Annotated in this window: 49 protein-coding genes (2 of these 49 only partly in view); 22 read left to right on the plus strand and 27 right to left on the minus strand. The window is 64.0% G+C overall.

Annotation, left to right across the window (positions count from 1 at the left end):
- Positions 1 to 140 carry the final stretch of an efflux transporter outer membrane subunit gene (locus HGK27_RS05860; RefSeq protein WP_206239503.1) on the plus strand. It extends 1,264 nt beyond the left edge of the window, so 140 of the gene's 1,404 nt are visible here — the last part of the coding sequence; the start codon falls outside the window, past its left edge; its stop codon occupies positions 138 to 140.
- 92 nt (positions 141 to 232) lie between these two features.
- Here HGK27_RS05860 and HGK27_RS05865 read toward each other — a convergent pair whose 3' ends face one another.
- Genes HGK27_RS05865 through HGK27_RS05875 form a run of 3 tightly spaced genes read right to left on the minus strand, consistent with a single transcriptional unit; the run spans position 233 to position 5,917 of the window.
- Positions 233 to 1,642, minus strand: coding sequence for an efflux transporter outer membrane subunit (locus HGK27_RS05865; protein ID WP_241126863.1), 1,410 nt, complete (start codon positions 1,640 to 1,642; stop codon positions 233 to 235).
- The gene (locus tag HGK27_RS05870) at positions 1,639 to 4,773 is read right to left on the minus strand and encodes an efflux RND transporter permease subunit (protein ID WP_274617154.1); all 3,135 of its coding nucleotides are present in this window, start codon (positions 4,771 to 4,773) and stop codon (positions 1,639 to 1,641) included. The genes HGK27_RS05865 and HGK27_RS05870 overlap by 4 nt, the downstream gene beginning before the upstream one ends.
- 4 nt (positions 4,774 to 4,777) lie before the next feature.
- A complete protein-coding gene (locus tag HGK27_RS05875; protein ID WP_206239505.1) occupies positions 4,778 to 5,917 on the minus strand; it encodes an efflux RND transporter periplasmic adaptor subunit in 1,140 nt (379 codons plus the stop codon).
- A gap of 165 nt (positions 5,918 to 6,082) precedes the next feature.
- On the opposite strand from HGK27_RS05875, the gene HGK27_RS05880 reads away from it, so the two are divergent.
- From HGK27_RS05880 to HGK27_RS05890, 3 genes are all read left to right on the plus strand, one after another.
- Positions 6,083 to 6,847 carry a response regulator transcription factor gene (locus tag HGK27_RS05880; protein WP_241126864.1) on the plus strand — a complete coding sequence of 255 codons (765 nt, stop codon included), beginning with the start codon at positions 6,083 to 6,085 and terminating at the stop codon, positions 6,845 to 6,847.
- 35 nt (positions 6,848 to 6,882) lie between these two features.
- Positions 6,883 to 8,265: an ATP-binding protein gene (locus tag HGK27_RS05885; RefSeq protein WP_206239507.1), complete on the plus strand. Its 1,383-nt coding sequence runs from the start codon at positions 6,883 to 6,885 to the stop codon at positions 8,263 to 8,265.
- A 221-nt stretch (positions 8,266 to 8,486) separates the two neighbouring features.
- The gene (locus HGK27_RS05890; RefSeq protein ID WP_206239509.1) at positions 8,487 to 9,647 is read left to right on the plus strand and encodes a pyridoxal phosphate-dependent aminotransferase; all 1,161 of its coding nucleotides are present in this window, start codon (positions 8,487 to 8,489) and stop codon (positions 9,645 to 9,647) included.
- A 372-nt stretch (positions 9,648 to 10,019) separates the two neighbouring features.
- On the opposite strand, the gene HGK27_RS05895 is transcribed toward HGK27_RS05890, so the two are convergent.
- A complete protein-coding gene (locus HGK27_RS05895) occupies positions 10,020 to 10,475 on the minus strand; it encodes a MarR family winged helix-turn-helix transcriptional regulator (RefSeq protein ID WP_206239511.1) in 456 nt (151 codons plus the stop codon).
- 175 nt (positions 10,476 to 10,650) lie between these two features.
- On the opposite strand from HGK27_RS05895, the gene HGK27_RS05900 reads away from it, so the two are divergent.
- The 3 genes from HGK27_RS05900 (at position 10,651) to HGK27_RS05910 (ending at position 13,024) form a co-directional block, all read left to right on the plus strand.
- Positions 10,651 to 11,310, plus strand: a complete 660-nt coding sequence (locus HGK27_RS05900) for a 2-dehydro-3-deoxy-6-phosphogalactonate aldolase (protein WP_206239513.1) — start codon at positions 10,651 to 10,653, stop codon at positions 11,308 to 11,310.
- Positions 11,311 to 11,395: 85 nt separating this feature from the next.
- Positions 11,396 to 12,181, plus strand: coding sequence for an SDR family NAD(P)-dependent oxidoreductase (locus HGK27_RS05905; RefSeq protein WP_206239515.1), 786 nt, complete (start codon positions 11,396 to 11,398; stop codon positions 12,179 to 12,181).
- 78 nt (positions 12,182 to 12,259) lie between these two features.
- Positions 12,260 to 13,024, plus strand: a complete 765-nt coding sequence (locus tag HGK27_RS05910) for a GntR family transcriptional regulator (RefSeq protein ID WP_206239517.1) — start codon at positions 12,260 to 12,262, stop codon at positions 13,022 to 13,024.
- Between the two features lie 99 nt (positions 13,025 to 13,123).
- Here HGK27_RS05910 and HGK27_RS05915 read toward each other — a convergent pair whose 3' ends face one another.
- The 5 genes from HGK27_RS05915 to HGK27_RS05935 all read right to left on the minus strand — a co-directional run bounded on the left by HGK27_RS05915 (position 13,124) and on the right by HGK27_RS05935 (position 20,597).
- A complete protein-coding gene (locus tag HGK27_RS05915) occupies positions 13,124 to 13,441 on the minus strand; it encodes a hypothetical protein (protein ID WP_206239519.1) in 318 nt (105 codons plus the stop codon).
- 5 nt (positions 13,442 to 13,446) lie between these two features.
- Complete coding sequence (locus HGK27_RS05920) at positions 13,447 to 15,705, minus strand: CHASE2 domain-containing protein (RefSeq protein WP_206239520.1); 2,259 nt, start codon at positions 15,703 to 15,705, stop codon at positions 13,447 to 13,449.
- Positions 15,669 to 17,024, minus strand: coding sequence for a FecR family protein (locus HGK27_RS05925; RefSeq protein ID WP_206239522.1), 1,356 nt, complete (start codon positions 17,022 to 17,024; stop codon positions 15,669 to 15,671). Before HGK27_RS05925 ends, HGK27_RS05920 begins: the two co-directional genes overlap by 37 nt.
- Positions 17,021 to 17,716: a response regulator transcription factor gene (locus HGK27_RS05930; protein ID WP_206239524.1), complete on the minus strand. Its 696-nt coding sequence runs from the start codon at positions 17,714 to 17,716 to the stop codon at positions 17,021 to 17,023. Before HGK27_RS05930 ends, HGK27_RS05925 begins: the two co-directional genes overlap by 4 nt.
- 481 nt (positions 17,717 to 18,197) lie before the next feature.
- On the minus strand, positions 18,198 to 20,597 hold the full coding sequence (locus HGK27_RS05935) for a TonB-dependent receptor (protein WP_206239526.1): 2,400 nt from the start codon (positions 20,595 to 20,597) through the stop codon (positions 18,198 to 18,200).
- 288 nt (positions 20,598 to 20,885) lie between these two features.
- Here HGK27_RS05935 and dctA point away from each other — a divergent pair, with 288 nt between their 5' ends.
- Together dctA and HGK27_RS05945 are read left to right on the plus strand one after the other, a co-directional pair.
- Positions 20,886 to 22,214: a C4-dicarboxylate transporter DctA gene (gene dctA, locus HGK27_RS05940; protein WP_206239527.1), complete on the plus strand. Its 1,329-nt coding sequence runs from the start codon at positions 20,886 to 20,888 to the stop codon at positions 22,212 to 22,214.
- 113 nt (positions 22,215 to 22,327) lie between these two features.
- Positions 22,328 to 23,005, plus strand: coding sequence for a hypothetical protein (locus tag HGK27_RS05945; RefSeq protein ID WP_206239529.1), 678 nt, complete (start codon positions 22,328 to 22,330; stop codon positions 23,003 to 23,005).
- A 110-nt stretch (positions 23,006 to 23,115) separates the two neighbouring features.
- Here HGK27_RS05945 and HGK27_RS05950 read toward each other — a convergent pair whose 3' ends face one another.
- The 7 genes from HGK27_RS05950 to HGK27_RS05980 form a co-directional block, all read right to left on the minus strand.
- A complete protein-coding gene (locus tag HGK27_RS05950) occupies positions 23,116 to 25,323 on the minus strand; it encodes a putative bifunctional diguanylate cyclase/phosphodiesterase (RefSeq protein WP_206239530.1) in 2,208 nt (735 codons plus the stop codon).
- Between the two features lie 316 nt (positions 25,324 to 25,639).
- Positions 25,640 to 27,154, minus strand: coding sequence for an oligosaccharide flippase family protein (locus tag HGK27_RS05955; protein WP_206239532.1), 1,515 nt, complete (start codon positions 27,152 to 27,154; stop codon positions 25,640 to 25,642).
- Complete coding sequence (locus tag HGK27_RS05960) at positions 27,151 to 28,284, minus strand: glycosyltransferase family 4 protein (RefSeq protein ID WP_206239534.1); 1,134 nt, start codon at positions 28,282 to 28,284, stop codon at positions 27,151 to 27,153. Before HGK27_RS05960 ends, HGK27_RS05955 begins: the two co-directional genes overlap by 4 nt.
- 61 nt (positions 28,285 to 28,345) lie before the next feature.
- Positions 28,346 to 29,239: a glycosyltransferase family 2 protein gene (locus HGK27_RS05965; RefSeq protein ID WP_206239535.1), complete on the minus strand. Its 894-nt coding sequence runs from the start codon at positions 29,237 to 29,239 to the stop codon at positions 28,346 to 28,348.
- A gap of 99 nt (positions 29,240 to 29,338) precedes the next feature.
- Positions 29,339 to 30,499 carry a glycosyltransferase gene (locus HGK27_RS05970; RefSeq protein WP_206239537.1) on the minus strand — a complete coding sequence of 387 codons (1,161 nt, stop codon included), beginning with the start codon at positions 30,497 to 30,499 and terminating at the stop codon, positions 29,339 to 29,341.
- Positions 30,500 to 30,605: 106 nt separating this feature from the next.
- Positions 30,606 to 31,379 carry a transglutaminase-like cysteine peptidase gene (locus HGK27_RS05975; protein WP_206239539.1) on the minus strand — a complete coding sequence of 258 codons (774 nt, stop codon included), beginning with the start codon at positions 31,377 to 31,379 and terminating at the stop codon, positions 30,606 to 30,608.
- A 111-nt stretch (positions 31,380 to 31,490) separates the two neighbouring features.
- Positions 31,491 to 31,727 carry a hypothetical protein gene (locus HGK27_RS05980; RefSeq protein ID WP_206239541.1) on the minus strand — a complete coding sequence of 79 codons (237 nt, stop codon included), beginning with the start codon at positions 31,725 to 31,727 and terminating at the stop codon, positions 31,491 to 31,493.
- Between the two features lie 170 nt (positions 31,728 to 31,897).
- On the opposite strand from HGK27_RS05980, the gene HGK27_RS05985 reads away from it, so the two are divergent.
- From HGK27_RS05985 to HGK27_RS06005, 5 genes are all read left to right on the plus strand, one after another.
- Positions 31,898 to 32,512 (plus strand): polysaccharide biosynthesis/export family protein, encoded by a 615-nt coding sequence (locus HGK27_RS05985; protein ID WP_241126865.1) that lies wholly within the window; start codon positions 31,898 to 31,900, stop codon positions 32,510 to 32,512.
- 112 nt (positions 32,513 to 32,624) lie between these two features.
- On the plus strand, positions 32,625 to 33,128 hold the full coding sequence (locus HGK27_RS05990) for a hypothetical protein (RefSeq protein ID WP_206239545.1): 504 nt from the start codon (positions 32,625 to 32,627) through the stop codon (positions 33,126 to 33,128).
- A 62-nt stretch (positions 33,129 to 33,190) separates the two neighbouring features.
- Positions 33,191 to 34,462: an outer membrane beta-barrel protein gene (locus tag HGK27_RS05995; protein ID WP_206239547.1), complete on the plus strand. Its 1,272-nt coding sequence runs from the start codon at positions 33,191 to 33,193 to the stop codon at positions 34,460 to 34,462.
- 13 nt (positions 34,463 to 34,475) lie between these two features.
- On the plus strand, positions 34,476 to 36,647 hold the full coding sequence (locus HGK27_RS06000; RefSeq protein ID WP_206239549.1) for a GumC family protein: 2,172 nt from the start codon (positions 34,476 to 34,478) through the stop codon (positions 36,645 to 36,647).
- A gap of 6 nt (positions 36,648 to 36,653) precedes the next feature.
- The gene (locus HGK27_RS06005; protein WP_206239551.1) at positions 36,654 to 37,286 is read left to right on the plus strand and encodes a hypothetical protein; all 633 of its coding nucleotides are present in this window, start codon (positions 36,654 to 36,656) and stop codon (positions 37,284 to 37,286) included.
- Here HGK27_RS06005 and HGK27_RS06010 read toward each other — a convergent pair.
- The 3 genes from HGK27_RS06010 to HGK27_RS06020 all read right to left on the minus strand — a co-directional run bounded on the left by HGK27_RS06010 (position 37,275) and on the right by HGK27_RS06020 (position 40,494).
- The gene (locus HGK27_RS06010) at positions 37,275 to 38,612 is read right to left on the minus strand and encodes an O-antigen ligase family protein (RefSeq protein WP_206239553.1); all 1,338 of its coding nucleotides are present in this window, start codon (positions 38,610 to 38,612) and stop codon (positions 37,275 to 37,277) included. The two genes, HGK27_RS06005 and HGK27_RS06010, sit on opposite strands and share 12 nt — an antisense overlap.
- A 26-nt stretch (positions 38,613 to 38,638) precedes the next feature.
- The gene (locus HGK27_RS06015) at positions 38,639 to 39,304 is read right to left on the minus strand and encodes a sugar transferase (protein ID WP_206239555.1); all 666 of its coding nucleotides are present in this window, start codon (positions 39,302 to 39,304) and stop codon (positions 38,639 to 38,641) included.
- A 161-nt stretch (positions 39,305 to 39,465) separates the two neighbouring features.
- Positions 39,466 to 40,494, minus strand: a complete 1,029-nt coding sequence (locus HGK27_RS06020) for a cell wall hydrolase (RefSeq protein ID WP_241126866.1) — start codon at positions 40,492 to 40,494, stop codon at positions 39,466 to 39,468.
- A 182-nt stretch (positions 40,495 to 40,676) separates the two neighbouring features.
- Between HGK27_RS06020 and HGK27_RS06025 the strand changes: the two genes are divergently transcribed.
- Positions 40,677 to 42,167 (plus strand): phosphomannomutase, encoded by a 1,491-nt coding sequence (locus HGK27_RS06025; RefSeq protein WP_241126867.1) that lies wholly within the window; start codon positions 40,677 to 40,679, stop codon positions 42,165 to 42,167.
- 189 nt (positions 42,168 to 42,356) lie between these two features.
- Here HGK27_RS06025 and HGK27_RS06030 read toward each other — a convergent pair whose 3' ends face one another.
- Genes HGK27_RS06030 through cyoA form a run of 7 tightly spaced genes read right to left on the minus strand, consistent with a single transcriptional unit; the run spans position 42,357 to position 49,304 of the window.
- A complete protein-coding gene (locus HGK27_RS06030) occupies positions 42,357 to 42,920 on the minus strand; it encodes a response regulator transcription factor (protein ID WP_206239557.1) in 564 nt (187 codons plus the stop codon).
- On the minus strand, positions 42,917 to 44,209 hold the full coding sequence (locus HGK27_RS06035; RefSeq protein WP_206239560.1) for an ATP-binding protein: 1,293 nt from the start codon (positions 44,207 to 44,209) through the stop codon (positions 42,917 to 42,919). The genes HGK27_RS06030 and HGK27_RS06035 overlap by 4 nt, the downstream gene beginning before the upstream one ends.
- 21 nt (positions 44,210 to 44,230) lie before the next feature.
- Complete coding sequence (locus HGK27_RS06040) at positions 44,231 to 44,995, minus strand: SURF1 family protein (protein WP_206239562.1); 765 nt, start codon at positions 44,993 to 44,995, stop codon at positions 44,231 to 44,233.
- Positions 44,996 to 45,002: 7 nt separating this feature from the next.
- The gene (gene cyoD / locus HGK27_RS06045) at positions 45,003 to 45,389 is read right to left on the minus strand and encodes a cytochrome o ubiquinol oxidase subunit IV (RefSeq protein WP_206239564.1); all 387 of its coding nucleotides are present in this window, start codon (positions 45,387 to 45,389) and stop codon (positions 45,003 to 45,005) included.
- The gene (gene cyoC / locus HGK27_RS06050) at positions 45,389 to 46,030 is read right to left on the minus strand and encodes a cytochrome o ubiquinol oxidase subunit III (RefSeq protein WP_241126869.1); all 642 of its coding nucleotides are present in this window, start codon (positions 46,028 to 46,030) and stop codon (positions 45,389 to 45,391) included. The genes cyoD and cyoC overlap by 1 nt, the downstream gene beginning before the upstream one ends.
- Complete coding sequence (gene cyoB, locus HGK27_RS06055) at positions 46,027 to 48,063, minus strand: cytochrome o ubiquinol oxidase subunit I (RefSeq protein WP_206239566.1); 2,037 nt, start codon at positions 48,061 to 48,063, stop codon at positions 46,027 to 46,029. The genes cyoC and cyoB overlap by 4 nt, the downstream gene beginning before the upstream one ends.
- An 11-nt stretch (positions 48,064 to 48,074) precedes the next feature.
- Positions 48,075 to 49,304, minus strand: a complete 1,230-nt coding sequence (gene cyoA / locus HGK27_RS06060) for a ubiquinol oxidase subunit II (protein ID WP_407674604.1) — start codon at positions 49,302 to 49,304, stop codon at positions 48,075 to 48,077.
- A gap of 148 nt (positions 49,305 to 49,452) precedes the next feature.
- On the opposite strand from cyoA, the gene HGK27_RS06065 reads away from it, so the two are divergent.
- From HGK27_RS06065 to HGK27_RS06075, 3 genes are all read left to right on the plus strand, one after another.
- Positions 49,453 to 50,811, plus strand: a complete 1,359-nt coding sequence (locus HGK27_RS06065; RefSeq protein ID WP_206239570.1) for an MFS transporter — start codon at positions 49,453 to 49,455, stop codon at positions 50,809 to 50,811.
- A gap of 76 nt (positions 50,812 to 50,887) precedes the next feature.
- The gene (locus HGK27_RS06070) at positions 50,888 to 52,387 is read left to right on the plus strand and encodes an ATP-binding protein (RefSeq protein ID WP_206239572.1); all 1,500 of its coding nucleotides are present in this window, start codon (positions 50,888 to 50,890) and stop codon (positions 52,385 to 52,387) included.
- Positions 52,384 to 53,106 carry a response regulator transcription factor gene (locus HGK27_RS06075; RefSeq protein WP_206239574.1) on the plus strand — a complete coding sequence of 241 codons (723 nt, stop codon included), beginning with the start codon at positions 52,384 to 52,386 and terminating at the stop codon, positions 53,104 to 53,106. Before HGK27_RS06070 ends, HGK27_RS06075 begins: the two co-directional genes overlap by 4 nt.
- 261 nt (positions 53,107 to 53,367) lie before the next feature.
- On the opposite strand, the gene HGK27_RS06080 is transcribed toward HGK27_RS06075, so the two are convergent.
- On the minus strand, positions 53,368 to 53,748 hold the full coding sequence (locus HGK27_RS06080) for a PilZ domain-containing protein (protein WP_206239575.1): 381 nt from the start codon (positions 53,746 to 53,748) through the stop codon (positions 53,368 to 53,370).
- A 223-nt stretch (positions 53,749 to 53,971) separates the two neighbouring features.
- Between HGK27_RS06080 and HGK27_RS06085 the strand changes: the two genes are divergently transcribed.
- The 4 genes from HGK27_RS06085 to HGK27_RS06100 all read left to right on the plus strand — a co-directional run.
- A complete protein-coding gene (locus HGK27_RS06085; protein ID WP_206239577.1) occupies positions 53,972 to 54,283 on the plus strand; it encodes an FtsB family cell division protein in 312 nt (103 codons plus the stop codon).
- A 139-nt stretch (positions 54,284 to 54,422) separates the two neighbouring features.
- Positions 54,423 to 55,496: a pyruvate dehydrogenase (acetyl-transferring) E1 component subunit alpha gene (gene pdhA / locus HGK27_RS06090; RefSeq protein WP_206239579.1), complete on the plus strand. Its 1,074-nt coding sequence runs from the start codon at positions 54,423 to 54,425 to the stop codon at positions 55,494 to 55,496.
- 1 nt (position 55,497) lies between these two features.
- Complete coding sequence (locus HGK27_RS06095) at positions 55,498 to 56,841, plus strand: pyruvate dehydrogenase complex E1 component subunit beta (RefSeq protein ID WP_206239581.1); 1,344 nt, start codon at positions 55,498 to 55,500, stop codon at positions 56,839 to 56,841.
- Between the two features lie 101 nt (positions 56,842 to 56,942).
- On the plus strand, position 56,943 holds a 1-nt sliver of the coding sequence (locus HGK27_RS06100; protein WP_241126872.1) for a squalene/phytoene synthase family protein. Its footprint extends 656 nt past the window's final position; a 1-nt sliver of its 657-nt coding sequence is all that appears in the window; its start codon straddles the right edge of the window (only 1 of its three bases is visible, at position 56,943); its stop codon lies beyond the right edge, outside the window.

The raw sequence follows: 56,943 nt of genomic DNA on the forward strand, positions 1-56,943 counted from the left end.
AAGGGCGGATCGACTTCCTGACCGTGCTGGACGCGCAGCGCACGCTGGCGCAGGCCCAGTCCGATCTGGTGGCGGCGCGGCGCGATGCGGCCTTTGCTCAGGTCGATGTGTTCCGCGCGCTGGCAGGCGGCTGGAGTTAAGTTTCCCGACCCCAAAAACACAAGGGCGGGAAACGAAAAGGGGCGGAAGGTGCAAACCTTCCGCCCCTTTTTTGTGCGCCGTTGCTTTGGGCTTACAGCGTGTCGTCAGCGCCAATCGCGGTGTAGAGCGAGAGGCGGTTCGACAGATCCGCCAGTGTGGCCGAAACCTGCGTCTGGCGCGCCGAATAGAGCGTGCGTTGCGCCGTCAGCACATTGATATAGGCCGCGGTCCCGGCCTGGTACTGGGCATCCGAAAGCGTCAGGCTGCGCTGCGAGGCGGTGACCAGACGGCCCTGTGCCGCGCGCTGATCCTCGATGGTGCCGCGCCGGGCCAGCGCATCCGCCACATCACGGAAGGCCGTCTGCAGCGCCTTTTCATAGCTGGCAACATCGGCGTCACGCGTGGCCTTGGCCTTGTCCAGATCGGCAAAGCGCGTGCCGCCGATCAGCGGCAGGCTGGCTGTGGGCGAGACGCTCCAGCCCTTCGATCCCGAGTTGAAAAGGCTGGACAGAGCCGTGCTGGCAAAGCCGCCCGCCGCCGTCAGGCTGATCGTGGGGAAGAAGGCCGCGCGGGCCGCGCCGATGCTGTAATTGGCGCCTTTGAGCGTATGCTCGGCTTCCACCACATCGGGGCGCTGCAGCAGCACCGTGGAGGAAAGCCCGGCAGGCACCAGCGCGATCGAGCCATCGATGTCCGCCAGTGATGTGGGCAGCAGCGCCTCATCGACATGCGCGCCCACCAGCAGGTCGAGGGCATTGCGATCCTGCGCCACCTGCGTGGTGTTGCTGGCGACATCCGATTCCGCCGTGGCCAGCACCGTCTTGGCGCTTTCCACATCGGGTGCATTGCCAAGGCCGGCATCCAGCAGCGATTGCGTCAGATCCAGGCTGCGTTTGGCGCTGGCGGCCGTGTCCTTGGCGATCTTGAGCAGATCCTCATCCGAGGCCAGCGTGACATAGGCCAGCGCCGTTTCCTGCACCAGACTCAGCTTGGTCGAGCGCATGCCCGACTGGGTCGAGAGATAGGTCTCGAACCCCGCGCTGGCCTGATTGCGCAAGCGGCCCCACAGGTCGATCTCGAAAGAGGAGACGCCCAGATTGACCTGATTGTAGCTGCCGCCGGTGGTGCTGCCCGCGCTGCTGCCGCCGGTACGGCTGCCTGTGGCGGTGGCACCGATCACCGGGAAGATGGCCGCGCGGTCGGCGCGATAGGTGGCGCGGGCCGCCACCACATTGGCCACCGCCACGCGCAGGTCGCGGTTGTTGGCCAGCATCTGGGTGATCACCTGCTGCAGCTTGGGATTGGTGATCAGCTGCTGCCAGGTGAGGCCTGCCTTGGACCCGCTCTGATCAGGGGCGGGATAGGCCGCGCCGCCGGGCCATTGTTCGGCCACGGGCGCGGTGGGGCGGACATATTTGGGCGCCATGTTGCAGCCCGAAAGCAGCAAGGCGGCCAGCGACAGGGAGAAGCCTGCGCCTCTCATGGTATAAGCGCGCATCATGCGGTCTCGCTCGGGGTTTCGTCATCGGCGCGGTGGAACAGCTTGCCGATCACCATAAAGAACAGGGGGACGTAGAAGATGGCCAGCACCGTGGCGGTGAGCATGCCGCCCGCCACCGCCGTACCGATCTCGATCCGGCTTTCGGCGCCCACGCCGCTGGCGATCACCAGCGGGAAGACGCCGGCGATGAAGGCGATCGAGGTCATCAGGATCGGGCGCAGGCGCAGCTTGGCCGCTTCCAGCACGGCATGCAGCATGTCCTGCCCTTCACGGCGCGCCGCTTCGGCGAATTCCACGATCAGGATCGCGTTCTTGGCCGCAAGGCCGATGGTGGTGAGCAGGCCGACCTGGAAATAGATGTCGTTCTGCAGACCGCGCACCGTCACCGACAGCACCGCGCCGATGATGCCCAGAGGCAGCACCATCAGAATGGCGAAGGGCACCGACCAGCTCTCATAGAGCGCGGCAAGGCACAGGAACACCACCAGCACCGAAAGCGCATAGAGGTAGGGCGCCTGACCCGAGGACTGGTTCTGCTGATAGGATAGCGAGGACCAGGCATAGGACAGCTCCGGCGCGATCTTCTGCTGAAGCGCGACGATTTCCTGCATTGCCTCGCCCGAGCTGACGCCCGCGCCGGCGCTGCCGTCGATCTCATAGGCCTGCTGGCCGTTGAAGCGCGAGACGATGTTCGGGCCGTTTTCCCACCGCGTGGTGGCAAAGGCCGAGAAGGGCACCATGTTGCCGTTGGTGCTGCTGCGGACATACCACTGGTTGATGTCCTCGGGCAGCATGCGCGAGGCGGCGTCGCCCTGCACATAGACGCGCTTCACACGGCCGCGATCCACAAAGTCATTGACGTAATCGCTGCCCCAGGCGGTGGTCAGCACATCATTGACGTCGGACTGGGCCAGACCGAGCACGGCCAGCTTTGCCTCATCGATGTCGATGCGCAGCTGGGGAGCGTCGGCCAGCGTGGCGGCACGCACCTGCAGCAGCTTGGGATCGGCATTGGCTGCCGCGACCAGCTTGTCACGCAGGCCCTCGAAGGTGGCACGGTCGAGGTTGTTGGGGTTGAGCAGTTCGAAGGTGAAGCCGCTCGACTGGCCAAGGCCGCGAATGGCAGGCGGGGCCAGCGGGAAGACCGTGGCATCGCGGATCTTGCTGAACTGCATCATCGCGCGCTTGTTGATCGCGGTGACGGAGTCCTGACTGCTCTTGCGGTCGTCAAACGGTGCCAGGGCAACGAAGCCCATGCCCGCATTCTGACCCTGGCCGTTGAAGCTGAAGCCGTTGACGACCATCGCCTGAGCGACATTCTTCTTCTCGGGGCCGGTGTAGAAGTCCTGGATCTGGTCGCCGACCTTCTGCGCGCGCTCATCCGTGGCGCCCGGAGGCAGCTGGAACATGACCATGGCCATGCCCTGATCCTCATCGGGCAGGAAGCCGGTGGGCAGGCGGGTGAAGAGCAGCGCCATCACCACCACAATGGCGGCAAAGATACCCAGATGCAGCGCGCGGCGGGCGATCACGCCCTCCACCTTGCCCAGATAGGCGGTGGTCTTGGCGTCCAGCCAGCGGTTGAACTTGCCGAAGAAGCCGGTGCGGTGCAGCGGATCGTGGTCGCCCGGCTTGAGCATGGTGGCGCAGAGCGCGGGCGAAAGCACCAGCGCCACGACCACCGAGAGCATCATCGCCGAAACGATGGTCACCGAGAACTGGCGATAGATCACGCCGGTCGACCCGCCGAAGAAGGCCATCGGCAGCAGCACGGCGGACAGCACCAGCGCGATGCCCACCAGCGCCGAGCTGATTTCATCCATCGACTCGATGGTGGCCTCGCGCGGGTCGAGGCCGCGTTCGGTCATCAGGCGCTCGACGTTTTCGACCACCACGATGGCATCGTCCACCAGCAGACCGATGGCCAGCACCATGCCGAACATCGTCAGCGTGTTGACCGAGTAGCCGAAGGCCGCCAGCACGCCGAAGGTGCCCAGCAGCACCACCGGCACGGCGATGGCCGGCACCAGCGTGGCGCGCCAGCTCTGCAGGAAGAGATACATCACCAGCACCACCAGCAGGATGGCGATGATCAGCGTCTCGATCACCTCATGGATCGAGGTTTTCACGAAAGTCGTGCTGTCAACCGGATAGGCCACCGTATAGCCGGCAGGCATGTCCTTGGAGAGCTGCTCGACCTTGGCGCGCACGGCGGCGGCGGTCTTGATGGCATCGGCGCCGGCAGCCAGCTGCACGGCAAGGCCCGAGGCGGGATGGCCGTTGAGGCGCACGGTGAAGCCGTAATCCTCAGGCCCGAGCTCGGCGCGGGCGACATCCGACAGGCGCACCACCGAACCGTCGGTCAGCGTCTTGACGACGATGTTACGGAACTGTTCGGGCGTCTGCAGGCGCGACTTGGCCTTGACCACCGCGTTGATGGCCTGACCCGCCACCGCCGGCTTCTGACCGAGCTGGCCTGCCGACATCTCGATGTTCTGGGCGCTGATCGCGCTGGTGACATCGGATGGCATCAGCTTGCGCGCGGCCAGCTTGGTCGGGTCCAGCCAGACGCGCATGGCATATTGCGCACCGAAGACCTGGGTCTGGCCCACGCCGTTCACACGGCCGACCTCGTCGTTGATATGGCTGAGCAGATAGTCGCCGATATCATAGGAGGTGGCGCGGTCGCTCTGGTCGTAGAGCGCGACGACCATCAGGAAGTCGGCTGCGGCCTTGGTGACGGTGACGCCGCGGCTCTGCACTTCGGTGGGCAGGCGCGATGTGGCCTGCTGCACCTTGTTCTGCACCTGCACCTGCGCCGTATCCGGGTTGGTGCCCTTGGCGAAGGTGACGGTGATCGTCGCCGTGCCCGAGGCCGAGGAGGTGGAGGAGAAGTAGAGCAGATTGTCGACGCCGGTCAGCTGCTGCTCGATGATCTGGGTGACGCTGGATTCCAGCGTCTCGGCCGAGGCGCCCGGATAGGTCGCGGTGATGGCGATCTCGGGCGGGGAAACGTCAGGGTACTGCTCGATGGGCAGCGAAAGGATCGCGCCGGTGCCCGCCAGCATGATGGCGATCGCCACCACCCAGGCGAAGATCGGCCTGTCGATGAAGAAACGACTGATACTCATGAGATCAACCCCCGATCTTCACGAGGGTCTGTTTCACCGTGGCGCCGGGCAGGGCCTTGTCGGTGCCCTGCACGATCAGATGGTCGCCGGGCTTGAGCCCTTCGGAGACGATCCACATGTTGCCCACGGCCTTGACCGGCTTGATCTTGCGCTGCTCGACCTTGTTCTGCGCATCGACCACCAGCGCATAGGGATCGCCCTTGGTGTCGCGCAGCACGCCCTGCTGGGGGGCCAGAACGGCGTTGGGCACCACGCCCTGCGGAGTTTCGATCCGCACGAACATGCCCGGCAGCAGAATGCGCTGCGGGTTGGGAATGCGGGCGCGCAGCACCACCGTACCGGCGTTTTCATCCACCGTCACTTCGCTGAATTCGATGGTGCCGGTCTGCGGATAGTCGCTGCCGTCTTCCAGCTTCAGATGGACCGTGGTGCTGGCAGGCAGCACGCTGCCATTGGCCAGCTGCTTGCGCAGGGCCAGCAGCTGGGCGCTCGACTGGGTGATGTCGACATAGATCGGATCGAGCTGCTGGATGCTGGCCAGCGCCGTGGTCTGCGCGGCGGAAACCAGCGCGCCCACCGTATAGGCCGAACGCCCGATGCGGCCCGAAATCGGCGCCAGCACCTTGGTGTATTCCAGATTGAGATTGGCGGCGCGCAGATTGGCCTCATACTGATGCAGCGAGGCGCGCGCGGTGCCCGCCGCGGCGACGGCATCGTCGATGTCCTGCTTGCTGACGGCCTGTGTGTCGCTCAGCTTGCGATAGCGGTCGACCTTGTTCTGATTGGTGATCAGCGTGGCCTTCGCGCTTTCGATCTGCGCGGCGATCTGATCGCGTGAGGCCTTGTAGCTGCGCGGATCGATCAGATAGAGCGCCTGGCCCGCCTTCACATCGCTGCCTTCGGTGAACAGGCGCTGGCGGATGATGCCGTCAACCTGCGGGCGCACGTCGGAGGAGGTGGTGGCGGTGATGCGCCCGGTCAGCTCGGTGCTGAGCGCGGCCTGCGTGCCCTGAAGCACGACATAGCCGACATCGGTGGGGGGGCGCATGGGCGGCGCTTTCTGGCCGGAACAGGCGGCCAGAGCGGCCACAAGAGCCAGAGGAGCGGGCATCAGGGCGAGGGGGCGGGGGGCGAATTGAGGCATGAAGGCCAAATGCTCTTTTGCGCTGCAACACGCCACAAGTTTTTCGGTAAAATTTTGTCCTCGCTCTTGTCTGCGCGTAGACAAACGTAGGCCTTTGTATCAGTCTGTAGGCGGCCAGCGCCCCGGTTGGACAAGACGGGGAGCAGGCGATAAGGCTCGGAGGCGATGACAATGCCTTCCGCTTCTTTCAGCCCTTCAGGCGGCTCTGCTTCCGGCAGCGTGCTGGTGGTGGATGACGACCCCGATATCCGCGAACTGATCATCGCCCAGCTTGAGCGGGAAAGCTTTGCCGTGCGCGCCGCCGGAAGCGTGGGGGAAACCCTGACCGCGCTGGAGGAAGCCCCCGCCGATGTGGTGGTGCTCGATCTCAACCTGCCCGATGGCGACGGGTTGAACCTGTGCCGCGATCTGCGCTCGCGCGGCTATGCCGATGCCATCATCATGGTGACGGCGCGTGACAGCGCCATCGACCGCGTGCTGGGTCTGGAACTGGGCGCCGACGATTACCTCACCAAGCCTTTCGAACCGCGCGAACTTTTGGCCCGGGTGCGCAACCTGCTGCGCCGCATCGGCAGCAATGAGAGCGGCGCCGAGGCGCTGGCCCGCCCGCGCAACGCCCGTTTCGCGCAATTCGGCCCGTGGAAGCTGGATCTGCTGCTGCGCCGTCTGGTGACGGGCGACGGGCGGCTGGTGATGCTTTCCTCCGCCGAATACCGCCTGCTCTCACGCATGGTCGAGGCGCCCAATCAGGTGCTGGGGCGCGAGGCGCTTTCGCCCGAGCGCAAGGCCACCGTGGCCTTCGACCGCTCGATCGATCTGCAGATCAGCCGCTTGCGCCAGAAACTGGCCGCCGAAAAGGGCGGGGCGGATCTGATCATCACCGTGCGCAGCGAAGGCTATGTGCTGGCCGCCAATGTCACCTATGAGTAAATCGCGCGGGCACTGTCGGTGAAAAGGATCTGGCCGTGAAAAGGATCTGGCGGCTTGTCTGCGATTTCCTTGCCTCGCTGGCCGGGCGGATTGCGCTGCTGCTGATGCTGGGCATCGCCAGCGCCTCGATCGCCTCGCTGGTGGTGGCCGAGCATCTGCGCATTCTGGCGCTCCAGCATCTGCAGCTGGAGCGGGTGGTGGCCAGCACGGCCGACATCGCCAATCGCTTCGCCCACAATCCGGAGGCCACGCAGAGCCAGCTTGACGCGCGCGATCTGTTCGGCGTGCGCAATGCCATGCCCGACGCCGTGCTGGGAGAAGCCGATCCCCGGCTGGCCGATATGCTGGAGCAGAACATGGGCGTGCGGGCCGGCATCACCGTTCAGCGGATCACCAGCAAATGCTTCGGCGAGGCCTATGTCAATCGCAACAGCATCGCCGGTGTGAAGGGCAAGATCGATATCGACTGCTGGCAGGTGGGCTTTACCGATGCGCGCGGCGTGCGGCGGCTGGTGACCATCGATCTCTTCGCGCTGGAGATCCCGCATAATGGCTCGCTGGACCCGATCTATCTGTTCCTGATCGTGCTGGCCAGCGCGCTGGTCTCGCTCTGGGCCGCGCGGCTCACCACCGTGCCGCTGCGCCGTCTGACCGGGGCTGCGCAGCGTTTCTCGCTTTCGATCGATCCTGAGGCGATCCCCGTCAGCGGCCCGGGCGAGGTGCGCGTGGCGCTGGAAACCTTCAATCTGATGCAGCAGCGCGTGCGCGACGGTTTCCGCGAGCGCACCCATATCCTCGCCGCCATCGCCCATGATCTGCAGACGCCGATCACCCGCCTGCGCCTGCGGCTGGAACAGGTGCAGGATGCCACCTTGCGCGAAAGGCTGGTGGGGGATCTGGCCGCCATGCAGTCACTGGTGCGCGACGGGCTCGATCTGGCCCGCGCCAGCGAAAACCGCGAGGAATGGTCGATGGTCGACATCGACTCGCTTGTGACCAGTCTGGTGGAAGACCACGCCGAAATGGGCGCGCCGGTGACCTTGTCGAGCCAATGCGGCGTCTCGGCCTGGATCAAGCCCGATGCGCTGACCCGCTGTCTGGAAAATCTGATCAGCAATGGCGTAAAATATGGCGGCGAGGCGCGGCTGACCTGCGCCATCTTCGAAGGATCGGTGGAGATTGCCGTTGCCGATTCCGGCCCCGGCATCCCTGAAGAGCGCCTCGCCGAAATGTTCGAGCCCTTCGTGCGCGGCGAGGCGAGCCGCTCGCGCTCCACCGGCGGCACCGGCATCGGCCTGACCATCGCCCGCGCGCAGGCCAACAGTTTCGGCGGCGTGCTGTCGCTGGCCAACCGCCCCGAAGGCGGGGTGATCGCCCGGCTGAGCTTTCCCATCCAGGGCCCGGACGGAACAGCCTAAAACCCCGTAAGTGACTAGGGTTTTGAACCCCCGAAGGGGGGTGATCTGACGTATGCCCAAAGGCGCGTTCAGCTTGTAGCCATGATTGCGGAAGGGGGACCCCCGGCCATCCGATACCCAAAAAAACGGGCGGGCGGGAGCGTTCAGCACATTCAGCAAGCCGGCACAGCCGGCAGGCGCAGTTTCAGCCAGCCGGCAAGGTCCGGCAGAAGGGGACAAACATGGTCGTGTCACTCCAGGAAAACGCCGAACAGGATCTGATCGAGCGCGGCTTCTCGCGCCGCAACTTCGGCAAGATCGCCGCTCTGCTTGGCGCTGCCGCCGCTTCGCCCACCGCTTTCATCGGCACTGCCTCGGCCCAGCAGCAGGCCGCCCGCTCGCTCAAGGGCGGCACGATCATCGGCGCCAATGAATGCTGGACCGGCCCCTTCGCCTCGGGCGTGGAAGCCATTGCCAAATACGCCGCTTCGGGCAACCGTTATGATCCCGATGATCTGAAGGACAAGCTCATCTCGACCGTCGCCGCCACCGAGGGCGTGGACCAGTCGGTGGTCCGCATCTGGCCGGGTTCGGGCGGCCCGCTGGTCAGCATCGTGGCGGCCTTCTGCTCGCCCACCAAGGGTCTGGTCACCGTCGATCCCACCTTCGAGTCGGCCTGGCGCACGGCTGCCTATCTGGGCGCGCCGCTGGCCAAGGCCCCGCAGACGATCGGCAAGGGCGCCGATGTGAAGGCCATGCTGGCCTCCAACCCCAACGCCGGTCTCTATTACATCTGCACGCCCAACAACCCCACTGGCACGGTCACCTCGCTGGCCGACATCCAGTGGCTGCTTGACAACAAGCCCGCCGGTTCGATGGTGCTGGTTGACGAAGCCTACATCCACTTCTCGGAAGCGCCTTCCGCTCTGAAGCTCCTTGGCAACCGCAAGGACCTCATCGTGATGCGCACCTTCTCGAAGCTGTTCGGCATGGCGGGCATCCGCCTGGGCCTGACCTTCGCGGCGCCGGAAGTGCAGCAGAAGATTGCCCTCTACAACGCCGTTTCGGGCGGCATCTCGATCACCGCCATGGCCTGCGGTGCGGCGGTCTACACCGAGGCCGGCCTGATCAAGGCCCGCCGCAACGAGATGATCGCCAACCGCGAGGAAACCCTCGCCTGGCTTGGCAAGAAGGGCATCGAATACCACCCGGGCGCCGAAGCGAACATGTTCATGGTGAACTGGAAGAAGCCCGCCAAGGAAATGCAGACCGCGCTGCTGACCGAAAAGGTGCAGATCGGCCGCAACTGGCCGATCTGGCCGACGACCTCGCGCATCACCGTGGGTTCGGCGCAGGACATGGCCAACTTCCGCGCCGCCGTGGAGAAGACTTACAAGGCTTGAGAGGGCTCCGGCGCTTGGGGGTAACCCCGGCGCTGGATGAGAGCGGGAAAGGCGTCCGGTCCTTCGGGGGCGGGCGCCTTTTTTGTTGTTTCAAAGGTTTGGTGCAGGAAGTTCAAAGAGATTAAGAAGAGGAAATGCGAGGGGGTTACCCCCTCGCGCTCCCATTCCGTCTCCCGACGATAGGGTGAGGGTGCCGCATCGTGGCGTTCGATCTCTCCACCTGTGCGACTATGGCGCCGCAGGCCTTAAAATCGCCAGCACCGCCCTATCAGCTATTGCCTGCGGCGCAGCGACGTTGCTCCATGGTTGAACCCGACGCGCAACGCAGACATTCAAGGGAGCGCGAGGGTGTAACACCCTCGCATTTTTCCTTCACTTTGCTTTTTCAAACAGCTTCTTACGCAAGATTTTTAAGGCGCCATCCAAAGTCTTCAATTCCTCCAGCGGCATGCCGAACCCTTCAAAAACCTCGCCCGGAATGCACGCTGCCTGCGCGGCCAAGTCTCGGCCCTGATCCGTCAGCGATACTCGTACCACGCGCTCATCCTTGCTGTCGCGGCGGCGGGTGAGGTGCCCGGCGGCCTCCATACGCTTGATCAGCGGGGTGAGGGTGGAGGATTCCAGAAACAGCTGCTCGCCGATTTCGCTGACGGTCTGGCCGTCCTTCTCGCGCAGCAGCACGATCAGCAGATATTGCAGATAGGTCAGCCCCAGCCGGTCGAGCAGCGGCTTGTAGAAACGGTTCACCGCCAGCCCGGTGGAATAGACCGAGAAGCAGAGGAAATCATCCAGCGCGCCGGGTGTGGAGGAGGGGGCTTCGTCACTCATTCCCGCAATATAATCGAGTACGATTGAATTGCAAGAAAGGGGCCTTCTCACGTCGAGGTGGTATTTCCTTTCTAGTCCGACTAGAAACCCTGCAAACGAGCCTGCGTGGAACCTTGAACGGAACGGGGCGCCCTGTCGGCTGTTGCCGTTTTATGCCTGCGATGGAGTTTCCCCGATGAGTGCGATTGCCAATCTGTCCGCCGCCATGACCCATTGTCCGCTGGTCGCCATTCTGCGCGGGGTGCGCCCCGAAGAGGTGGAGGCCGTGGGCGAGCAGCTTGTCGAGGCCGGTTTCAGCATGATCGAGGTGCCGCTCAACTCGCCCGATCCCTTTGAATCCATTGGCCGTCTGGCCCGCCGTTTCGGGCCGCAGGTGCTGATCGGGGCGGGCACGGTGTTGACGCGCCGTCAGGTGGCGCAGGTGCATGATGCGGGCGGGCGGCTGATCGTGTCGCCCAATGTCGATACCGATGTGATTGCGGCCAGTGTCGAGGCGGGCATGGTCAGCCTGCCGGGCTTCTTCACCGCCAGCGAGGCTTTTGCCGCTCTGGATGCGGGGGCCACGGGCCTGAAGCTGTTTCCGGCGGAGGGCGTCGGCCCATCCTACATCAAGGCCCTGCGCGCGGTGTTGCCTGCCGATATGGCCTTGCTGGCGGTCGGCGGCGTGGCGGTGGACAATCTGTCCGACTGGTTCGATGCTGGCGCGGACGGCGCAGGGCTGGGTTCGGCGCTCTACCGCCCGGGGCGCAGTGCTGCCGATGTCGGGGCCATTGCGCGCGCTTTCGTGGCGGCTGCGCGTGAGGCGCAGGGGCTGATTGTCGATACTTCGGCTTAAGTATGAGGTCTGCGTGATGGACGCCTGAGACAAGGCGCGCTAAAGCTCTCTTGCGATTATCCGACAGGTTTCCAAGGAGTTTTCCATGCCGAGCAACCCTTCCGATCTCTGGGCCGAGGGGCGCATCGCTCTGGTCACCGGCGCGACCTCGGGCTTTGGTCAGGCCATGGCGCGGCGCGTGCTGGCGGCGGGCGGCAAGGTGATTGCCACCGGGCGGCGCGTGGAACGGCTGGAAGCGCTTAAAGCCGAGGGCGGCGATCGCCTGCTGGCCGTGCCGCTGGATATCCGTGAGGCCGATGCCGGTCACAAGCTGGTCGCCGATCTGCCCGAGGCGTTTCAGGCCATCGATATCGTCTTCAACAATGCCGGGCTCGCGCTGGGTCTGGAACCGGCGCAGCGCGCGCAGCTCTCCGACTGGGAGACGATGATCGAGACCAATGTGACCGGTCTGGTGCGCATCGCCCATGCCGTTCTGCCCGGCATGGTGGAGCGCGGGCGCGGCCATATCATCAATCTCAGCTCGGTGGCGGCGACCTATCCATATCCGGGCGGCAATGTTTACGGCGCCACCAAGGCTTTCGTGCGCCAGTTCTCGCTCAATCTGCGCGCCGATCTGCTGGGGACGCCGATCCGCGTCACCTCGCTGGAGCCGGGCGCTTGCGAGACCGAATTCTCGCAGGTGCGTTTCCGTGGCGATGATGGCGCGGCGGCCAAGGTCTATGAAAATATGAAGCCGCTTTCCGCCGAGGATGTAGTCGATACGGCGGAGGCGGTGCTGCGTCTGCCCGCGCATCTCAACGTGAACACCATCGAGATCATGCCGGTGCAGCAGGCCTTTGCGCCTTTCGCCATAGCGCGCACCGGGGCATAAACACGGCCGGGCATGGCCTTTCAAAAGGGGGGTAATTGGCCGATGGCGGCCTTTTGCCCCTTGTGCTAGGCGCCTGCCATGGTTTGCACGCGGGGGCGTGCGGCTTCGGGGCGCTGGCAGGGCAGAGTGGTGGCAACGGTTTCGCGTGGTGGTCTTCTCGTTCAGAATTCGGGCGACGGCATGATCAGCCTTGCCGTCCCCACGCTGGTTCAGCAGGCCTATGACCATTTGCTGGCCATGATCCTGACCGCGCGCATCGCCCCGGGCGAGCGTGTCGCCATTGACCGTGTGGCGCGTGACCTCGCCATGTCCCAGACCCCGATCCGCGAGGCGTTGAGCCAGCTGGAGGCCGAAAGGCTGGTCTTCAAGCGGCCCAATGTCGGCTATCGCGCCAGCCCGGAGATGGGCGGGGTGGAGCTGCGCGATGCCTTTGCGCTGCGCCTGCTGGTCGAGCCCCATGCCGCCGCCGAGGCTGCGCGCAATATGGGCGAGGGCGCCCGCACCGGCCTCAACCATATGCTGCGCGAGATGGAAGGCGCCGCTGAGCAAAAGGGCGGGCAAGGCCGTTTCGCCGAGGCTTTGGCGGCTCTGCAGCGGCTGATCGCCATCGGCAGCGGCAATGCGCTTCTGGCGGGGACGATGCTGTCGCTCCATCGCCGCTTGCGCATTTTGCATGCAAGGCGCGGGCCCGAGGATCAGCGCGAGACTGCGGGCGAGATGGGGGCGGTGATCCATGCTCTGGTGGCGCGCGATGCGGCGCGGTCCAGCACGCTGTTGCGCGATCATCTGACGGCGGCTCATGCGCGGCTGGAGCGGGCGCTGGCGGTGCCGCGCCCGGCTTAGAGCATCGTGCGAAAAAGTGGGAACCGGTTTTTTGCATCAAACGATGCGACAACAGAAACCTAGAACATCCTGCGTGATTCCCAAATCACGCAGGATGTTCTAGGGATTGTCTGCCCGGCCATAGGCCTGGTTCAGATCGAGCAGGTGATGGCCCGCGATCACCTGCAATTGCCGATCCACGATGATGGTCAGCAGCGTGTTGAAGCGCTCGGTGCCGATCAGTATATGGTCGAAGCGTTCGCTGGCATCGCGATAGACATGGTGGACATCGTGCAGGCCGGTCAGGCCCAAAGCGTCCAGATCGATGCTGTCCACATAAGGCCAGATGTCGAGAACCGGCTCGGCATTCTCGTTCACATCGCGCATGGGCAGTGCGAAAAAACCGGAAAACTCTTCGGAAGAAAGGAGGTAGGGCATGCGGCCTAGGCCTCATCCTCGAAAGGCATGGGTTCTTCCGGCAGTGTGACGAAGGTCATGGTGAAGCAGGTGCCGTCCGGGCCGCTTTCGCAGTCGATGGTGGCGCCATGGCGATCCATCACCGTTTTCACAAAGGCCAGACCCAGCCCGGCGCTGCGTTTTTCCCGCTTGCCGCCCGAAACGCCGCCGCCCGCCACGAAGCGACCGAACAGATTGCGCCGCACGGTCTCGGGCATGCCCTCGCCCTGATCGCGGATCGAGACCTGCGCTTCTTCCTCGCCGGGGCCGGGGCGGATGGCGCAGGTGATCACGGTGCCTTGCGGGCTGTATTTCACGGCATTGTCGATCAGATTGGTGAAGGCGCGCAGCAGCATCTGCGGCTCGGCCATCAGGAAGACCGGGTCTTCCGTGCCTTCCAGAGTGATCGCCACGCCCTTTTCGCGGGCCAGCGGGTAGAGATCGTCGGCGGCCTCGATCAGCATATCGGCCAGCATGATCTCGACCGGCTCGAAAGGCGCGGCCTGAGCGCGCGCCAGCTGCACAAAGCCATCGGCCAGTGTCATGGTGCGCCGCGCGTGCCGGGCAATGCGGTTGGCCATATCGCGCGGCAGGTCTGCGCCCTGCGGCCCCTCGACCATGGTGATGATCGAGGCCTGAGGCGAGCGCATATCGTGGCTCAGCAGTTGCAGCACCTCCTCGCGGGTGCGTTCGGCCTCGCGGATGGGGGTGATGTCGACAAGGCGCACGATCCAGCCGCTGTGCTGGCCATTGGCATGCTCCAGCCGGGCGCGGGCGATGGCGACGCGGCGCCCGTCGCCGGTGGTGATCTCATCCTCATGGCGTTCCAGCGTGATGGTGGCCAGAATATCGCTGAGGAGAAAGCCCGTCATATGGTCGCCCATCATGGCGATGGCGGCGGCATTGGCCAGGGTGACGCGCTCATCCACGCCGGCCACCAGCACGGCATCGGGCAGATGCTCGATGGTGTCGGTGGCGAAGCGGCGGATGTCGCGGATGCGGTCGATGGCGCCGGCCAGTTGCAGCGTCTGGGCTTCGATCACATCGGTGGGCAGGGCGCGGGTGCGGTGAGGGACGGCCAGATCCTTTTCCGCCGCGAAACGGGCGATTTCGGCGTCGACATAGTCGCTGATCGCCTGAAGCCGCCGCCAGCCCCACAAGGGATAGGCCAGCAGCAGCCCGGCCAGCATGGCGCCGGGCGGCACCCACCAGCCCGCCAGCAGCAGGCTCGCCGCCGATCCGCCCAGCACCAGCAGGATTGCCGCGATGGAGCAGCGCAGCGCCATGGCGGGCGTCCAACGCCAGAAGCCCAGCATCAGCGCCAGCACCGGCAGCACGCTGATCAGCGCCAGCCAGAGCGGGGGCATGGCGCGGATCATCCGCCCGGCCAGCATGGCGTTAAGCAGATGGGCCTGAAGCTCCACGCCGGGCATGGCGGCGCCGCCGGGCAGGGGGGTGGGATAGCGGTCACCCACGCCGGTGGCGGTGGCGCCCACCAGCACGATCTTGCCGCGCAGGAAGACATCGGGCACCTCGCCCGCCAGCACCGAGGCGAAGGGCACGGTGGGGAAGGCGCCTGTCTGCTTGGCGTAAGGCAGCAGCACCGGCGCACCATGAGGCGCAAAAGCGGGTGAGGGGTGGCCCTCGATCCGGCGGTAGGCCAGTTCCATCAGATGCGGCACGGGGGCATTGACGCCTGCGCTTTCGCTCAGGTTGATATGGCGGATCAGGCCGTCGCTGTCGGCCTCCAGATCGACATGGCCGATCTGCGCATGGGCGCGGACTTGCTGGATCGGCGACACGGCATCGACGGCGGCGCCATTGCTGCCCGGCGCCTGAAACAGCATGGGAGCGATCACCGGGCTGCCATGCGAAAGCGCATGGCCCAGCATCTCATCATCGGGCGTTGGTTCGATAAACAGCACGTCGTAGGCGATCAGCGCGGCACCGGCCTGGCTGAGGCGCTCGATCAGGCGGGCATGCAGGTCGCGGCCCCAGGGCCATACGCCAAGGCGTTTCAGACTGTCGTCATCGATGGCCACGATCTGGATGCGCGGATCGACCGGCGGCGCGCGCCAGCGGATCAGCCGGTCATAGATCTGATTGTCGAGTCTTTGCGCGCCGCCTGTCCATGCGAGGGCCGCCGCGATGCCTCCGGCAAAGCAGAGGATCACGCTCCATTCCAGCAGCAGGCGGCGGTAGGGGCGTTTCAGCGCTCGATCCTGATCTCGCGCCACTGCGTCCACAGATCGTCCTTTTGGGCCGGGTTGCTGACCGCGCCGACACGCCAGCGATAGGGGCCGGGGGGCAGATCGTCCAGCCGCAGGGCCGAGCCATGCAGATTGTCCTCATCCAGAGCGAGCTTGCCCGGGTGCTTGGCCAGGGGCTGACCATTCTTGTCGATGGGGATCATCTGTACCCGGAAATGGGTGCCCGGATCGCCGGAATAGCGCCATGTCACGCGCCAGCTGCGCGGGGTAAGACGCGCGATATCGGCATCGAGGGCATGGGCGCGCCGCTCGAAGCCTTGCGTGGCGGGCAGGCCCTCGAAACCGGTGGCGGAGATGGCGGTGGCGCGGGCAAACCAGTTGCCCTCGGGCAGCTGGGCGAAATGACCTTCCGCTGTTTGCGACGTGGTTTCGGCGACGATATCCCGAAACGCCTCATCCCGCGCGATCTGGACATGATACGAGGCCGCCCCCGGCACCGGAGCCAGCGAAAAGCGCAACTCATGCCCGGCCTGCAGGCGGTCGGCCTCTGTGAAGGCGGGGGCAGGCAGCAGCGGTTCGGTATGGATGCCGCCGCCCGGCGCGACCGCGGCGCCTTCGCCCACCGGGATTGCCTGAGGATGGGCCGCGCCCGGCGCGCCGACGGCCACCGTGCCGCCCAGCACCTCGGTCAGCGAGGGGCCCTCACCATAATTGACGCGGAACACCGTGCCGCGCACCGCCGAAACGGCGATGGGCGTGCGCACCTCATAATGGCTGGCCGGACCCAGTTGCTTGGCGACGGTGGTTTCCAGCCGTCCGTGTTCAACGCTGAACTGCTGGTCCATCGTGCCGGTCAGCAGGATGCGGCGCATGCGCGAAAGGCGCACCACGCTTTGCGAGGGCAGGGTCACGATCGAGCCATCGGCGGCGCGCAGGCTGAGGAAGGAACCGGCGCCGGTCTCGATCCGGGTGCCTTCGGCCAGCACGGCGCCTTGCGTGGCCGCGTGGCGGTCCTCACCCAGGCGCACATCACCGCGAAAACTGATCACGCTGGCGGTGGCGGATGCCCCACGCAGCAGGTTCACGGGGATGCGCAGATCGATGTCGGGCTGAAGATGCTCCGGGATCGGCACATGGTTGAGCTGCTGCACCACGCGATAATCCTCGACCCGGTTGAAGTAACGGCGGGCCAGATCGATCAGCGTGTCATGGAGATGGGTGTGATAGGTGACTTCAGAAGGCGTGTTTTGCGCCCATGCTGCCGAAGGCAGGCTGCAGAACAAAGCCAAATTCAGGGCCGTGGTGATGCCCGGCATCATGCGGGGCATGCGACGGGCCTGAAAGTGCTTGTTCATTCGTCCTCCGCGCAAGCCTCCAAACGGTAGCCATAGCTTACAATCGTCTGCAAGCGGAAGTTTCCACCAACGGCAAGTTTCAGCTTTGCCCGAATATGGGACACATGCACGTCCAGCGTGCGGGTGGGCAGGCCTGCCACGCTGTTCCACACCGTATCGAGCAGATAGCCGCGCGACAGGGGCCGGTTGAGGTTCTGGAAGAACAGCAGCGCCAAAGAGAATTCCTTGGCTGTCAGCCTTTGGGAGTCGCCGTCGAAATAGACGGTGCTTTCCAGCCGGTCGAAGCGATAGGAGCCGAAATCGATATGGCGCTGCGGCGCGACGCGCTGGCTGGAGCGGCGCAGGACAGCATCGATGCGCGCCGAAATCACCGCGGCGGTTTCCGGTTTAACGATAAAGTCATCGGCGCCCTGGCTGAGGGTGCGCGCGATATCGCTCTTGTTGTACTGACTGGTGAGCATGATAACGGCAGGCGGAACTTCAAGGTTCTGCTGCATCCATCCCAGTACTTCGGGCCCGGTCATGCGTGGCATATGCCAATCGAGGATGACAAGGTCGAAAGTTTCGCGCTGTAGTTGGGTGACGATCGACTGCCCATCGCCGAAAACAACACAGCTATGCCCGTCACTAGTCGTAATTGACTTGATGAAATCGACGAAGGCAATATCGTCGTCAGCAATTGCGATACGCATGAGATCCCTTCATGTAGGGCTCAAAATGCCCCATCCCGTATCCCTCGCCAGATATACCTTGTTGTCACTTGGCAGAAGCGCAAAGGTGAGGGAATTTACAATCCTTTACATGAGTGGCGATAACGCCCTTGTTAAGCTGCGCGATGGTGATAACCCTGTGATAGCTTTAAGCAGCTGGAAAGAGGGTTATTAAGGCATATTGACAGGATTTTCTGTCGCCATGATCAGGCCGCCTCTCGGGCGTGGCAGGTGCAGGATATGCACTGATTTGGTTAACATCGCCTTGGCGGATTCGCGAAAAAACCCGATGTTTGTCCCATTTTGGGAGCCGGATTTTCGTCGTCAGCGCAGCTGCGCGGCACTCGTTCAGTGTTAAGCAATGATAAGCGGAGGCCGCCCGGCACGGGTCTTGGGGAGACTCCGTAGCGGGCGGCCTTGTGATGGCGAGGATGCTTGCGCCTTTCAGCTCATCCTCAGAACCTTAGAACCTGATGTTGGCCTCCAGGCCATAGGTGCGTGCTTCATTGTAAAAGCCGTTCATGCCCACCGTGCTGCTGAAGGCCTTGTAAAAGACATGCTGCTCATTGAGCAAATTGCGCGCCCAGCCCGAAACGGTCAGCTTGGCGCCGCCCTGGCCCAGATCGATATCGGCAAAGGCGATGCGGCCATTGACGATAAAGGCGCTGTCACCCTTGGGCTGATAGACGTTCCCGGCAGCATTGGGGCCGGTGTAAACGGGGTCGGTGTAGCCCTGATAGAAGCCATTGTCGTAATTGAAGTCCATATGGCCGCGCAGGGTGAAACCATTGGAAGGAATTTCATAGGTGATCGAGGCGCTGGCCGAATTGGTCGGCGTGTAGACCGGATAGATCGGGATCGGCAGCGTGTTGATCGTGCCGTTGGACTGGCGGAAGGGATTGGCCGTGGCGGGGATCTTCACCTTCGTATAGGCATAGCTGCCTGTCAGCGTCAGGCCGGTGATGGGGATCAGGGTCAGCTCTGCTTCCACGCCCTTCAGGCGGCCCGTGCCGGGCGCATTGTAGGTTTCGGTGGTGGTGCGGGTGCCGGTGGTGATCAGATTGCCATTGGCGTCAAACTGCTGATAGGTCGCCTGAAAATCGAGCTGAATGTCCTTGTAGCTGCCGGTGTAGGCGGCCACGTTGAGGCGCGCATGGCGGTTGAGGAATTCCGTCTTGGCGCCGATTTCGAACATCGAGACCGTCTCGGGGTTGAACGGCGCATAGGTCAGAGAGCGTGAATTGGCGCCGCCCGATTTGTAGCCGGTGCTCCACTTGCCATAGACATGCATGTCACGGGTCAGGTCATAGGCCAGATTGACCATTGGATCGACACGCGACCAGGCGGCGTTCAGCTGCTGGGGCGCGGTGACGCCGTTCACCGTCGGCGTGGCGCCGTTGATGATGAACAGCTGGCCAACCTTCTTGTCCCGCGTGAAGCGCAGGCCGCCGGTCAGATGCAGATGATCGTTGAGGAGGGGCGGCGTGTAGGTCGCCTGACCGAAGGCGCCGAGGCTGGTGGCGGTGACATGGCTGGCGCGGTCGATCGAGACCGTGTTGATGTCGTAAGTCTTTATGATGTAGGTGCTGCCCGCCGCATTGGTGAACTGGTTGGTGTAGAAGGCCTGAGCGTTGTCCTGCACCTTTTCCTGATAGAACAGGGCGCCGGCCACGAATTTCAGATGCGGCACCTCGCCAATCAGCTGCAGCTCCTGGCTGACCTGATTCTGGCGGAACTGCGCCAGCGAATAGCGCGAGAAATTGGCATTGGTGAAGTTGCTGGCGGTCGAGATCACCATGGTGGTGGCCGCCGAGCCATTGTCATACTGGCTCTGGTTCAGATTGCGGTAGGAGCTGATCGACTTCAGCGTGATCTTGGGCGCGGCTTCCCATTCCAGCGTCAGGCGGTGGCCCCAGGTCTTGCCCACGCTGAGCTGCTGAGGCACGCCGACATTGGCGCTGTCGGCGCGGGTGGCCTGCACCGTGGCGGCAGCAGCCAGCTTGACCGAGCTGGAGGTGGGCGCCGAGAGCAGCTGGAGATACAGCGGGGTCGAGGCGTCGTAGGAGTTATCATAGGCATAGTCGGCGCTGAAATTGGGGGCCGGCTTCCACAGCGCTTCGACATGCAGCCCGCGCTTGTTGTAGTAGTTGAAGCCATACTGGCCTTCGAGCGGGTTCTTCACCATGGCATCGCGATGAGCGACCACGCCGTCGAGCTTGACGGCAATGTCATGCCAGGCGGGCAGGTCGAGATGGACTTCGCCCTTGTAGGAGCCGTAATTGCCGAAACCGGCGGTCATGTTGGCCTTGAACTCACCGCTGGGCTTCTTGGTGGTGATGTTCACCGCGCCGCCCTCGGTGTTGCGGCCGAACAGCGTGCCCTGCGGGCCCTTCAGCACCTCGATGTTCTCGACATCATAGATCGCCGTGCCCAGGCCCTGAGCGCGGCCCATATAGACGCCGTCGATGTAGATGCCCACGCCCTGATCGCGCGCGGGCTGGTTGGAGTCCGACAGAACGCCGATGCCGCGGATGTTCATCACCAGCGCGGAATTGCGCGAATAGAAGGGCGCAACCTTGAGCGAGGGAATGGCACCATCGCCCAGATCGAGCAGCGAGGTGATATGGCGGTTGGCAATATCCTGCGCGCCCAGCACCGAAATGGCGATGGGGGTGGTCTGCAGGCTCTGCGGGCGCTTTTCGGCGGTGACGATGATGTCGGTCAGCTGTTCGGTGTCGGCAGCGGGATCGACGGCGGGTGCTTCGGCAGGCACCGGCGCGGCGGCAAAAGCAGGCGCCGACAGCGCGCAAAGCGACGAACCCGCCAGCCACAGGCCGGCGCGCAGCATGGAAATAGTTTTCATGAAATATCGTCCCCTGTTCGAATCTCAGGGGCGGCCTTGGCGGGGCTTGATGACGCGTTTGCGACATTTATTTGGATACTATTACAGATAGATAGCTGAAGATCGATTTATACATAATTTTTACGGTAGAGATTGGATGAAAGGCATTTCGCACGGCTCTCCGTCCCGCTGCCCTGACCCATCCGGGGCGTGAGATTACGCATCGCCGCCCCTGTGGGCAATGCGCCAACTTGCTCTGGCCCCGCGGGGCATGCCCGTGCCATGCAGGCCCCAGCAATGGAGCCCCCGATGACCGTCAGCGATACGCCTCTTTCCTCCCGCCCCGCATGGCGCCGCTTGCTGGGAACGCTCTATGTGCAGGTGCTGCTGGGCATGGTGGTGGGGGCGGTGATCGGCTTTACGGCGCCCGATATCGGTGTGCAGCTCAAGGTGCTGGGCGATACGTTCGTGCGGTTGATCAAGATGATGATCGGGTTGATCGTCTTCTGCACCATCGTTTCGGGCGTTGGCGGATCGAAGGATCTGAAAGGCGCGGGCAAGACCGGGGGCGTGGCGCTGCTCTATTTCGAGGTGCTGTCGCTGGTGGCGCTGCTCGCCGGTCTGGCGATGGTGCATCTGCTCAAGCCTGGCGTGGGCTTCGGGGCCGATCGCGCGCATCTCGATGCCCATGCCGTGGCGGCCTACACCACAGGCGCCAAGGCGCATGACGGGCTGGTCGGTTTCCTCACCGGCATGGTGCCTGACAGCGTGGTGGGCGCCTTCGCCAATGGCGAGATCCTACAGGTGGTGCTGATCTCGGTGCTGTTCGGCGCGGTGCTGGCCCAGACCGGAGAGCGCGGGGCGGCGGTGCGTGATCTGATCGAATCGGCCAACAGCGTGGTCTTTGGGGTGATCAATCTGATCATGCGGCTGGCCCCTTTCGGCGCGGGCGGGGCGATGGCCTACACCGTGGGCAAATTCGGCCTGAGCGCTCTGGGCAAGCTGGCCGGGCTGGTGGGCACCTTCTATGCGGCGGGCGCGCTGTTCGTGCTGATCGCGCTGGGGTTGATCATGGCCACCACGGGCCTCTCGATCCTGAAGCTGCTGGGTTACCTCAAAGCTGAACTGCTCATCACGCTGGGCGCCAGTTCTTCGGACGCAGCGCTGCCCGGCCTGATGGAGAAGATGGAGCATCTTGGCCTGTCGCGCCAGCATGTCGGTCTGGTGGTGCCTGCGGGCTATGTCTTCAACACCGATGGCACCGCGATCTATATGTCGATCACGGCGCTGTTTATCGCTCAGGCTTTGGGCATCGATCTGACGTGGCAGCAGGAGGCGCAGATGCTGGCCGTGGCCATGGTGACCTCCAAGGGCGCGGGCGGCGTTTCCGGCGCGGGCTTTATCGGCCTGTTGGCGACGCTGGCGGTGGTGCCTGCCATTCCGCCTGCGGGCATGGCGCTGGTGCTGGGCGTCGACCGTTTCATGAGCGAGGCGCGCGCTCTGGTGAACATGATCGGCAATGCGGTGGCCTGTGTGGTGCTGGGCCACTGGCTGGGCGATCTGGACCGGTCCCGTGCCGCCCGCGTGCTGGCGGGGGATGAGGATCTGCGCTTCGTCGCGGGTGGAAACCGGGAATAACTGTCCGCTGGGCGCAATCTGCGCCTTGTCGCTCTTGGCCGGGGGGCTTGGGTGTTGCTAGGCCTTGGCTCTTGCCCGTGACGGGCGCGAATCAAGCTTGAGGACACATCAGGATGAAGCGGATTGCTCTTGCCGTGCTGGCGACGACGCTGGTGCTGGCAGCTCCTGCGCAGGCGCGGCACCACCATCATGCCAAGGCATCGGCCAGCCAGAGCGCCAAATCGACCGGCAAGCATGGCACCAAGGCGACCAGGGCTGCAAAGCGGGCATCGCAGGCTGCCGGCAAATCCCGCCGCAGCCATCACGCACGCGTGGCGGTGAAGCAGCGGGCGGCCCAGGGCTCGCATCGCGCATCAAGGCATCATGGGCGCCATGCTTCGGCCTACACCGCGCATCGCGGCAGCCATAGCGCCCGGTTGCGCGGCAAGACTCATGGTCGCCATCAGGCTGCGGCCTATGGCACGCGCCATCACCATCGCTATGGTGCGGTGAAGACCTCGCGTCATGCGGTCTCGCATCGCAAGAGCAGCTATCACGCCGGGCGTCACCACACGTCCAGCCGCCATGCCTATGGCTACACCAGCCACCGCCATGCCAGCCGTTATGGCAGCCACCACAAGCGCCACAGCTATACGGGGCATCGCCGCTCGACATATGGCCAGAGCGCCTCGCACACCGCGCCCACCTACCGGACCCCGCATTATGAGGCGCCGGTGGACAGCAGCGGCCAGAGCAGCGGCAATTTCAACAATGCCTTCAAGGATATCCGCCCCAACGGCGATAACCATTGATTGAAACACAAAGGCCTGCGGTTCAACTGCCGTGGGCCTTTGTGCTTCCGTAGCGGCCCATCTGAATGCATCGGATCAGCTGCTCCGGGTTTCTGTTTTAACGCGTTTTCCTAATGCGTTTTCCGCGTCACCGGGTGTTCCCACCCGGCCTGAAAACGCTCTGGCATCTGAGCGGCGGGCACGGGTCGCCCATAGAGATAGCCCTGAAAACGCGTGCAGCCCGCCATCACCAGCAGGCTGTGCTGCCTTTCGGTCTCCACCCCTTCGGCGATCACCTCCAGATCCATGGCGCGGCCAAGGCGGATGATCGCATTGATCAGCTTGCGGTTGTCGACATCGCCCGCATCGAGGTTGCGCACGAAGCTGCGGTCGATCTTGATCTTGTCGATGGCAAAACGATGCAGTGAGGACAGGCTGGAAAAGCCCGTGCCGAAATCGTCCAGCGCGATGCTGAAGCCCTCCTGCGCCAGCACATCGATGTTGTCACGCGTGGCGCCATCCTGACCCAGCATGGCGGTTTCGGTGATCTCGATCTGATATTGCGCGGGATCGATGCAATATTCCGCCACCAGCCGCGTCACTGTTGCCATAAAGGCCGGGGTGCGCAATTGCAGCGCGGAAACATTGATCCCCACCGGAGCCCCGCGCCATGCGGCGGTCTCCTGAAACACGGTGCGCAGGGTGAATTCACCGAGTTCGGCCATCATCCCTGCCTCCTCGGCCAGCGGCACGAAGAGGGTGGGGCCAATGGGGCCGCGCTCGGGATGGTCCCAGCGGATCAGCGCCTCCATCCCCACCAGACGACGCTTTTCATCGACCTGCGGCTGATAGACCATATGCAGCTGACCGAGCCGGATCGCCTCGCGCAGATCCTGCTCCATGCGGCGGCGCAGGCGCAGTGCGGCATCCATCTCTGGCTCGAAGAAGGTGGCGCGGTTGCGGCCCCGCTCCTTGGATTGGTAGAGGGCCAGATCGGCCTGACGCAGCATGTCCGCAGCATCGGCACTGCTGTCCTGCACCAGCGCGATGCCGATCGAGCAGGCAATGCTGCAGGTCCCGGCCTCAAGCTGGAAGGGCTGGCGCAGCGTATCGAGCACCTGTTCAGCCAGCAGCATCGCGGCGGTGGCATCGGCCTGAGGCTGCAGGATGATAAATTCATCACCGCCCATGCGGGCCACCGTATCAGTCTCGCGGCAGAGGGACACCAGTCGCCCGGCCACGGCGCGGATCAGCTCGTCGCCCGAAGGATGGCCCAGCGTATCGTTGACCTCCTTGAACCGGTCGAGATCGAGGCAATGCAATGCAATCCCCACCGGCACATCCCGCGCAATGGCCTGCCAATTGCCCAGCCTTTCAAGCAGCAAGGTGCGGTTGGGCAGGCCGGTCAGCGCGTCATGCAGCGCCAGATGGCGCGCGCGCGCCTCGCTGGCGATCAGATGGCGGGCGATGGCGGCGGATTGGCGCAGCAGGCAGAAGCCCACCAGCAGCACGATGATGGTCGCTGCTGCCAAAGTCGTCCGCAACCGGCCGAACACCATGACGGCCGGGCTTTGCTGCTTCCAGCGGATCGCTGCGATCACATTGCCGCGCACATCGGCCAGCGGCAGCAGATTATAGCCCTTTTTCGGCATGGGATGGTTGGTGATGGTCAGCTCGTCGGCCAGATGCCGCAGGCCGAATTTGCGCAGCATGGCGTCATTGAAGGGCAGACCCGTGATGATCACGGCGCTGCCCGATGGGCCGGTCTGGGTGATCGTCAGCAGATAGAGCTGGTTTTGATATCTCAGGATGTTGCTGCCCATGACGGAGGGGTTCTGCACCCGAGCGGCGCTCAGTGCTGGCAGCACATCGCCGACAGCTTGGGCGAAGGGGCGGTAATCGGCCAGAGGCGCGCGCTGCCCTGAGATGGCGGCATAGAAGGGCCGGCCCTGCGCATCGAGCACAAAGAGGCGCTCCATTTCATGCTCGCTGGCCAGATGCTGCGCCAGATGTTGGTCGATCCAGTTTGGGTCTGCCAGATGCTGTGCTGTCTCAGCGGATGTGGTCAGTGGCGCGATGGCGCGCGCAATATGGATGATGCGGGTGTGGTAGTTCTGCCGGGCGATCTGGAACTGGGTCTCGTAGGCGACGGTGTCGAACTGGTTGACGACATAGGCTGCCGTCACCAGCAGCACCACCAGACCTGCCAGTGCAATCCCGGCCAGCGTGCGGAAGCGGTTCGCCTGACTGGCGCTGTGATCGAAGGCGTCGGCGTGGCTCATTCCAGCCTGCTTGCGCAGGGCAGCCGAGGCGCTGGCCAGGGCGCCGATGGGGGGCATGCGGTGTTCGTCCGGTTCATCAGACCTCTGGACATAAACCCTGGCTCTTTAGCAAAGCCCTGTGGGGTGGCACGCATTGCAACAGGGCTGGTTTTTCAGGATCGGCAATAAAGACTAACGCAGGCTTGCGCGGGGGATCGGGATGGATGCGGAGGTGGCCAGCAGGGCGCAGCTTGGGAAGGGCCTGTTGAAACGCGAAAGATGACTCTGCAGCGATCTCCCGCGAGGCGGATGGGTATGCCGTGGTACGCCGAAGAACGCCCTCCCGGGAGCTTCGGTAAAAGCGCAAAGCCTTTGCCGATAGTGCCCAAGCCCATCAGGCCAGCGCTGCCGATCCTCGCTGCAACAGCTTGCGACAGACCGCAGTGCCCATGGCAATCAGCCGGGCCTCACCCCCGCTGGGGCAGCCCGCGCTATGCCACAGGCCCGTCATCGCCAGAGCATAGAGCAGCATCGCTGCTCCGCCGCAGAGCATCAGCCCGGCTCCCAGCGGCCAGGGGGCCAATCCGCTGAGCCAGGGTCTGGCGATCAGCAACAGCATGGCCATGGCGCAGGCCGCCGCCATCGGGCGCGCCAGTGCGACCAGCACCCGCGCCGGATGCAGGCCGATCAAGGCGCGCAGCAGCATCAGAGCATTGCCCAGAGCGACCGCCCCCACCAAGGCCCGCACCACGATGGCGCCGGTCAACCCCCAGCACCATGCCGCCAGCAAAGTCAGCGGGATACGCACCAGAAATTCCACCAGAGTGAGCCGCAAGCTGGCCTCCGGTCTGCCGACCGCTATGGCCAGAGCGCTCAGTGGATTGTAGATGGTGAACAGCAGCAGCACTGGCGCCAGCATCGAGAGGCAGGGGGCCACGCCCAGCCATTTTGCGCCCAGCACCAGCCGCACGATCGGCTCGGCCAGGAGGCTGAGCGCCACCACCACCGGCGCGACCATCGCAAAGACGCAGCAGGTCAGCGAGAGATAGGCCTCGGTCAGCGCCTCGGGATCATCCTTCTTTTGCGACAGGGCAGGCAGGAAGGTGCGCATCGTCGGCTTGAGCAGGGCCTGATCGGGCAGGGCGGCCAGATCGCTGGCCATGCTGAACAGGCCCAGCCCGGCGCGCGGGATAAAGCGCGCCAGGATCAGCCGGTCGGCCTGCCAGTTGAGCGCGCTGAAGAGTTGCGCTGCCGAGGTCCAGCTGAGGAAATGCGCGAAGATCCGCCAATCCGTCAGCCGTAAGCCGGGGCGCATCGGTGCCCAGAGGTAGGAGATCAGGGCGAGAAACAGCGGCGATGCCACCGAAGCGGTGGCGATGGCCCAATAGGAATGGGTGGCCAGCGCCACACAAGCTGCCAGCAGCAGCGCCAGCGCCTTGCCGATGATCTCTCCGGAGACATCGGGGCGGAAATCCATATTGCGGGTAAAATGCACCATGGCCGGGCTGACCAGCCCTCGAAGGATCGGCGCTAGCGCCAGAAAACAGATCAGCGGAGCGATCCGCGCATCGCCATAAAGCATGGCGAAAGGCCAGGCTGACAGCGCGAGGAGCGTGCCCAAGATCAACCCGCGCAAGGCGCCCAAGGTCAGCGCCGTATGCAGCAGGGGCTGGGTGACCTCATCCGCGCGGACCAGCACCTGCGCCACCGGCAGCTCAAAGATGGCCTCGCAAATCTGCACCAGCGTCATGGCGATGGCGACCAGTCCGAAATCGTCAGGCGTCAGCATGTGGGTCAGGGCGATCAGCGTCACCAGATCGATCAGCTTGGCCCCCAGTCGCGAAAGGATCAGCAGGCCCGCGCCCAATGCGGTGCGTTGCCCCAGTCCGTTCATCTTTGGCCCACTCATGCCGACCTCGATGGTAGCATGGCCATTCTGCTGGCGGGCCGCTTGTAGAGTTCCGCAGCGACCTGTCGCAATGTGATCATCAGCCTTTCGCAGGCAGCGTTCCAACTCATGCGGCGGGCCTGTTTCAGCCCGGAGGTGGCCCATTTTTCATGCTCTGCCGGGGCATCGGCCAGGCGGCGGATGGCGCTGCGCCATTCCTCCGGGCGATCCACTCCGGCGCGCAGGGCGCCATCGGCGCAGACTTCGGGCAGGGCGCCACAAGGCGCGATGATCGCGGGCGTGCCGCGCAACATGGCCTCCAGCGGAGGCAGGCCGAAACCCTCGGTGCGCGAGGGCATGGCAAAGCACAGCGACTGCTGCATCAGCCCGGCCAGCGTCGCATCGTCGATCCGGCCGCAGAACATCACATTGTCGGTGATCGTATAGCCTTGTTCGATAAAGGCGCCGGCGTTGCCATGACCGAATAGCACGAGCTTCAGATCGCGCATCGCCGGATCGGCAAAGGTGCGCAGCAGCACGCCGATGTTCTTGTGAACCTGCGGTGATGCCAGCGCCAGCACATAGCGGCGCGGCGTCAGCCCCAGCCGCTGCGAGGCATCGCTGGCGGCTTCGGCCATATCCGAATGGTCTGCGCCATTGTGGATCACCTCGATTTTGCCGCGCGGGGCGATGCCGAAATGCTCAAGCTGGCCTGCCGAATAGTCGGAGACGGTCAGGATGCGCAGCGAGCGCCTGCCGATGATCGGCAGCATGAACTGGTAAAAATTGCGGAAGGCAAAATCATAGGATTTCGGGCTGGAGAAGGTCTGCGCATCATGCACCATCGTCACGGTGCGCCCGTGGATGATCGGTGAGAGGTTGCACAGGCTGAGCAGGACGCCGCCGCGCGCACGGATCGGCAATTCCAGCTGCTCCCAGAACTGCCAGGTCAGCAGGCTGTGGTTGTGCAGGGGGAAGGGCAAGTCCCGCCCCACGCCTTTGGCGCCACGCGGGGCCAGAATGATGGGCGGGCCGCCGAACAAATGCGTCAGTTCTTCCTCATGCTTGCCCAGTTGGGTCAGCAGTTCGAAGGCCACGCGTGACACGCCGGTGCCCTTGGTGGAAAGGAATTTGCCGTTGATGATCAGCATGGAATGATCCTCCAGAACGGCAGGTTTTGCGGCTGGGTGGGGGGAGGCCCGGCGCGCATGGTTACAGCTCCAGCACGCGTTGGGGGGTGATGCGGCCCCGGAGGAAGTCGCCCAGCGCCAGCCAGTTGCCCTTGGCGCGGCCGAGGCGGTCAATCCATGGTTCGGCGAAAAGCGCGCGACCATGATTGGCCAGCATGTTGAAAACCATGCGTTTGAGCCCGTAATGCGCCGGCATGCTGCCCTTGCGGATCAGGTAAAGCATGTTGGAAACCTGCGAATAGCCAAGGCGACATTCGTTCACCCGCCCGCGCCGGCTGCCCAGATGCACGCCGATAAAGGCATTGGTGCCGCAGAGTTTGCCGTGCCGCTCGATCCTTCGGGCGAAATCGACATCCTCCTGCCAGCCGTAAAGTGGCAGATTTTCATCGAACCATTCGCCCTCGATTGCTGTGCGGCGAAAGACCATGTTGCAGCCATAGAGGCCCACGATCGGCCGGGTGGACATATCCACTTGGGTGCCGCTGGCCAGATCATGGGTCTGGACCATGGCCAGCCCTTCTTCCATGCTGATGCCGCGCGAATTGATCCCATCGGCCAACAGGCGCCCGCTGGCCCCGACCACGCCGGGCGTGGCATCGAAAAAAGCCAGAACCCCGGCGAGACAGTGCGAGGAGGGCACATAGTCATCGTCGAAAAAGGCGATGAGATCGATGTCGGCGGGCAAAGCGCGCAGGGCAGCATTGCGTTGGGCACAAAGGCCCGGGGCAGAGATGCAGACCATCGGGCCGTCCTCTTCGTTCATCGTTCTGGGCAAATCGGCCTCTCCGGTCACGGCCCAGAGCAGCAGGTCCGGCTGGCGGCTCTGGCGGCGCATATGGGCGGTCCACAGGCCCAGTTCCTCCGGGCGTCCCTTGCTGGCGATGACGACAGCGATCTTGGGGGCAAGCTTGGTCATGGCGATCCCATCAGGTGAGGGGTGATAGGCCGGATTATGTCGAGCCGCGCATCGGGCGGGAAACGGGGACATATCCGTTCTGGGCCCATTGGCCCGCGATCAGGTCAGCGCTGGTTGGTTTTGCAGGGCCATGGCTGGAGCCAGTGCCTGCCAGGGAGCGGGTTTCGCCTCATGCCTTGTCAGCGCAGCATCGATATGGCTGGCGATGGCCGCGCGGAAGCGGGCGGGCGCAAAGTCTGCGGCGCGGGAAAGCGCATCGCTTGGGTCGAAATCCGGCAGCCAGTCCTCGAACCGGTCCAGTGCATCGAGCAGGCCATCCGGGCTATTGTCATGATAGAACAGGCCTGTCCGGTCCTCGATCACCGATTCCAGCGCGCCGCCCCGGCCATAGGCGATCACGGGCCTGCCGCTGGCCATCACCTCCACCGGGATCATGCCGAAATCCTCTTCCGCGGTGAAGATCAGCGCCTTGCAGCCGGCGTAAGCCGCACGCAAAGCGTTGAAATCCAGCCTTTCGGTAAAGCGGATGCTCGGCCCCGCCATGGCTTTGAGGCGCGGCAACATCGGTCCCGTGCCCACCACATGCAGCCTGCGCCCCGAGGCGGTGAACGCTGCCACCGCCACATCGGGCAGCTTGTAGGGGATCAATTGCCCGGCCCAGAGATAGTCCTCACCCACCTCATCTGCGGGCGCGAACAGGGCAGTGTCGACAGGGGGATGCACCACCTGCGCCTCTCGCCCCCAGAACTTGCGCACCCGCGCCGCGACATAGGCGGAATTGGCGAGAATCCGGTCCGATCGCGCGGCGCTGGCCATATCCCACTGGCGCAGGGCTGGCGCGAAAAGCGGCATCATCAACCGCGCGCCCATGCCGCTTTCGCGCCGATACTGGTGATACTGGTCCCAGATGTAGCGCATCGGCGAGTGGCAATAGGTGACATGCACCGCATCGGGCCGCGTGATGATGCCCTTGGCGGGCCCGGCCTCGCAACTGATCACCAGATCATAGGCGGAGAGGTCCAGCGCCTCCAGCGCGGCGGGCATCAGCGGCAGGTATTTCTGGTAATGCCGCGTGGCGAAGGGCAGGCGGCTGATCCAGCTGGTATGGATGCGCCGTGCGGCCAGCTTGGGGCTGAGCTTCGCCCGGTTGACGACATGGGTGAAGATGTCGGCATCGGGATACATATCGCACAGATGCTCCAGCACGCGTTCGCCGCCGCGCATCTGCACCAGCCAGTAATGGATGATGGCCACTCGCATAGGATTGATCCTGCCTGTTGCTGCCCAATGGCTTCCGAGGGCAGTCTAGGCGGATCAGCGCTTTAGCGTGCGTGGTGACGGATCGGGAATGGAGCCAATGGCGCGTTCAGGCCGGGTAGGACCAGCGGTCCGGTGCCTCCGGGCGTTGCAGGCTGAGCCAGGCATAGCCGGTTTTTGCCACGGGCCGCACGAAGGCATCATGGCTGTCGAGCACACGGTCGCCATCGGCAAGCCGGGCGACCAGCACCGCATGCAGCCCCAGATCACGGCGGAAGGCGATGGCCATGAAAAGGCGGCTGGCCGGGAAACCTGCGGCGATCAGTTCCTGACGCTTTTCCAGCGCCAGATCCTCGCAATCGCCCTTGGCATCGGGGCCGGTTCCGGCAGGGCGCCAGACATCCTCGCGGCCATAGGTACGCAGATCGTCCACCTGTTCGACGTGGCGGTTCACCTGCGTGTTGATCCGGGCGATCCGGTCCAGCCAGTCGCGATCGTCGGCCAGCATGGGAGGCGTCATGTGGAACAGCGGGATCAACTGAAGCAGCGCTGCTGGCGTGCGGGGCTGTGACTGGATGGTCGGCAGCAAGGGCGCCATATCCGGCTGCGGCTCGATCTCCGCGTGAAGCGCGGCCGGTGAGAGCAGAGGTGCCATCAGGCAGGCGAAATTGGCGCAGGAGGCGCCGCCGGGGGGCTCTGCTTTTCCATCATCGGGAAGGCGGCACAGGCCCGGCTGGCTCTGGCACATTTCCGTATAGCCGCGCGGGGGCTCGGTCTCGGCGCCGAAATGGAGGAATCGTGTGTCGGTGTCGCGCGCCTGAACCGGCTGCGTGGCAAGGATTGCGGCCAGAGCCATCAGCAATGTCAGACTGATCTTGCGCATGGCGCCCCGCGATGCCCTGTCGAGAGGCCTGTCTAGCAAGGGCGGCTTGGCGTCCGGTTTGCGATCATGGTGAACAAAGGTGCCGGAAAGGCTGGAGGCAAATGCGTGGTTTCAGCCCAGAACGCTGCGCAGGCCGTAGCCCAGACCCAGCAGCAGGCCCCAACTGGCCAGAGACAGCAGGCCGATCGTGCCAAGGCGGACAGCACGCGGCCAGAGATCGGCATCATGGGGCAGAGCGCCCTCTTGCATGCCGGACCAGAGGGCGTTGAGGTCACGCGCGTCTACATCGCCGCCGGGCAGCGGCTGCGCCTTAACAGCGCTGGGAGGAGGCGACGATACAAACGACATCGGAAGGCTGATCCTTGCTCGCCCGGATTGGCTCCAGACTGGTTGCACAAACATTAGGGCCCGCCCGCCAGCGCGTTTAGCCATGAGGCGTCATTTTAAGGCGCGCTGGTCAGACCGCGCAGGCACGGGAACTTGTGGCCATGCCCTACAGGAAGAAGATTGATAAAGGCTTGAACGGCGGGCTTACCGCAGGCCGGAAGCGAGGATGTGAGGCGGCGATCAGTCTGCTGCTGGCCCTGCTGCTGGCCTTGCCTGTTGCGACCTGGGCGCAGCCGGTGTCTCAGGCCGCCATCGCTGCCCCCGATGCTCCCCCGGCGGCGGTGCAGAGCGATTATCAGCTCGGCGCGGCAGACAAGGTGCGGATCATCGTCTTCAACGAACCGAGCCTGTCTGGCGAGTTCTTCGTCAACACGGCAGGGGCGCTTTCCTTGCCGCTGATCGGCGATGTCACGGCGCGGGGCAAGACGCTCAATCAGGTGGCGCAGGCCATCACCGATCAGCTCAAGGGCCGCTATGTGCTGCAGCCGCGCGTCAGCATCGATGTGCTGACCTTCCGCCCCTTCTACATTCTGGGCGAGGTCAACAAGGCGGGCGAATATCCCTATTCCACCGGGCTGACGGTGGATGCCGCCGTGGCTCTGGCGGGGGGCTTCACCTATCGCGCCAACCGCAAGAAGGTGTTCGTTCGCCACATCAATGACGACCAGCCCGAAAGGGTGGAATTGAGCCCGGACCTCAAGGTCATGCCCGGCGACACGATCCGCATCGGTGAGCGCTATTGGTGATGAGCGGAGGCCAATGCCTCGCCAGAACAGATGCCTTCAATGCCGATGTTTCTGCATTTGCGAAGAGCAGGCCCCCATGGAACGCTGAGCCCAACAGCAATGGACACGAGCGATGATGAGGCAAGACGGCAGCAGCATGATCGAAAAAGCAAAGGCATGGCGGCGTTGTGGCATGGGGGTTGTGGCTTGCATGCTGGCCGGTGTGCCGGGCGTCAGTGTGGCGGCTGTCGGTCAGCCCGGGGCGGTGACAGCCACTGCGGGCGCTTCGAGCGATCAGGCACAGGCCGATGCCTTGCTGGCCCGCCTGCTGGCCATGATCACCGCCAATCCGGGGGCATCGATGGCGCAGATGGAGGGCCAGTTGATGCTGGCGATCAATCAGGCGCAGGTCACCTGCACGGTCAGCCAGATTGCGCTCAGCCGTCTGCAGCAGGCCGTGTTGCGCAATGCGCCGCCTGTGCGTGCAGCCGTGGCCCGCGCCAACACGCTGGCGCGTGGCTGCAACGGTGGCTCGATCGCGGCCATCGGGCCCGCGAACGGCGATCTCGGCCTGCTTCAGCAGGGCACCACGCTGGGGCTGGCCTCGGGCGGTTCCAACTATCTGACGGCGCCGTAACGATCATGCTGCGGGGGGACATGGTCTTGAGGAACAGGGTCTTGAAAGGCTGGAAACGCCAGATGCTGGGCCTCTTGCTGGCCACGGCGTCCGATGGGCTCCATGCGCAGGGCACGGATGACAATATGGTCACCCCCAGCCTGCCGCTGGAGTTTGACCGGGGGCGCAACATCGGCGTGCTGGACCGGCCCCGGCCCGAATACACCGCGCAGGGCGTTCCGCTGGGGGGCTTCACCTTGCAGCCCAAGGCGGAGCTGGGCGTGGGCTACACCACCAACGCCTATCAGAACAGCAGCGATCAGGGTGATGGCTATGTGGTGTTCTCGCCTTCGGGCGTGGTGTCCTCCCACTGGTCGCGGCATGAGCTGACGGCGAGTGGTGGCGCCAGCCTGTATCGCTATTTCACGCAAGGGCGTCGCAATCGCGATGGCTGGAATGGCGCTCTGGAGGGTCGCTTCGATGCCACCGCCGATGTGGCCATCGCCGCTTCGGCGCGGGTGCGCAAGGATGCCGAACCGCCGACCTCCGCCGCCTATCCCAGTGCGGCTGCGGAAAGTTCGCAATATCTGACGGCGGTGGGGCAGATTGCGCCCACGGCCACGCTGGGGCGGATGAAGCTGCAGGGCTCATACAGTTTCTCAACCACAGCGTTTGACCCGGTGCGCAGTTTTTCGGGCGCATTGATCGATCAGGCCAACCGCAATTCGCATGCCCATAGTGGCATTCTGCGCAGCGAATATGCCGTTTCGCCCGATACGTCTCTTTTCCTTCAGGGCAGCTTCGACCGGGCGATCTATCTGCATCCGCTGGCGCCCGGCGTGCCCAACCGCGATTCCAGGACGTATCGGGCGCTGGCGGGCGCCACCTTCGATCTGGCAACGCTGGTGCGCGGGGCGGTCGGCGTGGGCTATATGTCGCATCGTTACGATACGCCGCTCTATCGCAATTTCGCCGATTTCACCGCCGAGGCCCGGGTCGATTACTTTGCCTCGCCTTTGACCACGGTGACGCTGACGGCGCGCAGGATCGCTCAGGATGCCACGCTGCTGGATCTGGGGGGCTATATCAACAGCTCGGTCGCGCTGCGGGTGGATCATGAATTGCGGCGCAACATTCTGCTCGATGCGCAGGGCGCCTATGAGCATGATGCCTTCAAGGGCACGCCGGCCTCGCTCGACATTGTCAAGACCAGTGCGGGGGTCCGTTACATGGCGACACGCGTGCTGGGGTTCGGCCTCTCGGTCGAGCATGACCAGCGGCGGGCCCACAACACCGCACTGATCTCACCCTATTCGGAAACGCGCGTGATGCTGCGCGTCGTCATCCAGAAATGACAGGAGGCCGCCCATGAATGCCGTGACTTTGGCCACGCCGCTCACGCCAGTCAGCCGGTTCGATCAGTCGCGCCATGTCGGGCGGCGCTCGGTGTCGTTCGGGGCGCTGGGGCAGGTGCTGCGCTGGCGCTGGAAGCTGGTGGCAGGCGTGCTGGCGCTGACCATGCTGCTGGTGGTGGGCGCCAGCTTTGCAATTCCGCCGCGCTATCAGTCCACGGCGCGGCTGCGGATCACGCCCAACCGCCCGCTGGTGGTGGCGCCCGATGGTGAGGGCGGCAGCGGGCCGCTCGACCAGTCGTTGCTCAGCACGGAGATCGCCACGATCCGCTCGCGCGATATTGCGCGGCGCGTGGTGCTGGCCAATCACCTGCAGCATGATCCGGAGTTCGTTGCTGCACGGCTGCGCAACGGCAAGGGTGAGCTTGCCGAGGCCCGCGCGGTGGAGGCGGCGATCAGCACGTTGCTGGACCGGCTGGCGGTGGATCAGCAGGAAAAGAGCTATATTCTGGCGATCGGTTTCCAGTCGCGCGATCCGGTGAAGGCGGCCCGCATCGCCAACAGCTTTGCCGAAAGCTATATCAACAGCACCGCCGATGTGATGATGAGCACGGCGGCGCGTCAGGCCGATGAAGGCCAGGCCGCGCTGCAAAGGCTGAGCCGTCAGGCCGAGGTCGCCGCCGCCGATGTGGCGCAATATCGCGCCGCCACCGGGATTGTGCAGGGGGCCAATGGCGCGACGGTGAACGATCAGCAGATCGCGCCGCTGACCACGCAGGTGGCGACTGCGGAGGCACAGGCGGCAGCAGCGCGCTCCAATCTGGAGACGGCGGAAAAGCAGGTCGCTTCGGCGGGGCCGGATGCGGTGTCGGCGGTGCTGTCCTCCAATGTGATTGCCGATCTACGGCGACAGCGCACGGCGGCAGAGGCGGATCGCTCGCAATTGGCCTCTCGCTATGGCCCGCTGTTTCCCGCGCTGATTGAGGCCAATGAGCGCATCGCTGCTCTCGACCGCCAGATCCGCGAAGAGCAAAACCGCATCATCGAAGGCCTGCGCAGTGAGGCGCGGGCGGCCACGGCTCAGGCCGCCAGTCTGCGTGGGCAGTTGGGCAGTTTGAAAGGCGAGATTGCCGCCAACAACAGTTCTGCCGTGAAGGCTGAAAGCCTGCAGCGCAGCGCCGATGCTGCAACGGGGGCTTACAATCATCTTGCCAGTTCGGTGCAGCAAACGGCGCAGGTTGAGCAATCCAGCCAGCCTCAGGCGCGGCTGATCGAGCAGGCAGTCGTCACCAGCCTGCCCGCTTTCCCCAACCGTCCTGCTATGGCCGCCACCAGCGTGCTGGCCGGACTGGTGCTGGGGGTGATCGCGGCCATGGTGACCGAGACGATGCAGGGCACAGTGCGCAATGCCGATGATGTGGAGGTGCTGCTCGGTCTGCGTTTTCTGGCCTCGGTGCCTCGGCTGGGGCGCAAGCAGTTGCGGGGTGAGGGGGGCGAGCGTTGCTCTCCTGCCGATACGTTGATCCTGCGCCCGATGTCGGCCTATGCGGAGGCCTATCGCGCCATCCGCAGCTCGATCCGCCGGGCAGAGGGCGGGACGGCGAGGGTTGTTGCCCTGTGTTCCACGGTGCCGGGTGAGGGCAAGACCTCCAGTTCGCTCACCTTGGCGCGGGTTATGGCTATGGCGGGGGAGCGCGTGCTGCTGATCGATGGCGATGTGCGGCGCCCCAGCATCAAGCGGCTGGCCAACCTCCATCCCGAATGCGGGCTGATCGAGGTGCTGAATGGCGAGGTCGATCTGGCTCAGGCGATCATCGAGGATCATGTCGCGGGCTGCTGCATCCTGCCGGTGGCCAAATCGACCTTCAGCCCCACCGATCTCTTCAACCCCGCCCGGATGCGCAGCATGCTTGAGCAACTGCGCCCCCATTACGATCATATTCTGATCGATACGCCGCCCGTGCTGGGCGTCACCGACGCGCGCAGCATTGCCAAACTGAGCGACGGTGTGGTGCTGATGATCAAATGGGGCGGCACGCCGATTGCTGCGGTCGATGCTGCGCTGGCCGGGCTGGAACATGACAATGTGCCGATCATCGGCGCGGTACTCACCATGGTCAATCCCCGGGCCGAGGCGGTAGGGGCGCTCTATTACTCGCGCCGCTATGTGGCCTATTACGATCGGTAAAAGACGATGGCCGGTGTTTCTATCGTGATGCCGGTGCTGTGTCTGGCGGGAGTTGCTGCGGCAGGATATCTTGCCGAGCGCGAATGGGTGACCCAGACCATCATTCTTGCCATGCGAGACCCTCTGAATGAAGGGCAGGCCGTGCTGGCTGACCATGCCGACGATCCGCCCGAGGCTCTGGGGGACAGGGCCAAAGCGGGGCTCGCGGAGCTGGCTCTGATGTCTGCAGGGCGGGCGCAAAGCCGGGGGGAGCGGTTGCTCGATCTGGTGCGAGCCGATCGGCAGATCGCGGAATTAAACCGTTCCCGCCCGGCCTGGGCAACGACCCGGATTTTGACGGCTCAGGCCGATCTGATCACGCATCCGTCCGCATCTTCGCTTGGTGTGTCCGCCTATGTTGCCAGCTATCGCGCAGCGCCCTTTCTGATGCATGAGGCGCGCTGGCGGATCGCCTATGGGGCTTCCGTCTGGAACCGCTTGCCCGACGCCACGCGGCAAGGCCTGCTTGACGAGGCCGAGTGGCTGACCCGTTTTGACAACAGTCAGCGCCCGGCGATCGAGCATCTGCTGGGGGCTCGCCCCGCAGCGATGGCCTATCAGTTTCGCATGGCGTCGGGCCATCTTCCGTCAGCGGATTGAGGGCGGGCTGGCACGACCATAGAGCAGGCCTGACAGGCCCATAACCAGCCCCACCACCGCTGGCACATTCATGGCGATATCGAACAGGGAAGCGCATAGCGGCAGCAGGACAGCCAACACCATCGACAGCGCCACTGGGCTTTTCAGAACGCTGCCATGGCGCAACAGTCGCCAGAACACCGCACCCAACCACGCCAGCACCAGTGCGAGACCCGGCCAACCCAGTTCCAGCACCACTTGCAGCGGCGCGGCATGCGCGGCGCCGAAATCCCACATGGTCAAGGCATTGCCGACCGTAAGCGTGTGCTGGTTGATCTCGATAAAGGAGCCCGGCCCATAGCCTGACCATGGCGCGGCCTGAGCCATGGTCCAGAATCGCGCCCAGATCGCCAGCCTTGTGGCACCATCATGAGGCAAATCCTCAAGCCGGTCGAAGAAAAAGCCGATCGACAGCGCGAGCACCACCAGCAGCGCGATACCACCCAGCAGGTAAAAGCGATGCACGCCTGAAATCATGACGCGGCCAAGGCAGAGCAGGGTGATGCAGGGCAGCAGCAACAGAATGGCGCTGCGCGATTGTGTCGCCGCAGCCAGAGCCATGCACAGCAAGCAACTTGACGCGCAGCAAGCCAGCATCAGCAAGTTGCGATCCGAGGGGCGTATCTGCCAGCTGCGAAAGCGCATGAAGGAGACGCCCATGGCGATCAAACTCACCATGGCAAAAATCACGCCCGCAACGTTGGGATTGCCGATCGACGCGGAAAACCGCAGCCTTTGGCCGATCTCCAGCCCCAGCACGGCCGGATCGACCCATTCCAGCCGCACCGCCGCCATGGAGAGCGCGATGCCGGGGCCGACCAGCAGGGTGATGGCCTCGGCGAAGCGGCGGCAGGCGTGGCGCTGCTGGCCCAGACGCGTCATGGCCAGAAAGAACATCACCTGCCCATAGAGGCTCAAAAGGCTCAGTGCATAGAGATCGGGAGACAGTGGTGGCGCGATGGGCGGCAGATGACACGAAGGCAGCGTGGCCCAGCCCAGTTGCAACAGGCAGGGCAGGCCTGCCGGCCATGCCGATGCGTACCAGTCCCGATGTGCGGGCATGACGCTGAAGATGGCTCCGGCCAACAGGCACTGGCCAAGCGCAAACATCGCGGTCAGCATGCCGCTGTTGGCAGCCCCCAGCAGCGCGCCGCCGGTCGTGAGCAATGCGGCGGTGCAGGGCAGCAGATAGGGGATAAGATCGGCGTAGGGCAAACCATAGGCCCTCCGCCGATTTACCCCCACGATCGAGCGATAAAAACCGCGTTGCGCAAAAGCCTGTTTCATGGATGTGCCGAAGCAGCGCTGCCCCTTCAACAGGAGCCTCGCTGCAACAGCACTGCCGGCAGAGTGCGCGCCATGATGACGCCGTTCAGCATCATGGTCCGCCGCCTGATATAGACCACATCCATGGCCACGCGGCGGCGATAGCTGGTGTTGCTGCGCCCGCTGACCTGCCACAGGCCGGTAATCCCGGGCCTTACCTGACAATAATGGCTGAAATGATGGCCGTAGCGGGTGATCTCGCTATGGACGATGGGACGCGGGCCGACCCAACTCATCGTACCATTCAGCACATTGTAGAGCTGCGGCAGCTCGTCGATGCTGCTGCGGCGCAGAAAATGGCCTATGGCGGTGATGCGGGGGTCTTTGCGCAATTTCTGGCTGACTTGCCATTCCTCACGGGCTTCAGGATCACGGTCAAGCAGTTCGGCGAGGCGCCTGTCCGCATCCACTTGCATGGTGCGGAATTTGCAGCAACCAAAGGTCTCGCCGTTGCGTCCGATGCGTTTATGGATGAACAGCACCGGTCCCTTGCTGGTGCCGCGGATCGCCACGGCAACCAAAAGCAGCAGCGGCAGAACGATGGCCAGCACGGCCAGCGCCAGAGCGATATCGAGACAGCGTATCCAGTCCCATTCCGACAGGTGACGGAGGCGAGGAAAAGCGAAGGGAGAGGTCGCCGGCAAACTGGCCATGATGCACCTTGTTGCAGCCTATGCTGCGGTGCAGCCTATCCAAACTGGCGGTGCATCAAATCGATGATCTGTCCAAATTAGTTCTATATGCCATGAGAAATATCTAAATCTGATCTAAGCGATGGATGGATTTTGGGAGGTCATAATTGCTTATGTCCATTTTATAGGCCTGTAAGAGGTATTGATTCATTTTTGCGCCGGGGCTGCCCAAAGTAAGATTTCTTCCTTGGCTTTTCCTGCTGGCTGTTGGGCGGTGTTGAGATCGTCACAGATCGCGCCTCAGGATCAGCTATGGCTGGCAAGGGCCATTGTTCAGCATTCACCAGCAGCAGCTTTGGCCTGCCCTCTGTCAGCAAGGCGGGATGCGTCTCGATTTTGGCGCTGATCGGGGGCGGGGGGCCTTCAAAGGGCTGCGCCGTAGCGAGCATCGGGGGCATCGGCATGCTTGGCGCGGCATAGCCGGGATAGGCGGCGGCGGGGCGATAGAACACATGATTGCCGATGATCGCCACCTTGCGCAAATCTTTGGCCCAGAGCGGGACGATCCAGACCGTATGGTAATGCGTGGCCTGCCCGGTCTGCGCCGATGTGGCGCCATGCAGCGCAGCTTGCGCCACCAGACGGGCACGTTGCAACCGCGCGGGGTCAGGCTGGCGGGAGAGGGCTCCGTCGCAAACGAAGGTGAACTGGCATCCGGTTGCTCGCTCGCCGCCTTGATGAACCACCGCGCAGATCGTCTTGGGATAGCGCGGATGGCGCAAGCGGTTGAGGATCACCTGAGCCACCGCCAACTGTCCCGTCAGGCTTTCGCTGGCGGCTTCGTAATAGATGGCGCTGGCTATACAGTCAGTCGCGTGTTCCAGTTCAAGGGGCGAGAGCCATTCGGCATGAAAGGCGGGTGGGGCGGGATTGAGCGTCTCCAGCGGGGAGGCCATGTTGTAGGCCCGCGCCTGCTCGCGGCCAAGGGTTTGAGCCTGTTGCGGCAGAAAGGAGTCGATGGCTGGCTCGGCATCTTTTGATGCCTCTGCCTGACTGATTTCGGTCTGCCCGCTTTCGGTCAGCCCCGGTGCCAGCCCGGCGAAGCTTTCCGCCATGCCCCAATTAGTGTAGCAGACCAGCGCGCAGGCCAAGGCCAGCAAGGCCATCAGCCCCGCATCCCACAGGCGGGCGATATGCACGGGCGCGATCATGGGGCATGGGCTAACGCGCTTTCGCAGCGGCCTGAAGCTGCGACTGATCGGCTTTGGAGCCTTTCCCTCGTGCGTGCGTTAAACATCGCAGTGTATTGCGAAATTCGTTTCGGGTGGGGTGGCCCCCGCACGGCGGACGCGATAGAGGGGGCAAGTCCCCACAACAGGCCAGGAAATTTTCGATGACCCAGCAGGACGCCCGGACCACACCTCTGACGGTCGATGCCGTGATGGCGCGCTCTGGTGTGCAATTCGGCACCAGCGGCGCGCGCGGCGAGGTGGTGGCGATGACCGATCAGGTCTGCCATGCCTATACCACCGGCTTTCTCCAGCATCTGGCCAGCCTTGGAGAGTTTTCGCCCGGCACGCGTGTGGCAGTGGCAGGCGATCTGCGGCCCAGCACGCCGCGCATCATGGCGGCCTGCGCTCAGGCCGTGCGCGACCTGGGCGGAGAGCCCGTGTTCTGCGGTTTTGTGCCGACGCCGGCGCTGGCGCTCTATGCCTTCGGGCAGGGCATACCCTCGCTGATGGTGACGGGCAGCCATATCCCTGCCGACCGCAACGGCATCAAATTCTACCGCCCCAAGGGCGAGGTGCTGAAGGATGATGAGGCCGGGATGCGCGGTCAGGTGATCGCCACCGATCCGGCCATTTTCGACGAATCCGGCATGCTGAAGGCCGAGGCGGCGCTGCCTGAGGTGACCGAGGTCGCGGGCAGCTACATCCAGCGTTATGTCGATCATTTCGGCGCTCAGGCGCTGCGCGGGCTGACGATTGGTGTCTATCAGCACTCGGCGGTGGGCCGCGATGTGCTGGTCGAGGTGGTCGAGGCAATGGGCGGCAAGGCCGTGGCACTGGGCCGTGCCACGCAGTTCATTCCCGTCGATACCGAGGCCATTCGTCCCGAGGATGTCGAGCTGGCCAAGGGTTGGGCGGAAGAGTTCGGTTTCGATGCGATCATTTCGACCGATGGCGATTCGGATCGCCCGCTGCTGGCCGATCACAAGGGTGAGTGGCTGCGCGGCGATGTGCTGGGCGTGCTGTGCGCCCGCGCGCTGAGGGCCCATGCGGTGGTGACTCCGGTGTCGAGCAACACGGTGCTGGAACGCTGCGGTGCCTTTGCCGAGACGGATCGCACGAAGATCGGCTCGCCTTTCGTGATCGCGGCGATGAATGCGCATCTGGCCAAGGGTGAACAGCCGGTTGTTGGCTATGAGGCCAATGGCGGGTTCCTGCTGGGCACCAAGCTGGGCTCGCTGGAGCCGCTGCCGACGCGCGATGCGGTGTTGCCGGTGTTGACGGTGATCGTGGCGTCGCGTCCGGGGCGGATTCGCGATCTGATCGAGGAACTGCCGCCGCGTGTGACCTTCTCGGACCGTATCCAGAACTTTGCCACCGAGCGCAGTGAGGCAATCTTCGCCAAGCTGCTTGAGGGTGACAAGGATGCGCAGATCGCCCGGTTGACCGAGCATTTCGGCGGGATCGCCGGTGCTGTGACCGATCTTGATCTGACCGATGGTATCCGCATGACGACGCAGCAGGGGGCGATCATCCATCTGCGTCGCTCGGGCAACGCGCCGGAACTGCGCTGCTATTCCGAAAGCGACAATGCCGAACAGGCCGAGGCGATCAACAAGCAGGCGCTGGCCATCGTTCGCGATAAGCTGGTGTAAGAGACAGGCGGCGTTCGGCTCTGCTGAACGCCGCCGCGCCGCAGGCATAAAAGCAGTATGCGCTACGTGCAGACCTTGCCTTGATGCAGGTGGAGAGTTCAAGCGCAAGGATCGGGCGCCACTGTCCCATCGTCGGAAGACGTCATAGGAGCGCGAGGGGGTAACCCCTTCGCATCTTCCCTTTAACTCTTACTTCAACTGCCGCTTTTCCAGCTTCCGCGCCAACGTGCGCCGATGCATCCCCAACCGGCGTGCGGCTTCGGAGATGTTGAAATCGCAATCGGCCAGAGTGGAGTGGATATACTCCCACTCCATCGTCTTGATCGAGGTCTTGCGGCCTTCCAGAGGCACCTCGGGATTGCCCTCGCGCTGGGCGAAGGCTTCCTCGATGTCGTCGGTGTTGGCGGGCTTGGCGAGGTAATGCGCGGCGCCCAGCTTGATGGCTTCCACCGCCGTGGCGATGCTGGCAAAGCCGGTGAGCACCACAATGCAGGTGGCCGGATCATGCTGGCTGAGCATCTGCACGCAGGTCAGGCCCGAGGCGGTGCCCAGTTTCAGATCCACCACGGCGTAATCGAAGGCGTCGTCGCCCAGCAGGGCTTCAAGCTCCTCGGGGCTGGAGGCGAGTTGCACGTCATAGCCGCGCCGCTCGAAAGAGCGCTTCAGGGTGCGGCCAAAAGCGGGGTCGTCCTCGACGATCACCAGCGTGGGCTGGATCGCCGACTCCGGGGATAGGGGGGCCGGATCGTTCATTTTGCCCTTTTGCCCTGAAAGGCCAGCGCCGACAACGGGATCGTCAGGCTGACCTGAGCGCCGCCGTCCTCGCGGTTTTCCACCTTCAGCCGCCCGCCCAGCTTGCGCGCCACATTGACCACGAGGAACAGGCCGAGCCCGCCGCCATCGCGTCCCTTGGTGGAGACATAGGGCTTGCCGATCTGGTCGATCACCTCAGGCGCGAAGCCGGGGCCTTCATCAGTGGTGACGATGCTGAGCCAGTCACGCTCGCGCCGGGCTTCGATGGCGATGCCGTTGGGGGAGGCGTCGATGGCATTGTCGACGATATTGCTGAGCACCTGACGCAGGGCGGGATCGGCCACGATGTCCAGATCCTCGCCGATCTCTTCGGTGAAGGCGATGGGGCAGGGGGAGCGGTCACGCCAGTCGTCGATGAAGGTGTTCAGGAAGCTGTGCAGCGAGGTGACCTGCGGATTCTCGCCTCGGATTTCGCCCGCTGAGATCAGCACGCCGGACAGGATCGCCTTGCAGCGCTTCAACTCGCCCTGCATCAGCGCGATGTCCTCGGCCAGATCGCTGTCCTGCTTGACGCTGGGGTGATGCGCCCAGTCGCCAAGGATCACCGACATGGAGGCGAGCGGCGTGCCCAACTCATGCGCCGCGCCGCTGGCCAGCAGGCCGAGGCGGACAATGTGATCCTCCTCGGCGGCGCGCTGGCTGAGCGCAGCCAAACGGGCATCGCTGGCGCGGCGGTTGCGGTCGATGCGGCCCACGAAGAAGACCAGCAGCGATCCGATCAGCAGGAAGCACAGCAGGCTGCCGATCAGATAAAGCTGGAAATGCACGCCTTCATAGACGCTTGGCAAGGTCAGCGGCTGGAAGAAGAAGGTGAGGAAGGTGGCGTCGCAGCCCGCCAGCACCGCGATGATCCAGCTCCAGCGCGGGGGCAGCAGGATGGCGCCGATCACGATCTGCAGCAGGAAGAGGAAAGCGAAGGGGTTGGTGCCGCCGCCGGTCTGGTAGAGCTGCCAGGCCAGCGCGGACACATCCAGCATCAGCGAACCAAGCAGCTCAATATAGGAAAAGCCGCGCCGCCCGATGCTGAGCACCAGCGTCACCAGATTGACCAGCGCCAGCAGCACCAGCACCGTCATCATCTCGAAGATCGGCAAATGGACGCGCAGCACGGCGGCGGCAAACCAGATGGTCAGCAGCTGGCCGACCACCGCGATCCAGCGCAACTGGATCAGCAGCATCATGTTGCGCTTGGAGGCGGGGGCGATTTGCCAAGGGGGGGTGTCGCTCATGCGAGCACGCCCCCGGCAGGGTCAGGCGCGCTGGCGCCGGACCAGCACAATGGCGCCCAGACTAAGCACCGCAAGGGTAAACCAGGTGATTGCATAGCTCAGGTGATTGTTGGGAAAGCTCACCACCGTCAAGCCCGCCATGGGTTGATGGGCCATGATGGCGGCATCGACGGGAGAATCAGGGCGCATGGTCTGCGCATCGATGAACCAGTCGGGCAGGGCGGCGATATGGCGATGCGCGGCGATGGCAAAGATATCGCGTGAGGTCCAATGGTCGGCGGCAGGATCATTGCTGCGCAGGAAGCTGCCATTGGGTTCGGTCAGGCGCAGCAGGCCCGTCACCTTGACCGGCACGGCGGGGGTTGCGGCGACCACAGCGTCACGCGTGGTGCCCATCGGCACATAGCCGCGGTTGATGTAGAGGATGCGCCCGGCATCGGTCTGCAGCGGGGTCAGCGCCCAATAGCCGGTGCCATAGGCCGAGGCCCCTGTCACCAGCGTGGTGCCCTGCGCCAGCCAGCGGCCATGAAGGGTGAAGCGGCGATATTCGGCGGCTTTGAGCAGCTCGCCGGGCAGGCCGGTCGGCACGGCGTCGATCGTCTGGGGTGTGGCGTTCAGGCCCGCGTTCACCCGGGCGATCAGCGCTTCCTTCCAGCTCAGGCGCTTCACCTGCCACACGCCAAGGCCCGCGAAGAGGGCGGCAAAAGCCAGAAGGGCGGCCACCAGCATAAACTGGCGCCGCCCCCCTGTCTTGCCCTCGGTTGCCAGAGGCAAGTCCAAGGTCATGTCGCGATCAGCCCATGCCGTCCATGGTGGCGGGCATCGGCATCATGTTCTGGTTGAGGTGGAACATCACCCACATCGAACCGGAGAGCACGATCATCACGATGATCAGCGTGAAGATCAGGGCCAGCAGGTTCTGCCCGCCCTCGACCTTGGGGCTCATGTGCAGGAAGTAGACCATGTGGACCACGATCTGCACGGCGGCAAAGCCCATGATGACAAGGCCCGTGGCGGCGGGGCTGTGAAGCGCCCCGGTCATCACCAGCCAGAAGGGAATGGCGGTGAGGATCACCGACAGGACGAAACCGATCACATAGTCCTTCATCGAGGCATGGAAGCCCGAATCGTGGCCATGATCGCCATGGCCGTGATCGTTGTGGTGAGAATGGTCGGCCATCAGCGCAGCGTCCCCATCAGATAAACAAAGGTGAAAACGCCGATCCACACCACGTCAAGGAAGTGCCAGAACAGCGAGAGGCACTGCAGGCGGCGCTGGTTGGCGGCGGTCAGGCCAAAGCGGCCCACCTGCACCATCAGCGTCACCAGCCAGATCGAACCGAAGGTGACGTGCAGGCCGTGCGTGCCCACCAGCGTGAAGAAGCTGGAGAGGAACGCGCTGCGCTGCGGGCCATTGCCGCTTTCGATCAGCTCGTGGAACTCGGTCAGCTCGATGGTCAGGAAGGCCAGACCGAAGAGCAGCGTGATGAACAGCCAGATCAGCGTGGCATTCTTCTTGCCCGACTGCATCGCAATCATCGAGAAGCCATAGGTGATCGAGCTGAACAGCAGCATCGAGGTGTTGAGCGCCACCAGCGGCAGGTTGAACAGGGTCCGGGGACCCTCACCGCCCGCATAATTGCCGCCCAGCACGCCGAAGGTGGCGAACAGCATGGCAAAGATGAGGCAGTCGCTCATCAGATAGATCCAGAAGCCCAGATTGGTGCTGTAGCCGTCCGGATGAGCATGCTCATGCAGGTCGTAGTAGCTGGCGACGAGTTCGTCGCCAGACTTGTTCAGAGGGGTCTTAGGAGTGCTCACGCGGCGGCTCCTTCCTTGGAGAGCGCAGCCAGCTGCGCGGTGCGCTGCTCTTCCACTTCCGCGATATGCGCGGCGTGGATGTGGTAGCTGCGGTCATAGTTGAAGGTGTGGAAGATCGCGGTGGCAACCAGCACGGCGAAACCGCCGATGGCCGCCCACCACACCTGCCAGATCAGCGCGAAGCCGATCGCCGTGGCCAGACCCGCCAGCACCACACCGGCCCAGGTCGAGCGGGGCATGTGGATGTCGGCGAAGCCCGAAGTCGGACGGGGCACGCCCACCTTCTTCATGTCGGCCCAGGCGTCCAGATCGTGGATGATCGGCGTGAAGGCGAAGTTGTACTCCGGCGGCGGCGAGGAGGTCGCCCATTCCAGGGTACGGCCATCCCACGGATCGCCCGAGAGATCCTTGTACTCTTCACGCTTCCAGATCGAGATGGCGAACTGCAGCAGCATCGCGCCGATGCCGGCGGCGATGAACAGCGCGCCGATCATGGCCACGATGTAGTAGATGCGCAGATCGTCAAAGCTGTGGTCGAACACGCGCATACGGCGGGTCACGCCCATCAGGCCCAGCATGTAGAGCGGGGTGAAAGCCAGCCAGAAGCCGACAACCCAGCACCAGAACTGCACCTTGCCCCAGAACTGGTTCAGCTTGAAGCCGAACGCCTTGGGCCACCAGTAGTTGATGGCGGCGAACACGCCGAACACCACGCCGCCGATGATCACGTTATGGAAGTGAGCGATCAGGAACACCGAGTTGTGCAGCACGAAGTCGGCTGCGGGCACGGCCATCATCACGCCGGTCATGCCGCCGATGGTGAAGGTCAGCATGAACGCAATGGTCCACATCATCGGCAGTTCGAAGCGGATGCGACCGCGGTACATGGTGAAGAGCCAGTTGAACAGCTTCGCACCGGTGGGGATCGAGATCACCATGGTGGTGATGCCGAAGAAGGAGTTGACCGAGGCGCCCGAACCCATCGTGAAGAAGTGGTGGAGCCAGACGAGGTAGGAGAGGATACCGATGACCAGCGTGGCGTAGACCATCGAGGTGTAGCCAAACAGGCGCTTGGAGCAGAAGGTGGCGGTCACTTCGGAGAAGACGCCGAAGACCGGCAGGACGAGGATGTAGACCTCGGGGTGGCCCCAGATCCAGATCAGGTTGACGTACAGCATGGCGCTGCCGCCGAAATCGTTGGTGAAGAAGTCGGTGTGGAAGGTGCGGTCCAGACCCAGCAGGGCCAGAACCACGGTCAGCACGGGGAAGGCGGCCACGATCAGCACGTTGGTGACCAGAGCGGTCCAGGTGAAGACGGGCATGCGCATCAGGCTCATGCCCGGGGCGCGCAGCTTGAGGATGGTGGCGATCAGGTTGACGCCCGAAAGCGTGGTGCCGACACCGGCCACCTGAAGCGACCAGATGTAATAGTCCACACCCACGTCAGGGCTGTAGGCCAGACCCGAGAGCGGGGGATAGGCCAGCCAGCCGGTGCGGGCGAACTCACCGATGAACAGCGAGGCCATCACCAGCACCGCGCCGCCCACCGTCATCCAGAACGAGAAGTTGTTCAGGAAGGGAAAGGACACGTCGCGCGCGCCGATCTGGAGGGGGACCACATAGTTCATCAGGCCGGTCACGAAGGGCATGGCCACGAAGAAAATCATGATCACGCCGTGGGCCGTGAACACCTGGTCGAAGTGGTGAGAGTTGAGGTAACCATCAGACCCGCCGAAAGCGAGCGCCTGCTGCGAACGGATCATCAGCGCGTCGGCAAAGCCGCGCAGGAACATGACAAGGCCAAGGACCATGTACATGACGCCGATCTTCTTGTGATCGACGCTGGTGAACCACTCCTTCCAGAGATAGCCCCAGAGCTTGAAATAGGTGAGCGCCGCCACCAGCGCGATGCCGCCAAAGGCGACGCCGGCGAAGGTGACCATGACGATCGGTTCGGTGGGCAAGGCATCGAAACCGAGACGGCCCAGCAGGGGCGTCCAGTGCGAATGCGTTGAAGGTGCTTCTAATAGCATGGGCTTCACAATCACGAATGAGTGGAGCGGGCCGGGGCGAGCAGGCTCAGCTCCGACTGGCGGGGCGCCTTGGCAGGCGCCGTGGAGGCGTTGGCAGGCTTCTGACCTTCAGGCAGCAGCGGGCCGGCCATCTTGGCGCCCGGCTCGCACATGGCGCGCACGAAGGCCTTGTCCAGAGCGGCCTGCTGGCCGGGGATGACGGGCGTGACGCTCTCGCGGCCATTCTTGTCATAGGTCAGCTGGGCAACGTTGAAGGCGCCGGCCTTGCCGGTGCCGCCCTTGGCGTCGAGCGCCATCATCTGGTTGACGCACATCTTGCCCGAACGGACGCAGAGGTTGACCACGCGGTCGAACAGGTCACCCTGCACGGCGGCATAGTGATGCACCGGATTGGCTTCCGAAGGCTGTTCCAGCTTCAGGTAAGAGGCTGCATCCAGCTTGTCGCCGTCACCCTTGGCCTTGGCGATCCAGCTGTCGAAACCGGCCTGGTCCACGCCCAGCGCGGCAAAGCGCATGTGCGAGAAGCCCGCGCCGCTGTAATTGGCCGAGAAGCCTTCATACGAGCCGGTCTTGTTGATCACGGCGTTGAGCTGGGTGGTCATGCCCGGCATGGCATAGATCTGCCCGGCAACGGCCGGGATGTAGAAGGAGTTCATCACCGAAGAGGCGGTGATCGAGAAATGCACCGGGCGGTCCACCGGCAGCGCGACTTCGTTCACGCTGGCCACGCCCTGCTCGGGATAGATAAAGAGCCACTTCCAGTCGAGCGCGACCACCTCGATCTCCAGCGGCTTGGTGCCGGCGGCGATGGGATGGCCTTCCTTGACGCGGTCAAGCGGGCGGAAGGGGTCGAGAAGGTGAGTCGTGACCCAGGTCACCGAACCCAGCGCGATGATGATCAGCAGCGGGGCCGACCAGATCAGCAGTTCGAGCTGAGTCGAATGGTGCCATTCCGGCTCATAATGCGCATTCGCGCCGGCGCGGTAACGCCAGGCGAACAGCACGATCAGCAGCATGACCGGCACGACGATGATCAGCATCAGCAGCGTGGCGACGATCACGAGATGCGCTTGCTGCTTTGCAATATCGCCCGCCGGATTCATCACATCGGACTGACATGCAGACAAAATCAGCGGCAAGACCAATGCGCTGGCCTTGCGCCAATGGCGAAGGGGGGGTGGGAGATGCAGGCTCATGGAACGCGCGCGTAGGCCTCCGATGCTGCAGCTGCGATTGGACATTTTGTCCCATCGCCGGGATTGTCACCGGCTTCATTATGGTGCAGCCTGCGAAACAACGCAATTCAGCGCTTTTCCGGGAACCACGGTAACGGCTTTGAATTACGTATAACAGTACGGACATAATCCGTACGACATGGGATGCCTGAACATGACCACCGCCACTTACGACAAGGGGGGTGCCATTACCCCTCCCGGCGCCGGCACTGCTCCGGAGCGCGACGACCATGTTTCCCCCGGTGAGATCGCCATTGGCGTTATCATCGGTCGAACCTCGGAATTTTTTGACTTCTTCGTGTATGCCATCGCCTCGGTGCTGGTGTTCCCGAAGCTGCTCTTCCCGTTCACCGATGCCTTTACCGGCACCATCTATTCCTTCGCGATCTTCCCGCTGGCCTTTATCGCGCGGCCTTTCGGGTCTTTCGTCTTCATGCTGATCGATCTGGCCTATGGGCGCACCGCCAAGCTGGTGGTGGCGCTGTTCATGCTGGGCGGATCGACGGCTTCCATCGCCTTCCTCCCCGGCTATGCCGACATGGGCAATGGCGCCATCGCGCTGCTGGCGCTGTTCCGTCTGGGCCAGGGCTTCGCGCTGGGCGGCAGCTGGGACGGTCTGGCCTCGCTGCTGGCGCTCAACGCGCCCAAGGAGCATCGCGGCTGGTACGCGATGATCCCGCAGCTGGGCGCGCCGCTGGGGCTGATCGTGGCCAGCAGCATGTTCGCCTTCTTCCTCTCGACCCTGCCTCAGGTAGAATTCGTGAGCTGGGGCTGGCGTTTCCCCTTCTTCGTGGCCTTTGCCATCAACGTGGTGGCGCTCTTCGCCCGCCTGCGTCTGGTGGGCACCGCCGAGTTCGAACGCCTGTTCGAAAGCCGCGATCTGGCCCCCGAGCCGCCGGCTGAAACGCTGCGCAGCGAGTGGAAGACGATCCTGCTGGGCGCCTTCGCTCCGCTGGCCAGCTTTGCGCTGTTCCATATGGTGACGGTGTTCCCGCTGTCGTGGGTCTATCTCAACACCACCGAAACGCCGGTGAAGTTCCTGCTGATCGAAATCGTGGCGGCTTTCGTCGGCGTGCTGGCGATCATCGCCTCGGGCCGCCTTGCCGATCAGGTCGGGCGCCGCGTGGTGCTGGGCTGCTCGGCGGTGGTGACGGCGGTGTTCTCGGGCTTCGGTCCGCAGATGCTGGGCTCGGGCATGGCTGGCGAGATCATCTTCATGGTCACCGGCTTCGCGCTGCTGGGCGTGTCTTTCGGTCAGAGCTCGGGCGCGGTGGCCTCCAGCTTCTCGCCTTCGCACCGCTACACGGGGTCCTGCTTCACCAGCGATATCGCATGGCTGGTGGGTGCGGCCTTCGCCCCGATGATCGCGCTGAAGCTGGCACATGAGTATGGGCTGGTCGCCTCGGGCCTCTATCTGCTCTCGGGCTCGCTGCTGACGCTGACGGCGCTGTGGCTCAACCGTGAGCTCGCCGGTGGCCGCAACGGCATGTCCACCATGGCCTTGGCGATCTGACCCTTAACTATAATGTCTTGCAAGGTCGGGGCCTCGGGCACTTGCCCGGGGCCCTTGCTTCTGGAACAAGCGCGGCATGGCCGAACCTGCTGCATCGCCTTTCACGCCTTCTCCGGCCTGGTATCATGTCGACCCGCGTTCGCTGATCCGGGGCTTTGGTCTGCTGATCATCGCCGCCGCGCTCGGGGTCGAACTCGATGGCGTGCTTGAAGAGGGCTATATCAGCCTGATTTTCGTGATGGTCATCACCACCATCGGGGCCTTCTACGGGCTGGGGGTGGCGCTGGTCTGCGCGGCTGTGGGCGCGCTGAGCTTCGACTATTTCATCGGCGAGCCCAAATGGGAGCTGAGCTTCAGCCGCCCCAACGATATCGCCACCCCGCTGGTCTTCACCTTCAGCGCGATGGTGTCAGGCCTCCTGTCCGGCCGGTTGAAGGATGAGGCGCGGCAGGTCCGCCAGCGCAACATCCAGCTTGAGGCGCTGCTTGAAGCCAGTCGCGGCCTTCAGCGCGCCGGCAGCGTGCATGAGGTGACGCTGGCGCTCCACGATGGCGTCGAGGCCCAGACCGGTATCGCCGTGGCGCTTCACGCTGTGGCTCAGGCACCGGGCGAGCCCGAGGCGGGCGACAGTGCCTTGGCGCGTCAGGCGCTGGCCGCCGGGCGTGACTGGCTGGAGGATGGGGCGCTGTCGGCCTTTCCGCTCTCGGCGGGGCAGCAGACTTTGGGCGTGCTTCTGGCCCGCAGGCCGGAATCCGCTCTGCTCGATCATGATTTCGTGCTGGCTCTGGCGCGCATGACGGCGCTGGCGCTCGAACGCATCCATCTGGCCGACCGTCTGGCCGAGGCCCATGCCGCCGCCCGCGCCGAAGAGCTGAAAAGCGCGCTGCTTTCCTCGGTCAGCCATGATCTGCGCTCGCCGCTCACCGCGATCAACACGGCGGCGGCCAGCCTGCTGGCCTATGGCGAACATTTCGATCCCGAGACCTCGCAGGGGCTGCTCAACGGCATTGTGGAGGAATCGGACCGGCTCAACCACCTCACCACCAATCTGTTGCAGATGACCCGTCTGGAGGGCGGTCCTGACGGCCTTTCGCGCAGCGTGCTGCCTGCCGTCGAGATGATCCGCAATGTCGTGGCCCGGCAGATGAAGCTGGATGAGGGCCATCGCTTCCATCTGCATGCCCCCGATGGCGAGGTGCCGATCATTGCCGACGCCACGCTTTATGATCTGGTGCTCACCAATGTGATCCAGAACGCCTGCCGCTACAGCGTGCCCGGCACCAGCGTCGAGATCGTCTGCCGCGCGCAGGGGGCGATGTGCGAAATTGCCATCAGCGATGAAGGCGTCGGCGTGCCCCCGGAAGAGCAGGAACATGTGTTCGAACGTTTCTACCGTGTTGCTCGTGGGGATGGCGCGCCACGCGGCACCGGACTGGGGCTTGCCATTGCGCGCGGTTTCGTGAAAGCCTCGTCAGGAACCATTCATCTTTCATCCCCCTTGCGCGACGGAAAAGGCACCTGCATCACCATTTGCCTGCCCATCGCCCGAAGTGAGCCAGAACAGAACGCACTATGACGTCCGGCCATATCCTGCTTGTCGATGATGAGCCCGCCATCGTGAATGCCCTCCGCCCGGTGCTCAAGGCCGTGGGCCATGCGGTGACCGTCGCCAGCGACGGCACCGCCGCGCTTGCCAGCTTTGCGCTGGAAGACCCTGATGTGGTGCTGCTCGATCTGGGCCTGCCCGATATGGACGGCAAGGATGTGATCCGCGCCATCCGCGCCACCTCCACCACGCCGATCATCGTGATTTCGGCCCGCCATCAGGAGGGCGAGAAGATCGCCGCTCTGGATGAGGGTGCCGACGATTATGTCGACAAGCCCTTTGTGCTGGGCGAGCTGCTGGCCCGTGTGCGCTCCTCGCTGCGGCGGCGTGAGGCGCTGGTCAAGCCGCTGGAGACCTTCGATGCCGCGCCGCTGCACATCGATTTTGCCACCCGCGTGGTGACCTTGCGCGGTGAGGCGCTGCGCCTTTCCCCCAAAGAATACAATTTGTTGCGCACGCTGGCGCAGAGCGCGGGTCAGGTGGTGACCCAGCGGCGGCTGCTGGCGGCGGGCTGGGGTCGGTCCGAGGCCGATCCGCAATATCTGCGCGTCTATATGGGCATGCTGCGCCAGAAGCTGGAGGAAAACCCCTCCGAGCCGACGCTGATCGTCACCGAGCCCGGCGTGGGCTATCGCCTGATGGCGGTTCCCGATGCCGGGTCAGACGCGGGCGATCCCCCGGCGGCCTGAGGCTGCGGGGGTGCAGGCAGGGGAGGGCGGTCAGCCATAAAATGGCCGCCCGTGAATCGCTTAGGGATAGGATGAAACAGAGGGCGGCCGGCAGGTACATCGGCAGCGGGACGGTCTGTGAGAGCGACCCGGTGGGATGGATGTTGTGTTCTTTTGCTCCGCCACCGGGACTATGGATTTACCCGGTGGCACGCACCTAAAAAGTCCATAATGACTTTCGCTTCACCGCCTCAGGCCATCGCCTGAAGGAGCAGCCGTGGTTCAGACCCGGCGAAGCGCGGTAGGATCGGCCTTGATCTCGCGCAGCAGCAGCGCCAGCGGACGGCGCAGCACGGGTGTGGCCGGGGCGGCAGGCTCGCTCACCGGCTGACGCACGCGGGCCGGATCGATCTCCTGGGCAAAGAGGATGCCGAAGCGATTGTCCTGCGCCCAGGCGACACGCCCCTCGATCCAGCCAAGGTTGCGCAATTCGAGCGAAACCTCCGTGCCTTTTGCCGGTGCGCCTTCGCCCTCGGCCATCAGTCCTTGTGCCGAAATGTTGCGGAGTTTCACCGCGATCTCAGCGCCGGTTTCGGGGATGCGGCAGCGTGCGCTCATCAACAGGCTGTCACGAAAACTGTGGCGTTTTTCCATCACCGTCATGATCTCGACTCCAGATGGAGAGCCGCGCCCCCACGGGTCCATGCAATCGTTTAGAATGGGCCGGGTAAGCAAGGTTTGAGGGGGTGGCACTGCAAATTTACATAAGGATTTGCTGCAGAGCCCAACGACTCGGCGCATTTGCGAGGCACCGATTGCATTGCATGTCGGAAAAATGCGCGAAATCGCTTGAATCCGCGAATCATCTGTGATTCTAGTGATTCCCATGAAGAATGTCCGCAACATGCACCGGATGGCGAAGGAAACCATGATCCAATGGTTGGCCCTTGGCTGCCTGTTGTGCATGCTGGCCTGGTCGGTCGCGGGGCCCAGCGGGCTGCTCGCCTGGAGCGAAAATCACCACGCTTTGGCGGAACGGCAGCAGCGCATCAAGCTGCTCACGCTGCAGCGCAACGAACTTCAGAACCGCGTCACCCTGCTCGATCCGCGTCACACTGACCCCGATCTGGCCGGTGAATTGCTGCGCCGCAACCTGAATGTGGCGCACCCTGACGACGTCATCATGATGGTGCACTAAAGTCTACTATGCATCCGTATGGAGGCATGCGCGTCAGGCCTTGCCCTTCCTCTCAAATTTCGTATTCGAGTGTTTCCGGGCGCAGAGTCTGCGCCTATAGACGGTCGCGAAAATCGGCCTTCCATTGGGGAACTTCGTCTTGGCCAGAACCGGCAAAACCCAAAACGCTTCGCCCGCCGCTGATGCTACCGGCACTGACGGGCTTGAACATCTTCAGCAGGCCTATGAAGCCAATCGGCTCTATGCGGCCTCCGACGAGGAGCTGCTGCACTTCTACGAACAGATGGTGCTGATCCGCCGCTTTGAAGAGCGTGCCGGCCAGCTCTACGGTCTGGGCCTGATCGGCGGCTTCTGCCACCTCTACATCGGCCAGGAAGCGGTTGCCGTGGGCATCCAGTCGGCCCTGCAAGAGGGTCATGACAGCGTCATCACCGGCTACCGCGATCACGGCCACATGCTGGCCTATGGCATCGATCCCAAGGTCATCATGGCCGAGCTGACCGGTCGCGAGGCTGGCATCAGCCGCGGCAAGGGCGGCTCGATGCACATGTTCAGCACCAGCCACAAGTTCTACGGCGGCCACGGCATCGTGGGCGCGCAGGTCTCGCTGGGCGCGGGCCTGGCCTTCAGCCACCAGTACAATGAAGATGGCGGCCTGTGCGTCTCCTACTTCGGCGACGGCGCGGCCAACCAGGGCCAGGTTTACGAGAGCTTCAACATGGCGGCGCTCTGGAAGCTGCCGATCATCTTCGTGGTGGAAAACAACCAGTACGCCATGGGCACCGCTGTGAAGCGTTCCTCGGCCGAAACCCATTTCCACAAGCGTGGTGCGGCCTTCACCATCCCCGGCATGAATGTGAACGGCAATGACGTTCTCGAAGTGCGCGCGGCGGCCAACCTGGCTGTCGAATACGTCCGCGCCGGCAATGGCCCGGTGCTGATGGAGCTGAACACCTATCGCTATCGCGGCCACTCCATGTCGGACCCGGCCAAGTATCGCAGCCGTGAGGAAGTGCAGGACATGCGCGACCATCACGACCCGATCGAGGGCGCCAAGGCCGAACTGATCAAGCGCGGCGTGTCTGAGGACAGACTGAAGGAGATCGACAAGAAGATCCGTCAGATCGTGTCGGAATCCGCCGATTTCGCCGAGAGCTCGCCCGAGCCGGAGCTGCATGAGCTGTACACCGACGTTCTGGTGGAGACCTATTGAGATGGCAATCGAACTGAAGATGCCCGCGCTGTCGCCCACCATGGAAGAGGGCAAGCTGGCGCGCTGGCTGGTGAAGGAAGGCGATGAGGTCAAGTCCGGCGATATCCTCGCCGAGATCGAGACCGACAAGGCCACCATGGAATTCGAGGCCGTCGATGAGGGCACGATCGGCAAGATCGTGGTCGCCGAAGGCACCGAAGGCGTGAAGGTCGGCACCGTGATAGCCGTGATCGGTGAGGGTGATGTGGCGGCTCCGGCTGCTGCCGCGCCCGCCGCCGCTGCTGCCCCGGCGCCTGCCGCCGTGGCTGCTGCTCCGGTCGCCCCCAAGGCGCCTGCCAAGCCCGAAATCCCCCATGGCACCAACATGAAGACCTCGACCGTGCGCGAGGCTCTGCGTGACGCCATGGCCGAGGAAATGCGCCGCGATCCGCGCGTCTTCGTGATGGGCGAGGAAGTCGCCCAGTATCAGGGCGCCTACAAGGTCACGCAGGGTCTGCTGGAGGAATTCGGCCCCAAGCGCGTGATCGACACGCCGATCACCGAATACGGCTTTGCCGGCATCGGCACCGGCGCCGCCATGGGCGGCCTGCGCCCCATCGTCGAGTTCATGACGTTCAACTTCGCCATGCAGGCGATTGACCACATCATCAACTCGGCGGCCAAGACCAACTACATGTCGGGCGGCCAGATGCGTTGCCCGGTCGTGTTCCGTGGTCCCAACGGCGCCGCCAGCCGCGTGGGTGCGCAGCATTCGCAGAACTACGGCCCGTGGTACGCCAACGTCCCCGGCCTGATCGTGATCGCGCCTTACGACGCTTCGGACGCCAAGGGCCTGCTCAAGGCCGCCATCCGCAGCGAAGATCCGGTCGTGTTCCTTGAGAACGAGCTGATCTATGGCCGCAGCTTCGAGCTGCCCGAGCTGGACGACCACGTCCTGCCCATCGGCAAGGCTCGCGTGATGCGCGAAGGCAAGGACGTGACGATCGTCAGCTACTCGATCGGCGTGGGCCTGGCCCTCGAAGCCGCCGAGACGCTGGCCGCCGAAGGCATCGATGCCGAGGTGATCGATCTGCGCACGCTGCGCCCGCTCGACAAGGAGACGGTGCTGGCTTCGCTCAAGAAGACCAACCGCATCGTGGTGGCCGAAGAAGGCTGGCCGACCTGCTCGATCGCCTCGGAAATCGCGGCCATCGCGATGGAAGACGGCTTCGACGATCTGGACGCTCCGGTGGTCCGCGTCTGCAACGAGGACGTGCCGCTGCCTTACGCGAACAACCTCGAAAAGGCCGCGCTGATCGATGCCTCGCGCATCGTGGCTGGCGTGAAGAAGGTCACCTATCGCTGATCTTCGCCTTCGGGTGTGAACAAGAGGGGCGCTCCGGTCTGACCGGGGCGCCCTTTTTCATGGGGCTGTCCTTGCCCTCGATCTGCTGTATGGGCGCGGGCA

The sequence above is a fragment of the Novosphingobium terrae genome (assembly GCF_017163935.1).
Classification (GTDB): domain Bacteria; phylum Pseudomonadota; class Alphaproteobacteria; order Sphingomonadales; family Sphingomonadaceae; genus Novosphingobium; species Novosphingobium terrae.

Excerpts from the sequence above, each read along its gene's own strand:
- HGK27_RS05865 (WP_241126863.1), bottom strand. The coding sequence starts at position 1,642 with ATGATGCGCGCTTATACCATGAGAGGCGCAGGCTTCTCCCTGTCGCTG.
- HGK27_RS05870 (WP_274617154.1), bottom strand. The coding sequence starts at position 4,773 with ATGAGTATCAGTCGTTTCTTCATCGACAGGCCGATCTTCGCCTGGGTG.
- HGK27_RS05875 (WP_206239505.1), bottom strand. The coding sequence starts at position 5,917 with ATGCCTCAATTCGCCCCCCGCCCCCTCGCCCTGATGCCCGCTCCTCTG.
- HGK27_RS05880 (WP_241126864.1), top strand. The coding sequence starts at position 6,083 with ATGACAATGCCTTCCGCTTCTTTCAGCCCTTCAGGCGGCTCTGCTTCC.
- HGK27_RS05890 (WP_206239509.1), top strand. The coding sequence starts at position 8,487 with ATGGTCGTGTCACTCCAGGAAAACGCCGAACAGGATCTGATCGAGCGC.
- HGK27_RS05895 (WP_206239511.1), bottom strand. The coding sequence starts at position 10,475 with ATGAGTGACGAAGCCCCCTCCTCCACACCCGGCGCGCTGGATGATTTC.
- HGK27_RS05900 (WP_206239513.1), top strand. The coding sequence starts at position 10,651 with ATGAGTGCGATTGCCAATCTGTCCGCCGCCATGACCCATTGTCCGCTG.
- HGK27_RS05905 (WP_206239515.1), top strand. The coding sequence starts at position 11,396 with ATGCCGAGCAACCCTTCCGATCTCTGGGCCGAGGGGCGCATCGCTCTG.
- HGK27_RS05910 (WP_206239517.1), top strand. The coding sequence starts at position 12,260 with ATGGTTTGCACGCGGGGGCGTGCGGCTTCGGGGCGCTGGCAGGGCAGA.
- HGK27_RS05915 (WP_206239519.1), bottom strand. The coding sequence starts at position 13,441 with ATGCCCTACCTCCTTTCTTCCGAAGAGTTTTCCGGTTTTTTCGCACTG.
- HGK27_RS05925 (WP_206239522.1), bottom strand. The coding sequence starts at position 17,024 with ATGAACAAGCACTTTCAGGCCCGTCGCATGCCCCGCATGATGCCGGGC.
- HGK27_RS05930 (WP_206239524.1), bottom strand. The coding sequence starts at position 17,716 with ATGCGTATCGCAATTGCTGACGACGATATTGCCTTCGTCGATTTCATC.
- HGK27_RS05935 (WP_206239526.1), bottom strand. The coding sequence starts at position 20,597 with ATGAAAACTATTTCCATGCTGCGCGCCGGCCTGTGGCTGGCGGGTTCG.
- dctA (WP_206239527.1), top strand. The coding sequence starts at position 20,886 with ATGACCGTCAGCGATACGCCTCTTTCCTCCCGCCCCGCATGGCGCCGC.
- HGK27_RS05945 (WP_206239529.1), top strand. The coding sequence starts at position 22,328 with ATGAAGCGGATTGCTCTTGCCGTGCTGGCGACGACGCTGGTGCTGGCA.
- HGK27_RS05950 (WP_206239530.1), bottom strand. The coding sequence starts at position 25,323 with ATGCCCCCCATCGGCGCCCTGGCCAGCGCCTCGGCTGCCCTGCGCAAG.
- HGK27_RS05955 (WP_206239532.1), bottom strand. The coding sequence starts at position 27,154 with ATGAGTGGGCCAAAGATGAACGGACTGGGGCAACGCACCGCATTGGGC.
- HGK27_RS05960 (WP_206239534.1), bottom strand. The coding sequence starts at position 28,284 with ATGCTGATCATCAACGGCAAATTCCTTTCCACCAAGGGCACCGGCGTG.
- HGK27_RS05965 (WP_206239535.1), bottom strand. The coding sequence starts at position 29,239 with ATGACCAAGCTTGCCCCCAAGATCGCTGTCGTCATCGCCAGCAAGGGA.
- HGK27_RS05970 (WP_206239537.1), bottom strand. The coding sequence starts at position 30,499 with ATGCGAGTGGCCATCATCCATTACTGGCTGGTGCAGATGCGCGGCGGC.
- HGK27_RS05975 (WP_206239539.1), bottom strand. The coding sequence starts at position 31,379 with ATGCGCAAGATCAGTCTGACATTGCTGATGGCTCTGGCCGCAATCCTT.
- HGK27_RS05980 (WP_206239541.1), bottom strand. The coding sequence starts at position 31,727 with ATGTCGTTTGTATCGTCGCCTCCTCCCAGCGCTGTTAAGGCGCAGCCG.
- HGK27_RS05990 (WP_206239545.1), top strand. The coding sequence starts at position 32,625 with ATGATGAGGCAAGACGGCAGCAGCATGATCGAAAAAGCAAAGGCATGG.
- HGK27_RS05995 (WP_206239547.1), top strand. The coding sequence starts at position 33,191 with ATGCTGGGCCTCTTGCTGGCCACGGCGTCCGATGGGCTCCATGCGCAG.
- HGK27_RS06000 (WP_206239549.1), top strand. The coding sequence starts at position 34,476 with ATGAATGCCGTGACTTTGGCCACGCCGCTCACGCCAGTCAGCCGGTTC.
- HGK27_RS06005 (WP_206239551.1), top strand. The coding sequence starts at position 36,654 with ATGGCCGGTGTTTCTATCGTGATGCCGGTGCTGTGTCTGGCGGGAGTT.
- HGK27_RS06010 (WP_206239553.1), bottom strand. The coding sequence starts at position 38,612 with ATGAAACAGGCTTTTGCGCAACGCGGTTTTTATCGCTCGATCGTGGGG.
- HGK27_RS06015 (WP_206239555.1), bottom strand. The coding sequence starts at position 39,304 with ATGGCCAGTTTGCCGGCGACCTCTCCCTTCGCTTTTCCTCGCCTCCGT.
- HGK27_RS06020 (WP_241126866.1), bottom strand. The coding sequence starts at position 40,494 with ATGATCGCGCCCGTGCATATCGCCCGCCTGTGGGATGCGGGGCTGATG.
- HGK27_RS06025 (WP_241126867.1), top strand. The coding sequence starts at position 40,677 with ATGACCCAGCAGGACGCCCGGACCACACCTCTGACGGTCGATGCCGTG.
- HGK27_RS06030 (WP_206239557.1), bottom strand. The coding sequence starts at position 42,920 with ATGAACGATCCGGCCCCCCTATCCCCGGAGTCGGCGATCCAGCCCACG.
- HGK27_RS06035 (WP_206239560.1), bottom strand. The coding sequence starts at position 44,209 with ATGAGCGACACCCCCCCTTGGCAAATCGCCCCCGCCTCCAAGCGCAAC.
- HGK27_RS06040 (WP_206239562.1), bottom strand. The coding sequence starts at position 44,995 with ATGACCTTGGACTTGCCTCTGGCAACCGAGGGCAAGACAGGGGGGCGG.
- cyoD (WP_206239564.1), bottom strand. The coding sequence starts at position 45,389 with ATGGCCGACCATTCTCACCACAACGATCACGGCCATGGCGATCATGGC.
- cyoB (WP_206239566.1), bottom strand. The coding sequence starts at position 48,063 with ATGCTATTAGAAGCACCTTCAACGCATTCGCACTGGACGCCCCTGCTG.
- cyoA (WP_407674604.1), bottom strand. The coding sequence starts at position 49,304 with ATGTCCAATCGCAGCTGCAGCATCGGAGGCCTACGCGCGCGTTCCATG.
- HGK27_RS06065 (WP_206239570.1), top strand. The coding sequence starts at position 49,453 with ATGACCACCGCCACTTACGACAAGGGGGGTGCCATTACCCCTCCCGGC.
- HGK27_RS06070 (WP_206239572.1), top strand. The coding sequence starts at position 50,888 with ATGGCCGAACCTGCTGCATCGCCTTTCACGCCTTCTCCGGCCTGGTAT.
- HGK27_RS06075 (WP_206239574.1), top strand. The coding sequence starts at position 52,384 with ATGACGTCCGGCCATATCCTGCTTGTCGATGATGAGCCCGCCATCGTG.
- HGK27_RS06080 (WP_206239575.1), bottom strand. The coding sequence starts at position 53,748 with ATGACGGTGATGGAAAAACGCCACAGTTTTCGTGACAGCCTGTTGATG.
- HGK27_RS06085 (WP_206239577.1), top strand. The coding sequence starts at position 53,972 with ATGAAGAATGTCCGCAACATGCACCGGATGGCGAAGGAAACCATGATC.
- HGK27_RS06095 (WP_206239581.1), top strand. The coding sequence starts at position 55,498 with ATGGCAATCGAACTGAAGATGCCCGCGCTGTCGCCCACCATGGAAGAG.